The sequence below is a fragment of the Vibrio sp. 10N genome (genome assembly GCF_036245475.1).
In the GTDB taxonomy this organism is placed as follows: Bacteria; Pseudomonadota; Gammaproteobacteria; order Enterobacterales; family Vibrionaceae; genus Vibrio.
Genome location: NZ_BTPM01000001.1, coordinates 1,671,228 through 1,728,898, shown reverse-complemented (window position 1 = coordinate 1,728,898; position 57,671 = coordinate 1,671,228). Strand labels below are relative to the sequence as shown.

The following is a 57,671-nucleotide window of genomic DNA, read 5'->3' as shown; positions in this document are numbered from 1 at the left end:
ATGTGAGTTACTCCGGTACGGAAGGCGTGTTTACCGATAACGGTGACGGCACTTATACCTTCGCGCCAAATGAGAACTTCAATGGTGAAGTCGATTTGAGCTTCTCAGTAAGCGATGGAACCACCCCGACTGAAGCGAACGTCGATGTTACCGTAGAGTCTGTCAATGACATTCCAGTTGCGGGTTCAACAACGTATTCAGTTGATGAAGATGGCATAATCACAATCTCCGATGATCAACTTCTTGCGAATAGCTCAGATGTTGAAGGTGAGGTTGCAGTTGACGATGTTTCTTATTCAGGCACAGATGGTATCTTCACGGATAACGGTGACGGCACCTACAGCTTTGCGCCAAATGAAAACTTCAACGGTAATGTATCGCTAGATGTAACCGTAGTAGATGAAGATGGTGCAATGGCTGAAACAACAGCTGGCATAGAAGTCATCGCTGTTAATGATGCGCCAGTCTCTGGTGACTTGGCATACAGCATTAATGAAGACGGCTCGATTACGCTTACTCAAGAGCAGCTATTGTCTCAAGCTAGTGACGTTGAAGGTGATGACCTTACTGCTTTAGATGTCACCGCAGCAGACAATGCAACCGTTGTTGCCAATGATGATGGTTCATTCACTATCACACCAGAAGCGGATTTCTATGGTGATATCGACCTAACGTTCTCTGTCACTGATGGTACAGACTCAACGGTCGCTAATATCGACTTGACTGTTAATCCAGTTAACGATGCAGCGGCGATTGTTGAAGATGTGGCTTACACCATGGAAGAAGATGGCTCGCTCACCTTTACTGACGAGCAGTTGCTCGCCAATGCTACCGATGTAGATGGTGATGACCTCAGCGTTGAATCGGTCATATACAATGGCGCAGAAGGGGTATTTACAGATAACGGTGATGGTACTTATACCTTTGCTCCAAATGAGAACTTTAGTGGTGAAATCGACCTCTTGTTTGAAGTATCTGATGGCACGGAAATCACCCCTGCGAATATTGATATCACAGTAACTGAAGTCAATGATTTACCAGTCGCTGGTTCAACGACTTATAGTGTTGACGAAGATAACATTCTCACGTTCACTAACGAGCAGCTGCTTGCCAACAGCTCGGATGTCGAGGGCGATGTCGCGGTCTCTGATGTTTCGTACTCAGGTACAGACGGTATCTTTACCGATAATGGTGATGGTACCTATAGCTTCGCGCCAAATGAAAACTTCAATGGTGAGGTCTCGATTGATGTCACTATTGTGGATGAGCAAGGTGCGACAGCAGAGACAACTGCAGGCGTAGAAGTCATTGCAGTTAATGACGCTCCAGTCTCAGGTGACTTGGCATACAGCGTCGACGAAGATGGTTCTATTACACTGACTCAAGAACAACTGCTCTCTCAAGCTTCAGATGTAGACGGCGATGATTTGACTGCGGCTAACTTAAGCGCAGGCGATAATGCGACAGTGACTGCTAACGAAGATGGCTCATTCACCATTACTCCAGATGCTGATTTTAATGGCGACATTGATTTAAGCTTCGATATCACCGATGGTACCGACACCATTGTTGCGAACGCTGACCTCATAGTTAACCCAGTAAATGACGCAGCGGTTGTGGAAGATGTTGGCTACACCATCCAAGAAGATGGCTCACTAACGTTTACTGATGAGCAACTTCTAGCGGGTGCATCTGACATTGATGGCGACGATTTGTCTGTCGCTAATGTCAGCTACTCGGGCACAGAAGGTGTGTTCACTGACAACGGTGATGGTACCTATACCTTCGCACCAAACGAGAACTTCAATGGTGACGTGGACTTAAGCTTCTCTGTCAGTGATGGCACAGCCACCACTGAAGCGAATATTGATGTGACGGTTGAGTCGGTCAATGACATTCCTGTTGCTGGCTCTACCACTTACTCAGTTGATGAAGATGGCATTATTACCATCTCTGACGAACAGCTTCTCGCCAATAGCTCTGACATTGAGGGCGAAGTGGCCATTGATGATGTGTCGTACTCAGGCACTGACGGTATCTTCACGGACAACGGAGACGGCACTTACAGCTTTGCACCGAATGAAAACTTCAACGGCAATGTATCGCTTGATGTAACCGTTGTTGATGAAGATGGCGCAACAGCGGATACCACTGCTGGTATCGATGTCATCGCGGTTAATGATGCTCCGGTCTCAGGTGACTTAGCTTACTCTGTTGATGAAGATGGTTCGATCACGCTGACGCAAGAGCAATTGCTGTCTCAAGCAAGTGATATCGAGGGTGATGACCTTACTGCAGCGAATTTGTCAGCGGGTGACAACGCGACAGTTACAGCCAACGAAGATGGCTCATTCACTATCACACCAGATGCAGACTTCAATGGCGACATTGACCTAAACTTCGATATCTCTGACGGCACCGACACCATAGTGGCCAATGCAGACCTCACTGTGAATCCTGTGAACGACGCAGCGGTTGTGGAAGATGTTGGCTACACCATTCAAGAAGATGGTTCACTGACGTTTACTGACGAGCAACTTCTAGCAGGTGCGTCAGACATTGATGGTGATGACCTCTCTGTTGTGGATGTTTCGTACACAGGCACTGATGGCGTATTCACAGATAACGGTGACGGTACGTATACCTTTGCTCCGAACGAAAACTTCAACGGTGATGTTGATCTTAAGTTCTCTGTTAGTGATGGCACAACGACAACAGAAGCCAACATTGATGTCTCGGTAGAATCTGTCAATGACATACCAGTGGCAGGCTCTACCTCATACTCAGTGAATGAAGATGGCGTGATTACCATTTCAGATGATCAGTTGCTTGCTAATAGCTCTGATGTTGAAGGGGACGTGAGTGTCAGCGATGTGTCTTACTCTGGCACAGATGGTATCTTCACAGACAATGGTGACGGTACTTACAGCTTTGCGCCAAATGAAAACTTCAACGGCAACGTGTCGCTTGATGTCGTCGTTGTTGACGAAGATGGTGCAACCGCTGATACCACTGCAGGTATCGACGTGATTGCGGTTAATGATGCGCCAGTCTCAGGCGATCTTGCTTACAACATCAACGAAGATGGTTCGATTACGTTAACCCAAGAGCAATTGCTGTCTCAAGCTTCAGATGTGGATGGGGATGAGCTCACTGCTGCTAACCTGTCTGCTGGCGATAACGCAACCGTGGTTGATAATGGTGACGGTACCTTTACGGTAACACCAGAGGCCAACTTTAACGGCAACATCGACCTAAGCTTTGATATCTCGGATGGTACAGAAACCATTGTTGCGAATGCCGATCTGTCGGTTAATCCAGTCAACGATCTTCCAACTACGTCAGATGTTTACGCTAATGTTGATGAAGACAACACCATTACGATTACTCAAGAGCAATTGCTTGCCAATGCGGCTGATATCGAGGGGGATGTACTCACTGCAGACAGCTTGGTAGCTGACAATGCAACCATTGTTGACAATGGCGATGGTACTTTCTCCATCACGCCAGATGAGAACTTCAATGGTTACATCGATGTGGCCTATAGCATCAGTGATGGTGACACTCCAATTGCAGCTAACCTCGGCTTAACAGTAGATCCTGTTAATGATGCGCCAATTGTTTCGGCTGATGTAGCCATTACGATTGAGGAAGATGGCTCTTATACCATCACTCAAGAAGAGCTATTGCAGTTCGCAACTGATATCGAAGATGATGACATGACAGCCATCATTGGAGAGCAGGGCGATGATACAACAGTGACTGGCACCGTGCTGGATGCGGAAACCAGTAATCCAGTATCTGGCGCTGAAGTTACGCTGACGGACGGTGCAGGCAATAGCTACACCACCGTAACCGATGACTCGGGCAACTATTCAGTTAGCGGCTCGATAGTGAGTGAAGGTACAGTCACTATTGAGCAAGAGGGCTCAATTACGACAAGCTTTGTAGTTCCAGCAGGAGAAGAGACCAACAGTGGTGTAACCGCAATATCTGAAGTCCTAGATGATGCAGATATGCGTGTGGTGGTGACTTGGGGAGATGATCCTCGAGATCTTGACAACCACCTATGGTTGTACGATCAAGATTCAGGGCAAGAGCTAGACCATATCTACTATCGAGATATGAGCTACACCCAAGAGTCTGGTGACCGCGTTGCACAAGATGTCGATGATGTGAATGGCAATGGCCCAGAAACCATTACCATTCCAAACTACGAAGACATGAACATGCACTATTCAGTGCACAACTACAGTGGCCGCAGTTGGGATGTGGACGGCGTAGAAGATGTTCAAGTTCAAATCTTTGTTGGGGATACACTGATTCAATCCTTTACACCGGATCTACCTGAAAACCCGCAGGGCGATCACTGGCATGTGTTTGACATCGTTGATGGCGTGATAGTACCGAGCCAAGACGTCAGCACGGTCACTAACTTTGAGCTACCAACGTCTGAAGAAGCCGCCGCGGCCGACAATGGCATTGATATCTCAGAAGTCGTAGCCGGTGATTCCGAAGAAACAGGCACTGGTGAAGAAACTGGCGGTAATGAACCAAGCATTGGTGATATCGCTATCGAAAACGCGATCATCACGGACAACGGTGATGGTACTTATACCATTACGCCGGAAGAGAACTTTAACGGTGAATTCTCAATCAGCTATAACGTTGACGACGGCAACGGTGGTGTTACCCCAGCTGAACTTGATGTTACGGTGACAGCTGTGAATGACTTGTCTGTCATTTACGACCACGACTACACCATTAATGAAGATGGCTCGCTAACCTTTACTGACGAACAATTACTCGCTGGCGCAACCGACATCGACGGCGACGATTTAACTGTTGAGTCAGTAAACTATGAAGGAGCTGACGGTGTCTTTACTGACAATGGCGATGGTACTTACACCTTCGCGCCAAATGAAAACTTCAATGGTAATGTTGATCTCACCTACGACGTCAGTGATGGAACGGATACGGTATCTGCCAATATCGATGTCCAAGTCGTTCCAATCAACGATGTTCCAGTAGCCGGTGCGACAAGCTATAGCGTAGATGAGGATGGAAGCATCACCATCAGCGACGCACAATTGCTTGCCAACAGCTCTGATGTCGAAGGTGATGTCGCAGTCGATAGTGTCACCTATACCGGCACTGATGGTGTGTTCACCGACAATGGTGACGGCACCTATACCTTCTCTCCAAATGAGAACTTCAACGGGGATGTAAGCCTAAGCGTTACTGTTGTCGATGAAGACGGAGCGACAGCGGATACAACAGCTGGTATCGATGTCATCTCAGTGAACGACTTACCGGTTGCAGGAGCGACGACTTATAGTGTTGACGAAGACAACATCATCACCATTACTAGTGACCAGCTGCTAGCCAATAGCTCGGATATAGAGGGTGAGGTGGCTGTTGAGGACGTGTCTTACTCTGGTACAGACGGCATACTTACCGATAATGGTGACGGTACATTTAGCTTCGCACCAAATGAAAATTTCAACGGTAACGTATCTCTTGACGTGACTGTTGTAGATGAAGATGGAGCAACAGCGGATACCACGGCAAGCATTGACGTCATTGCAGTAAACGATGCGCCAGTCTCTGGTGATTTAGCTTATAGCGTCGATGAAGATGGCTCAATTACATTGTCTCAAGAGCAACTTCTAGCTCAAGCCAGCGATGTTGAAGGCGATGATCTTGAAGCAGCGAATCTAACTGCTGGAGACAACGCTACAGTAACTGCTAATGAAGATGGGTCATTCACCATCACACCAGATGCAGACTTCAATGGCGACATTGACCTAAGCTTCGATATTTCTGATGGCACCGACACCATCGTGGCGAACGCTGATCTCACTGTGAACCCAATGAATGATTCAGCGGTTTTGGAAGATGTGGGTTACACCATCCAAGAAGACGGTTCGTTGACCTTTACTGACGAACAGCTTCTTGCAGGCGCATCCGACATTGATGGCGATGACTTGTCAGTAGCAGATGTCAGCTACTCAGGCACCGAAGGTGTGTTCACCGACAACGGTGATGGTACTTATACCTTCGCGCCAAATGAAAACTTCAACGGTGAAGTCGACCTAAGTTTCTCAGTGAGCGACGGTACGACCACCACAGAAGCCAACATTGATGTGACCGTTGAGTCTGTTAATGACATTCCAGTTGCAGGCTCTACCACATACTCAGTCAATGAAGATGGCATCATCACCATCTCTGACGAACAATTACTTGCGAATTCAAGTGACGTGGAAGGTGAAGTATCTGTCTCTGATGTCTCTTACTCAGGCACTGACGGTATCTTCACAGATAACGGAGATGGTACCTACAGCTTCGCACCAAACGAGAACTTTAACGGCATTGTATCTCTAGATGTGACTGTCGCTGACGAAGATGGTGCAACAGCAGAAACCACCGCTGGTATTGATGTTATCGCGGTTAACGATGCACCAGTTTCTGGTGACTTGGCTTACTCTGTCGACGAAGATGGTTCGATTACTCTGACTCAAGAGCAGCTATTGTCACAAGCTAGTGATGTGGATGGCGATGATCTGACAGCTGCGAACTTGTCAGCAGGTGATAACGCCACTGTGACTGCCAACGAAGACGGCTCATTCACCATCACACCAGACGCGGACTTCAATGGTGACATTGACTTAAGCTTCGATATCTCAGATGGCACCGACACCATCGTGGCAAACGCTGACCTCACTGTGAATCCAGTGAATGACGCAGCGGTCGTGGAAGATGTGGGTTATACCATTCAAGAAGACGGTTTGTTGACCTTTACTGATGAGCAGCTTCTAGCGGGTGCGTCTGATATAGATGGTGACGACCTATCAGTTGCTGATGTTAGCTACTCAGGCACAGAAGGTGTATTCACTGATAACGGTGACGGTACGTATACCTTTGCGCCAAACGAGAACTTCAATGGTGAAGTAGACCTAAGCTTCTCGGTAAGCGATGGCACGACCACCACAGAAGCTAACATTGATGTGACGGTTGAGTCTGTCAACGACATTCCAGTGGCCGGCTCAACGACGTACTCAGTCGATGAAGACGGCATCATCACCATCTCTGACGACCAATTACTTGCTAACTCAAGTGATGTAGAAGGTGAGGTGAGTGTAAGCGATGTCTCTTACTCAGGCACCGACGGTATCTTTACTGACAATGGTGATGGGACTTATAGTTTTGCACCAAATGAAAACTTCAACGGCAATGTCTCTCTTGACGTGACCGTTGCTGATGAAGATGGCGCTACCGCTGAGACCACTGCCGGCATTGATGTTATCGCGGTCAATGACGCACCAGTATCAGGTGACTTGGCTTACTCCGTTGATGAAGATGGTTCTATCACACTGACTCAAGAGCAACTTCTGTCACAAGCTAGTGATGTTGATGGCGATGATCTCACAGCGGCTAATCTAAGCGCAGGTGATAATGCCACAGTGACTGCCAACGAAGACGGTTCATTCACCATTACACCGGACGCGGACTTCAATGGCGACATTGACCTAAGCTTCGATATTTCTGATGGCACTGACACCATCGTGGCGAATGCAGACCTCACTGTGAACCCAGTGAATGATTCAGCGGTTGTGGAAGATGTGGGTTACACCATCCAAGAAGATGGCTCGTTAACCTTTACTGACGAACAGCTTCTTGCAGGCGCGTCTGACATTGATGGTGATGACCTGTCAGTAGCGGATGTCAGCTACTCCGGCACAGAAGGTGTGTTCACCGATAATGGTGATGGCACCTATACCTTTGCTCCAAACGAGAACTTCAATGGTGAAGTTGACTTGAGCTTCTCAGTAAGCGATGGCACGACCACCACAGAAGCCAATATTGATGTGACGGTTGAGTCTGTCAACGACATTCCAGTGGCCGGTTCTACGACGTACTCAGTGAATGAAGATGGCATCATCACTATCTCTGATGACCAACTACTTGCCAACTCAAGTGATGTCGAAGGCGAGGTGAGTGTCAGTGATGTGTCGTACTCCGGCACGGACGGTATCTTCACCGACAACGGTAACGGTACCTATAGCTTCGCACCAAATGAAAACTTCAATGGTGATGTAGCGTTGGATGTGATTGTTGCTGATGAAGACGGAGCAAGCGTTGGTACAACGGCTGGAATTGAAGTCTTAGCGGTCAATGATGCTCCAGTTTCAGGCGACCTCGCTTACAGTGTCGATGAAGATGGTTCAATCACCTTGACTCAAGAGCAATTGCTAGCCCAAGCAGGGGACGTTGATGGTGATGCGCTAACTGCTTCGAACTTAACTGCAGGAGACAATGCAACAGTAACAGACAATGGTGATGGCAGCTTTACCATTACGCCAGATGCCAACTTCAACGGAGATATCGATCTCAATTTTGATATCTCTGATGGAACAGAAACGATCGTTGCAAATGCTGATCTCACCGTGAATCCGGTCAATGATGCAGCTACGTCGGATCCTGTTAACCTAGAAGGCATCGAAGACAACGCCATCATCATCTCACAAGAAGACTTGTTGAAACACGCGCAAGACATTGATGGCGATGATTTAACAGCCAGAGATCTGTCAATCGATGAGTCGTTCGGTTCACTGGTTGATAACACTGATGGCACGTGGACATTCACACCAACAGAAAACTTCAATGGTGACGTACCATTCAACTTTAACGTTGATGACGGTACTGAACTAACACCGGTTCAAGGTAATATCGACATCGCTGCAGTTAACGATGAACCTCAGGCACCTGCAATAGAAATGCAGGGAGAAGAAGACCAGATTATGGTCATCGACCCTGAATACATCTTGGCACAAGCAAGTGATTTAGATGGAGATGAACTCACGCTCGAAAGCATCAGTGTTAAGTCACCACAGAACGCGCAATTGCAGCAACAGCCAGACGGTATGTATCACCTCGTTACATCGCAAGACTTTAACGGCTTAGTAGAATTAGCTTACGAAATCTCAGATGGCGAAGCGACAGCAGAAGGCTCGCTCAATGTTGATGTCATTCCGGTGAATGATGCACCATTTAAAGATGGTAATGCCTTCCTAACCACAAACGAGGATGGGGCATTTACCTTCGATTCATCCGACATGCTTGACCTATTTGGGGACATAGATACCGAGAACTTAGTCATTTCTCGCATTATCATGCCAGATGGAGAAGATGCAGGTGACCTAAATGACAATGGTGATGGCACTTGGACATTTACACCAACAGGTGATTTTGCAGGAACTTCTGGGCTACAAGTCATCGCATCTGACGGTGAGTTTGAGACTGCACTCGACGTACCAGTATTTGTTCGTCCTGTCGCGGATGGCGCCGTAATCACCACGGATCACGATGGTCCACTCGTGTTCTCTGAAGATTCAACTGGTCACTTAGGACTAAACGTTGACCTAATTGATGACTCAGAGATGCTCAGTAACTTGGTCATGACTGGTTTCCCTGTTGGGTTTGAAGTCAGTGATGGTGAGAATACGGTCATTATTACTGAACCTGGACAAATGATCAGTGTCACCAACTGGAACATCGATGATCTGCAGTTAACCCCACCAGAAGATTACTCAGGAAACTTCTTCGTCACCGTTAGCGCAACTACCGTTGACTATGGTGATGAGCCGTTACCAGAACCAGAAGGTAGTGAGATTGCTGGCGACTTTGATACCACGCTTGGCGAACCAATCATTCTTACTGAGGCGGATTTGATTGGCATGGCGCAAAACATCGATGCCAATGATGACGATGCTATCCAAATGGTTCACTTGGTTGATCCTAACCAAGGCACGATGGTAGACAATGGAGATGGTACATGGACCTTTAGTCCTGCCGATGGCTTTACTGGTGAAGTGGACTTCGCTTATGTAGTAGAGCGTGATGGCATTCTTCATGATGAACAAAGCACAATTGGTGTTCATGAGAATGAAGGACAAATCACCGATGGCCCACAAATCGAGTCTATTGCTTCTGCTACCGTTGAGGAAAGTGAACCACTTAACTTCACCGATAGCGACATGTTGGGTACTTTAAGCTCTGAAACGGGTGACATGAGTATTGAATCCGTCACACTGCTTGAAGGCGAAGGTCTCATTGAATCTGACGGGCAGGGTGGTTATCAATTCACTCCAGCTGAAGGCTATACTGGCAGCGCACAGATTGGCTTCGTGGCTAGTGATGGCGAAAACTCAGTTGAAAGTCACTTCAATATCACGGTTGATGAACAAACTTCTGGAGCAGTTGAACCATTAGCTCAATCCGACGATGGCTCTATCGGCATCAGCGGCGAACAGGTTCTTCAAAACCTTGATGTTGCGGACGATGCAAGTTTGTCTGAACTCAACTACACGGGTGATGAAGGAGCACTAGTGCCGTCCGGTGATGACCAATGGACATTCTGGCCGGATCCAGAGTTTAGTGGTGACATCCCGTTAGAAGCAACCGTGCAATCAGGAGGCGAAGAGCAAACATTAGAAACAACAATGAACGTTGAAACTGCACCGGAAGCAACATCTGCATCAAGCACGGAGCCAGAAACCGCTGCAGCAGATACTGAAACGGTACAAGAAACCGTTGAAGCTACATCGGCAGATGAGACTAACGCTGAAGATGAGGGTGCAGATGTTACCGCGGCACCTGGCACAGATGTTAACTTGTCTATCCCAGATGAAGTGACATCAGCTGAAGGTGTAGAACAGGTCGAGCTTTCTGGTATTCCAGAAGGCGCATCAGTGAGCGGTGCACTTGATAATGGTGACGGCACTTACACAGTATCTGGCGACTTGTCGCAACCTGTGACAATGTCACTTGGCGATACCTTTGAGGGTGAAGCATCAATATCATTCCAAGGTGTTGATGAATTGGATACTCCAATTGAAGGAGCAACAGCAACGACAACAATTGAAGTTGATGATCAATACGCGATGCAAGCGAGTAGCCAAGCTCCAACAGACACTTCAGGTCTGCAAGATGCAGGTGGCAGCGGCGATTGGACATCTGGCGACAATACCGATACCGGTGTCGACTTTACAGATGACTCCGGAAGCTTCGGCCACGACGACCAATCATCGGGAGGAAGTCAGCACGATATCGACGACAACAACTTCTAGTCACTAACGGTTAAACTAGGATATTCAAATCCCGTGCTTAGACTTAAGCACGGGATTTTTATTTCTAATAATCACATTACTAATCTGTGATTAAGTAATGTGATTATTAGGTATTTTATGGTAAATCCACATTATCGTTAAATACGGTACATTTGATGAAGGGATAGTGGCTTTACTTAAAAGATTTCAAGCTCACGCATATCTTATTTAACATAAGATAGATAATACGCACTACGATATGGATTCTCCAGAGCCAAATCCGACCAAGCCAAAGCTTTCTAACGCCATGAAAATCCTAGAAATTCCAAGGCTCTCAAACTTTTTTGCTATGTTCGCCCAAGCCTGTTGGCCTTCGACCGTTTGTAATTTCCAGTACTTGCCGTGTTAGTTTTTATCTATACGCTCATAGACTGTCACACTTTACTCGTGGGCAACCTATGACTGACGCACGACTATGATTTAAAGCACATACGACTATCTTTTGAAAACAGAATTCAGATTAATCGTATCTCTATCCGTACAACCCTCCATAAACATCTGCTGAGCCGATCAAATTATCCTGCCAAAGATGATTGAATCAAATGTATCGCTGCACCTACAAAAACAATTTGATCAGCCATGCGTGTTACTGGAACAAATTGCTCTGTTTAAACTCCATAAAAACCAACAGGTTTGAAAACACTTGCAGAACATGCTTAAGGGCTACTCGCGATAACCTCCAAAGCTGAGCGTGTCTGGTTAAATCTATCTATAGAATTCGCAGCGCAAGCCACTATGTTCAGTTCTTCACTTAACAAGAATCAATAACAAACGATGGTCCTTCGATGAACATCAGAAAAACAGCTAAATCCAAACAAAATCATTCGTCTTTGCATTTAAACGGCAGTCAGCAAAAGACCGACATAGAACAGCGCTCAAGGTATGTATACCACCCAGAAAGTAATGCGCATACTCAGCGATGGTTTGAATGGTGTTACACCCTATCCTACTTATTTGCTTATCTGTACTCATATTGACCACTTAGATATAACTCAACGCTCCAACACATACATATAATAACCACGACTAGATTAACAGCCTTTCATAAACTAACGTTAAGCAAACAATTTGGATGGATTTGCACTATTGATTCAGAAATAACCCAGACCAATAAATGCCAAACACATCACCAAGATAAATAACGCACCACCCATTAAGCCGCGCAGTCAATGGTAATATCAATGCAGTCAAAACACCCTGGCATAAATCACCTCTATTCCTAGGTGCTTCAATATCTAGCTATGGCATAAGTAAACAGATACTTATGAATTAAAGCCTTTAGCTTTGTATTATATATATTTACCAGACGACACCTCTAACCCCCGACAATAAATCGCGATGAATATTAGAAACTAACAACACAAACCCTTTGCCTACCTAGTGTTATCAACCATAAGGCACGCACATATGACACAAAGTTATGATAGACAAAATCATTACCATAACAAATTTATAATGCCGATAATATTCACCAGAAAAACTCTAAATTAGATTTAGAAATTTTTATTAAGTTTATTTCACAACGCCCTTTACAAAACCGTTCAGATATTCAATTCTAGATTCAACGAAAAGACATACGGTCTTAAATAATAGTTAGATAATAGAAAAGGAGATTTCTATGTCACTTCCAATTGAATGGTTTAAAAATAGCTACGCTCGTATTCAGAAATGGGACGTAGAAGGCTTATCTCTTATTGAAGCTGAATCTGCTCTAGAGACTTACTTAACAGATAACAACCCTGTGTCACTAGAGATGGCAGACTACATTGCGGAGAATTGGACCTGTCGACGTATCCAGATGCTTGACTCTGAATCGCGTAGAACCCTAATGAAGATATGGGACGAACGTGAGATCGCTGCAAAAGCATAATAGAGCTGTATTAAACCAATTTAGTTATAGTGCATTAGATGGGTATCAAAAAAGGGCGTTGCTGCCCTTTTTGTTAATCTAGCGACTTTTCTTTTTGCCTTTCGACTTGAAGCTTTGATGAGGAAAAATGTTTCGTATTCTTTGTTGTATGTTCTTCGATATTGTCTTGCTAAATTTAAGTTTCATACCACTTCGAGTTTGGTATACCTTCAGCTCGCCTGTGGTTTTGTCACGCTCGACAATCTCTTTGAGATTATGTTTAAACGTTGGTGGTAAATGGCCTTTGGTCTTGGTGATTTCGCCTGCTTCCATTTTCACGACCAAAGACGGCCGGTCAATCGCGACAAGCCAGAATATCACCACCGCCCCAAGCAATATGACATACAACATAGCGACTACCTCCCTTCGTCACCTAATAACTTACTCAAGTCTTCTTTTAAGCTGCTTACCGTTTGTGTTGCTTTCTCGCTTCGAGAGGCCTCGCTCAACAGATACTCAATCGCTTCAGACAGCGTACAGCCGAGGTCGTTGGCACGGTGAGATAATTTCTCCCAAACTCGGAAATCTAAGTCAATCGACTTCTTTTTGGTGTGAACTTGCTCAGCATTGTAATGACGTTTACGTTTGGCACGGATAGCTTGCTTTAGCTTGTTATCGAGTTCCACAGACATGTGTTCGTCGATCCATTCGATAACCAGAGTAGGTTCATGCTCTAGCTGCTTCAGCTTTGAAACCGCATGTTCGATCTCACTGGTATCTACGTAGCGAGTGATATTCTCACCTTCACGCCACTTTTTTGTTAAATACTGCCACTTCCAACCACATTCTAAGTTTTCAAGTTGTTGGTATTTCATTGGTTTGCATCCCTACTCTGTTTACAGTGACAGCGTAACCCAAGTTACCAAACTTCTCAATAACAATGGTCAGTTAATGAGATTCTGCTCGCTATCTGAACGATTGAAAAGCTAACGTTGGGACGCGTTTCAATGTATACTTCGTGCAAATTAAACTTAAGTACGACGCAATGAATCAAGTCCCTTGGCAACAAGTCTGCCCCCTTTATAACGATTTCGCTGATCTTCTCGACAACGCATCCTCTTTCGCTCCAATGGGCGCCATTGAATTGCAGCCACGACTAAAAGCCGCTCTGTCCTTTTTTGTCTCTGATGCTTGTCCTTCAAAAGTGTTGATCATCAAAGATGGCGACAACTTGTTTCATCGACGCCTAGTCAGCGAGTATATCGAAACATTGGGACACAAAGCCGTTGTCAGTACGGATGTAAATCCGAGCCTCCTGTTCGATCGTTATCAGGTCGCAGACAACGAGACCCACACCGCACAGGGTTTAGCCTCAGAGGCTAACGGTGGCGTTTTGGTATCATCGACGCAAACAGCACTAGCAAGTCTTGGCGTTTGGACCAATTTAAAAGCGTTGCTGCAGGGAGCAAAACTAGACAGCGTAGCGCTCGATAGTAAGAGCTCATCACTAGCACCTCCAACTTATTCATCCGATTTCAAACTTGTCGTCCTTGGCGATCGCGAGCAATTATCGGACTTAGATTTTATCGATGGTGACTTCCGCTCTGGTTTCATGCAGTACACTGAAATCGAAAGTGACTTGAAAGTCACGCCAGCGACTGCCCAGCAATACCTATCCTTTGTTAATTTGATGGTATTAGAGCATATTTCTGGTAAACAACTCGATCGCTCTGGTTATCTAAAACTGCTTCAAGCTGGCGCAAGAGAAACTGAAGACAAACAATATTGGCCGCTTTCTGTTGATTGGCACAAAGCCCTACTATGCGAAGCATCATCTTATAGTAACAATGAGGTGATATCTTCAGAGCATATCGACGCTGCAATTGAAGCGAAGCGTAATAGAGAGTCATACCTTCCGGAGCGCGCAATTGATGACATTCTTGAAGGGCAAGTCGTCATTGAAACTCAAGGTAAGCAAGTTGGCCAAGTAAATGGCTTAACGGTCATCGATATTCCCGGTCACCCTATCAGCTATGGTGAACCGGCTCGTATTTCGTGCGTTGTACACTTTGGTGATGGCGATGTTTCTGATGTCGAGCGAAAAGTTGACCTTGGTGGCAACATTCACGCCAAAGGCATGATGATCATGCAGGCATTTGTCTCTTCAGAGCTCGACCTAGATGCCCCGCTGCCATATTCCGCTTCTATTGTGTTTGAGCAGTCTTATTGTGAAGTCGACGGAGACAGTGCTTCATTAGCAGAGTTATGTTCTTTAGTTAGTGCGTTATCTGGCTATCCAATTGATCAACAAATCGCGGTTACTGGAGCTGTCGACCAATTTGGTCGTGTTCAAGCTGTAGGTGGTTTAAATGAGAAAGTGGAAGGCTTCTATAACGTATGTAAACACCAAGGCTTAACAGGCAAGCAAGGTGTCATTTTGCCTAAAACTAATGTTCAGCACCTAGCTCTGAATAAAGAGCTCGTCGAAAGCATCAAAAATGAAGAATTTCACATTTGGTCTGTGACTCACGTAGACGAAGTGATTCCACTTTTATTGGGTCAACCATTCAAAAGTGACACCGAAGATAGCGTGATTGGCAAGATAGCAGAACGTATTGAAAACTTTGAAAAACATGAAATGCCAGAGTCATTTGTGACAAGGATTAAAAACTGGTTTGTCTAGTCGTGGTCGGACTTGTCTAGCGTACACCTGTTCACTAAGATGGCCTAACGCAAATTTGGAGTAATAAATAATGCAAAACAGACGTGAATCTTATAGCCGTGAAGACCTTCTAGCCTCTAGCCGCGGAGAACTATTTGGCGAGGGCTACCCTCAACTTCCAGCACCTAACATGCTGATGATGGACCGCGTAGCAAAAATGTCCGAAACTGAAGGTGACTTTGGCAAAGGTTTGATCGTTGCTGAACTGGATATTACTCCTGATCTATGGTTCTTCGACTGCCACTTTATTGGTGACCCAGTAATGCCAGGTTGTCTTGGCTTAGATGCAATGTGGCAGCTTGTTGGCTTCTACCTTGGCTGGATTGGTGGCGAAGGTAAAGGTCGTGCGCTGGGTGTTGGTGAGCTGAAGTTTACTGGGCAAGTACTGCCTACTGCTAAGAAAGTTACCTACGAACTGCACATGAAACGTGTTGTGAACCGCAAGCTGGTTATGGGTATCGCTGATGGCCGTGTGCTGGTTGATGGCAAAGAAATCTATGTAGCAAAAGATCTTAAAGTAGGTTTGTTTAAAGACACTTCTGCTTTCTAAATTAGTTCTAAATAAGCGACTCTCTAGAGTCGTTTATTTTTGCCAAGAACATTTAGTTATAGTGCACTAGATGCCTATTATAAAGGCCTCATTTGAGGCCTTTTGTTACTTCAATTTCGCTCCCGACTACTTGAAGAGTCCTGATTGTTTATCATCTCTCGCGTCACGCCAACCGCCAAGCCAATACGACTTTGCATCCATTTGTTGATAGGGACAGGCTTCCATCGATCGCCCATTCAATCCAGCTTTGTAACCCTGTGATTGAGCTCGCTCTAGACGATCACGCTTTTGTCTCTTCATAGTACGGTCCTCGCTATACAAAATCGGTTTCCCGACTTTCTATCATTAAAGATTTATGGAGCTTTTGTGACTCCTCTTTAATAATTGCTCATTTTTGGCTCGATCTCAAGACACAAAAAATCCCAGTTCCACTATTGTGAAGCTGGGATTTTTGTCACTTGTGACTACTTGTTACGGCGTAACCCGAAGAATCCAAGAATAATCAACGCCATCCAACCAAGGCTACCACCACTACGCTTAACAGGTGGCGCTTCAATGCCACGTGTTTGAATTGAACGATCTGCTTCGTTTGCGATCGGGATCAACTTAACTGCAACGACCTTCTCTTTCTTTTGGCCATTACCACAGTACGAGTTGTGACCTGTCGTGTCATAACCGCCGTCACATTTGAGCGCAGTTGCTGCAATCACACCATCGTCGTTAATGTCAGCAGCATCAACAATACGGTATTGGTTGTTTTGCGAGTTATAAGTACCGCCGTTGGTTAAATCATCCAGTAACCAAGGTTTTCCTTGGAAAATAGCCAAACGCTCGGCATCAGTGCCTGTTGTATCGTAAGGATAAATAAAGCCGCGCTGGCGACGTTTTTTACCAAAATACTCTGTAGATTGCTCAGCATCAACGGCACCAACAATTTCGTTGAAGTTGTTGATTGCGCCAGGCTCACCACCCACACCACGGAAGAAGATGCCGCTGTTACCATTTAGCTCGTCAAAGTAGCGCGCAGTAGGTGTCGAATAGCTACCATTCGCATCATTATTTAGCGTCACTTGACCCAAGAACATACGGTTTGCTGCCGCGCCGTTTTCACGCTTATCACCACGTCGCTTTGACGCCCCTAAGAATACAAGGTTTTTGTTGATGTCAGTAGCGTATGTATTGCTGTAAATAAAGTCATCACCAGACTTAATTCGCGCGTTTTCTACTGTTACTGGTGACCATTGACGGGCAGTGTCAATTGAGTTTGGATCAAATGTAGTAGATGGAACGAATACTGTTGCTTGTAGGAAACTGTTTGAACCATCACCCTGTGTATTTAGACCAACAAGAAAAGGTTTACCGTTACGTGGGTTATCCGAAGCGTTAGTTTGAGCAGCAATCACGGCTCCGCGAGCACTACCTTGTGATGCTTTTCTATCGTTGTTAGTTGGTACACCATTTTGCCAATCAGACACAATTGAAGCGCCCGCTGCAAAATTGGTTGAATCCCAGACCGCTGTTTTAGTAGCAAAAGCAAAGTTCTGGCAATCAGCACGAGATGCAGGATCTTCAATCAAGCAGTTGTTCAGGTCACCATTCCAGTTCTTATTGTCGTCGTTGTAGTCAAAAGGAGCCACAGCAGCACTGCCTACGATGTACTCTTTGCCACCATACTTGAAACTGCTCCAACCCATAGTACGACCCATTTGGTTGGTAATTCGTTGATCGCTGTTTGGTGACTCGACTAAGAATGGCAGCAACATTTCCGTAGTGTCGCCATTTTGTACAAAACCACGATGACGATATGCCGTCGCCAAGTTTCCTTTCGCACCATCACCAGACGCATTAATGCGATAGTAGCCAGAACTAGTATTACCAATAGCCATACCTTGATCAGAGGTTAGGCTATTGATCACGACGTTTTCTGAATTGGTATCTGGTGTCGCCACACCACCCGGTTTATAGTCCGAAGATGGCGTTACGCCCATTCGTGTTGCAGCGGATGCTTGGTCCGGGTTAGACGCTGGCGTAGTTTCACTAAAGCCATGAGCATTGGAGAAGTAATTGTCTTCACCCGCAATGTTGTTCCAGCCTCTTTGCGAGGAATTGTAAAACGCATCACGCTCACGTAGCAAACCACCAACATCGCTAAAGCTGTACCACATTTTATCAGTCCAGCCTGGATCGCAAGTCTGATAACCTAACTCAGATCGGCAATAATCGCGGTTACGATTCCAATCGGTATAGAAAAATGAGGAATCGTAGTTAAATGGGATCTCTTGACGATACGAATGCCCTTCTGAGCCATTTCGTGAATCACCAAACAAACGGTATTCGCTACATGTTGCCCCTTCGGCAAAACAGCCTAGCGGGTTCGTGGCATCCGCCTTTTCAATCGCGCTGCCATAGAACTCGGTGATCACACCACTACTATTTTCTACAAAAACACCTGTTGATTTAATGCTACCCGTAGGGTCCACCTCGACCACTTTATACAAAGCAGCGTGGCTCGATGTTGCAGCAAGTACACTTGCTGCAATCAATGAAAACTTAAAATTTTTACGACTCATCAAAACTAACTTTCCTGTTGCATTGCTTCGAGCTCTTCCCATCGCTCAAAAGCAACGTCTAGCTCCTGCTCTTTTGCAGATAGACTATCTAAAATAGGTTGTGTTTCTTCCACAGGCTTGGCGAAAAACGCTGGGTCATTCACCGTTTCCTGTAGCTGTTCAATCTCTTGCTCCAGTTGTTCTAACAGACCTGGTAGCGCTTCTAATTCCCTTTGTAGCTTATAGGACAGCTTCTTAGGTTTAGAGTTCACTGCCTTGGTCTTATTATCTTGTTCAACTGGCTGTTTTTTATTCTCTTTTGCCGGTTCGTAGGCTTTTCGTGCATCCAGCACTTGCTGTCTCTGCTGTTGAGCATCATGATAACCACCAACGAACTCTTCGATAACCCCATTTCCTTCAAAAATCCAGCTAGCGGTCACAGTATTATCAACAAACTGACGGTCGTGACTCACTAATAGAAGAGTCCCTTGATAATTCGCCAGTAGTTCTTCCAACAGTTCTAGTGTTTCAATGTCTAGATCGTTGGTTGGCTCATCGAGTACCAGTAAATTGTTAGCCTTAAGGAAGATACGAGCCAACAGCAAGCGGTTCTTTTCACCACCCGATAGTGCTTTTACCGGCGTTCGTGCGCGCTTAGGTGCAAACAAGAAGTCTTGTAAGTAGCTTAGTGCATGGCGTTCACGACCGCCTACCATCACTTCTTGCTTACCGTCGGCAAGGTTATCGATAACACTCTTTTCAGGATCCAACGCCTCACGGTATTGATCGAAATACGCCACTTCAAGTTTAGTACCGCATTTGAGCTTTCCTGATGTTGGGGTCAATTGATCGAGCAAAAGTTTAATCAGCGTACTCTTGCCACAACCATTGGGTCCGATAAGCGCAATGCGATCACCACGTTGAATGTTGAACGAAAAGTTGTTGATAATAGTTTTGCCTTCAATCTGATAATTCAGATCGTTTGCTTCAAACACAATCTTGCCTGAGCGGGCGGTGTCGTCGAGCTTAAGGTTAACCTTGCCCTGCACATCTCGGCGACCTTTGCGTTCTTCTCGCAACTTTTTCAGCGCTCGAACACGTCCTTCATTACGCGTTCTACGAGCTTTGATGCCTTGTCTAATCCAAACTTCTTCTTGCGCGAGCTTTTTATCAAACTCAGCGTTTTGCATTTCCTCAACACGAAGCGCTTCTTCTTTTTCAACGAGATACTTTTCGTAATCTCCCGGGAAAGAAACAAGCTGGCCACGGTCAAGATCAACAATGCGTGTTGCCATCGAACGAATAAAGGCACGGTCGTGGGAAATAAAGATGATTGAACCACGGAAATCTTTTAAGAACGTCTCGAGCCACTCAATCGTTGTAACATCTAGGTGGTTGGTTGGCTCGTCAAGCAGTAGCACATCAGGATCACAAACCAAAGCTCGTGCCAATGCTGCTTTCCTTTGCCAGCCGCCAGACAAGTCACTCAATAGCGTCGCGCCATCTAACTTCAACGCGCCAAGTATGTTCTTAATACGGTCCTCAAAACGCCACGCACCAGACACCTCAAGGTTTTCTTGGATCTTTGCTAGACGGTTGATGTTTGATTCACTCGGATCTTGCGCCACCAGCTCTAATAAAGCATGGTATTGCTTTAACTGCTCACCAGTTTCCGCTAAACCTTCTGCAACATAATCCGCCACGGTACCGGCTTGGTCTCTCGGTGGATCTTGCTCTAAGCGTGATACAACTACATCTTGAGTAATTTGCAGCTTGCCATCATCCATAATGATGTCGCCTGCTAATACTTTCATTAACGTCGACTTACCGGCACCATTTCGGCCAACCAAACACACACGCTCGTTCTCTTGTAGCGCAAAGTCAGTTTTATCTAGAAGCGGATGATCACCAAATGCAAGTTGTCCATTATGGATGGTAAGTAATGCCATTGACTGTTAACCATTGTTGAAGTTGTAAGATATCGAAGGGCCAATTGATCTCAGATTCATTCACTTTGACCACTGGAATAGTGACGCCGTAACGAGAGAAGAGTCCGTCATCGAACGCTATGTCGACAATCTCTACCTGCTCTCCAAGCCCTACTTGTTTGATTAGCTCAAGGGCCATCTCACAGAGATGGCAACCTTCAGTGCTGTATAATGTCAGTTCCTTTGTCATGATCCGTTTTAATTTTTGTGAGAGATAACCCAGCAGTTATGAATATGCTTGTTACGAGCAAAGTCGAGCGGCAAGGTCTTGTCAGAAATGTTTTTCGCGGTTAAGCCAATCTCTTCCAACGCATCCAAATCCATCTTGAAATGACGTTTATTGTTCGAGAATACGATGGTGCCTTCTGCACTTAGGAGACGCTTCAAATCACGCATTAATGTGACGTGGTCACGTTGAACGTCAAATGACTGCTCCATTCTCTTTGAGTTTGAGAACGTAGGTGGATCAATAAAGATAAGATCGTAGCTGCCATTTGCTTTCGCAAGCCATTGTAGACAATCCGCTTGAATGTATTGATGCTGACGGCCCACTTGACCATTCAGTTTCATGTTCTCTTTTGCCCACTCTAAGTAGGTATTAGACATATCAACCGTGGTCGTGGACTTGGCTCCACCAAGCGCAGCATGCACCGTTGCAGAACCTGTGTAGGCGAATAGGTTCAAGAAATCTTTACCCTGCGCCATTTCGCCCAGTTTACGACGAGTGATTTTATGGTCTAAGAACAAACCGGTGTCTAGATAATCGTGCAAGTTTACGATCAACTGAGCGCCGTACTCATGAACCTGCATTGTTGCCGACTTTTGAGCAAGTTTGTTGTACTGAGAGCTACCTTTCTTCTTCTCGCGTACTTTCAAGACAACGTTATTGGTATCAACACCGGTCACTTTAATCGAAGCGCGGATAATATCGGTTAGGCGACGCTTTGCCGTTTCTTCAGGAATACTTTTAGGCGCTGCATATTCTTGAATAACCAATGAGTCTTGATAGACATCAACGGCAACGTTGTATTCTGGCAAATCAGCGTCGTAAATACGGTAGCAGTCCAAACCTTCTTTCTTGGCCCACTTGCCAATTTTTGCCATGTTCTTCTTCAAACGGTTTGAGAAGTCTGGTGCAATCACCTGAAGATCATTGTTCCCAGCAATTTGTTCCGCACTACGTGCTGAAATCGAATAATTTTTCTGGTGACACTGTAACGCACCATTATTCAACTTAAATTGCTTGTCAGCACGCATACGTAAGCAACTTAGCAAATCATCTGAACTTGAGAAAATCGAAGCCTGACATCCTCCAAACTCAGTTTTAAGTTGATTACCAAACTCAGTATACAGAGCAATCAAGCCAGGCTCAGTACCTAAACGCTCACCATATGGCGGGTTACAAACAATCACTCCTTCACCAAACTCAGCTGGCTTAGTGACTTTGCTGGCATCACCAAGTTCAAACGTAATCAAATCATCAACGCCAGCACGCTTAGCATTTTCTTTTGCTGTACGAAGAACCTTAGGGTCGTTATCAAAGCCCCAAAATCTGCTGTCAGTCTTTTTGACACCGCGACGAGCTTGTACATTCGCCTCAGATTTCACTTCGGCCCACACTTCAGGCTCAAAGTCTTCGAGCGCTTCAAAACACCAAGTCTTTCGTTTCACACCTGGTGCCATGTTTGCTGCAAGCATCGCAGTTTCAATCAGTAACGTACCCGAGCCACACATAGGATCGAGCATGTTCTTTCCTTGCTCCCACCCACTTCTAGCAACAATAGCGGCGGCCAATGTTTCACGAAGTGGCGCACGACCAGACTCTGTACGATAGCCACGCTGATGTAGGCCTGAACCGACCATATCAAGACCAATCAATGCTTTATCGCGATGCAAACGTACGTGCACACGTACATCAGCGCGGTCTTTACTGATATTAGGTCTTGGTAAGTTCTTCTTATTAAAGCAGTCGACCACCGCATCCTTCACCTTCATAGCGCCGTATTGGCTATTACGGATCTCGCGGTTAGTACCATTGAAGTCAACAATAAACTTCTTCGAGCTGTGGAAATGATTTACCCAGTTAATGGACGATGCAGCCAGATAAAGGTCCATATCATCTTGGCAAGTAAATTCCGACAGTACTTTAACAAAGCGCGAAGCGTAACGACTCCACAAACAAGCGCGATAAATCTGCTCATTCGTCGCTTTAAATTTCACCCCTGCTTGAACAGGCTTTACAGAAGTTAAGCCCATTTGCTCAAGCTCTTGAGCGAGAAGGTTTTCAAGTCCGTTAGAAGTGACGGCAAGATATTGGTTCATAGTGTTCATCTGGCTGTGAAAAATGGTGTTGATTATACCTGACATTCCCGTCTGTCACTAAATAAACCTTCACTAACGGAGTCTCAATCCGTTTGTTCGCACAAGCTTTAACCGCTGAAAGCACCTAACACTATTCCAACACTAAAATTAGCAATGACTAATTAAAACAACGCTAGATCAAGCCTTTGAACGATAGTGAATACTTATTCTCTGTAATTTTGGTATAGACCAAGGTGCGCATTGAGCTGTAATTTAGTTACAAAACTCACTTAAACGGGGAATTCATGGCGCAAAAGCACCCTATTTAGGGAAATAAAAACGTCACTTCTGGGATGTAAAAAATGCAATTATTTGCGCTGCAACAAAGTTGGAACGGCAAAAAGTCGCCGCTTAGCCTGGTAAAAACGAGAAGGTTTGGAGTTTGTAGAGGGAGTTTTAGCGAACGAAGGACAAAAAAAATCGGCCAATAAGGCCGATAAATTCTACGAGAAATGAAGGAAACACATATTGTTATTGTTTAAGCTGCCACTGCTTTTTCTTATAAGGCGCGTTAACGCGCTCTAAATGCCCCGCTCTAACCAACAAGAGCGATGGGCTGATTTAATGCTATAAATTGCTGTGCACAGGCCATACGGTCGTGCATTACTTTAATGCTTTGACCAAATTCAACCTGTTTGTTTGCTGTCAAACTGAATGACTCTAGGTCAACCAATGCACACAAACTTGCGCTCTCTCCTACTTCCAGAACGATAAAGAAACCTTCTGAATAGGAGTTAACCAATCTCACCAATTCTCCTTCCTGAGGCTGATAAGAGCCGTCTTGGTGGTCGAAGAACCAGCTTTTAGGTTGAACGGGTTTATGAAAGCGTTTGGCCGCCACACAATACAGCGTGAGTTCGGCTTGTCTGGGCTCAGATAGCCCTAACACACTAATTTGGTCTTTAAAGGTTTGAAACGCGGATGCGTCATCGACAGTGAAGTTGTTCTGACCCATCGCGCAGTCGACAAGGAGTTTACGGGAAAGATTGGTTTGAAAAACCATATCGTCTCCCAAGTCCAGCATAAGAGAGCTCTCACTCTCATCCATATACCAGATCCATGTATCGCTGGGTTTAAGCATCGTTCCGTCTCTATATTTGAAGAATAATCAGACTGTTAGGTAAAACGCTTAATTACCTGTTGGTCAGTTACCACTAATTCTACAAACGAATAAACAAAAAAAAAGGGGAAAACTATTTCCCCCTTTCTTGAATGAAACCTAGTCACTTTAGTCAATAAAAGTGCTTATAGATTGTTAACGATGTCTTTAACAAGTTTTGGACCATGGTAAATAAAGCCAGAGTACACTTGAACCAGAGACGCACCCGCCATCAGCTTTTCTTTCGCTGATACGAACGAATCAATACCACCTACACCAATGATTGGCAGCTTACCATCAAGGTTTTCCGCTAAAAGGCGCACCACTTCGGTACTACGAGACTGAACGGGACGACCACTAAGGCCACCAGCCTCGTTCGCGTGCTTCATTCCTTCAACAATCGAGCGATCCAACGTTGTGTTGGTAGCGATCACACCGTCGATCTGGTTTTTGATCAATGAATCACAAATCTGACCAATCTCATCATCACTTAGATCCGGCGCGATCTTTAATGCAAGCGGTACATATTTACCATGTTTTTCAGCCAGTTCTGCTTGTTTTGCTTTAAGTTCTGCAAGCAGCTCATCCAGCGCTTCGCCGTATTGCAGGCTGCGCAAACCTGGAGTGTTTGGAGATGAGATATTCACCGCGATGTAGCCCGCGTGCTCGTACACTTTCTCCATACAGATAATGTAGTCTTCAGCACCCTTCTCGATTGGCGTATCTTTATTTTTGCCAATGTTAATGCCGATGATGCCGTCGTACTTTGCTTTCTTCACGTTCTCAACTAGGTTATCTACACCTAGGTTGTTGAAGCCCATACGATTAATGATACCTTCAGCTTCAACTAGGCGGAATAAACGTGGCTTGTCGTTACCAGGTTGTGGACGTGGAGTGACCGTTCCAACCTCAACAAAACCAAAGCCCATAGCACCAAATGCTTCAATACACTCCCCGTTCTTATCTAAGCCTGCTGCCAAACCTACAGGGTTTTTAAAGGTTAAACCCATACATTCTACTGGTCGGTTTGGTAATTGTTGGCGATATGCAAGATCAAGTGGTGTGCCGGTGAAGCGCTTGAAGTTTTGAATAGCGAGATCGTGAGCCTTTTCGGCATCAAGTTGGAAAAAGCCAGTTCTGGCAAGACGGTAAAGCATTGTGCCTCCGATAGAAAACCCGTGTAAACGGGGTGGTATTATTTACTGATTCGCTTAAACATGCAATCAAGATTTGTGTTTATCGAAAAAAAGCAAACGTTTCGCATAATATTCCATCAAAATCACGTTACAGCGTCACCCATTTTGACAGCGCATATAAAAAAGCGCCCCGAAGAGCGCTTATTTTTATGATATCAGGGACTTAACCTATAGATTATTTGCACAATTTAGATTGAGTAGACTCAGTTCACGTAGAGCAACCGAGAACTTAGCAAACTCATGTACGTTACCTACCTTGAATTCATTAAGAATATTTTCCCAACGTTGTAGGCTATGTGTATTGGTTTCCATCCAATTATCAAGTGACAGGATCACGTCCTCACCCTCTCCACCGCAGCCACATCGCAATACTTGTGATGTAAGCAAACGCTGTTGCCAATCAAGATCTTCTCGGAATGCCGCCCTTGCTAATGCTTGCCAGTTATTGTCCACTGCCTGACCATTGATTTGATTCAGGAACCAGTGCAAAGACAAGCGATCGCCTAAGTGGAAATAGAGTTTCGACGCACGTTCAACATCAAAGCTTGCTTCGGCAGCAATTTCTGCGATGTCGACGGCTGAGAGCAGACTTGATAAGCGTGCAACGTAGTTAGCTAGCTCACCACCAACACCTTGCTCAATCCAAATCTCAGCTTGTTCTCTATGCTCCGCAACCTCTTCGGCCACCAAGCAGTTTTCCAAAGTCTGTTCAACTTTGATGACATCTTCGCGATAGCGAGCCACCAGCTGTTCTACAGATTGCTTACCAGGACGGTTACGCAAGATCCAGCGAGCTAAACGACGAAGTGTGCGACGAACAATGAACAACAACTCATACTGCGCCTCAGAGCTTGCTACGTTATCCAGTTTTCGAATTTGCTCGAACGTATACGCAAAACCATAGATTTCTCTCGACGCAGCATACGCATTAGCAATATCCACCACCGTTGCGCCTGTTTCCTCTTGGAGTTTGGTCACAAAATTGCAGCCCATCTCGTTAACCATCTGATTTGCCAGCATAGTTGAGATGATTTCCGCTCGTAGCGGATGATTAGGCATGCTTTCCAAATAGTTACGGCGTAACTCAGATGGGAAGTATTGGGTCAGTTGCTGCTCATGGTAAGGGTCATTAGCAATGTCATCAGTGACAAGTTCCTCTTTAAGCACCATTTTCCCGTAGGCAACTAATACCGACAGTTCAGGGCGAGTCATACCAATGCCCTGCTTTTCACGCTCGAGTAGATCCTCATCTGAAGGGATATACTCTAATGCACGATCAAGATGGCCGGCTTTCTCTAGCGTATGAATAAAGCGGATCTGCTCTTTAACCAATGACACGCCTTGGAATTCCGTAACCGAAATTGACTCTGATTGGCAATAAGCGTCATCAAGTACAATCTCACCCACTTCATCTTCCATAGACTCAAGGATTTGGTTACGCTGTTTCACCGTTAAATCGCCATTCGAGACGAGACCATTTAAGAAGATCTTAATGTTAACTTCGTTATCCGAGCAATCCACGCCACCGACATTATCCACGAAGTCTGTGTTGACTCGGCCGCCAGTGAGCGCATATTCAATACGACCTAGTTGGGTCATACCTAGGTTACCGCCTTCACCAACGACTTTCGCTTTAAGGTCACAACCATTGATACGCAGTACATCATTCGCGCGGTCGCCAACATCAGCATGTGTCTCAGTACTGGACTTAACGTAAGTACCGATACCGCCATTCCATAAAAGATCCACTTCCATGCTCAAAAGCATCTTAATAAGATCATTCGGTGCAACGGACGCTTTCTTAGTACCCAGCATCTTTTGGATTTCTGGCGTTAAAGTGATCGATTTTGCTCGGCGAGCAAAGATACCACCGCCCTTAGAGATCAACTTAGGATCATAATCTTCCCAACTAGAGCGAGGAAGATCGAACAGACGTTTGCGCTCTTCCCAACTCTTCGCTGATGACGCTGGATTTGGATCAATAAAGATGTGCATGTGGTTAAACGCGGCTTGCAATTTAATGTGCTTAGAAAGCAGCATACCATTACCAAATACATCCCCAGCCATATCACCAACACCAATCGCCGTGAAGTCCTGGTTCTGACAATCAATGCCCATTTCTCGGAAGTGACGTTTGACCGACTCCCAGCCACCCTTCGCGGTAATACCCATCGCTTTATGGTCATAGCCATTTGAGCCACCCGAAGCAAAGGCATCTCCTAACCAGAAATCGTATTCTTCAGAAACCGAGTTCGCTAAATCAGAGAACGTTGCCGTCCCTTTATCAGCGGCAACGACTAGGTACGGGTCATCTTCATCATGTCTTACCACACTCTTAGGCGCGACAACCTCACCTTCGATGATGTTGTCCGACACATCTAATAGTGCTCGAATGAACTGTTTGTAACAGCGCTGGCCTTCCGCAAATATTTCATCTCGGCTCGACAGTTGCGGTTGACGCTTACAGACAAATCCACCTTTCGCGCCCACAGGTACAATCACTGTGTTCTTAACTTGTTGTGCTTTAACTAGACCTAGAATTTCAGTTCGGAAGTCTTCCTGTCTATCTGACCAGCGAAGACCACCACGAGCGACCTTGCCTCCACGTAAATGCACACCTTCAATGTCTGGAGCATAGACAAAGATCTCAAAAGCAGGCACCGGAGCTGGAATTTCTGGAATGTTCTTTGGCTCAAGCTTGAGCGATAGCCACGGCTTATGTTCACCAACTTTGTCTTTCTGATAGTAGTTGGTACGTAGCGTCGCAGAAATCATTTCGACGTAACGGCGAATGATACGATCGTCATCTAAGCTATCTACTTTATCTAGTTGTTTGTTAATCTTCTCAATGACGCGCTGTTGTCCCTTTTTACTTCCTTTCAGCGATGGCATGAAACGCTGGGTAAAGAGTTCAACGAGATCTTTCGCCAAATCTGGATAATGATTGAGTGTGTCTTCAATGTAGTGTTGGCTAAATGGGAAACCGACTTGACGCATATAACGCGCATAGGCACGAAGAATAGAGACTTCACGGCCAGTTAAGCCAGAGCCAAGAACCAAGCGGTTGAAACCATCACTCTCGAGATCGCCAGACCAAATTGCGGCAAAGGCTTGTTGGAAACGGTCTCTTGCTTCACGAAGATCCACTTCTGCATCGCTCTTATGTAGCATCGAGAAATCAAGGATCCAATAAGTGCCGCCGTCTGTTTTAACGATCTCATATGGCGATTCACCGATCACTCGTAATCCCAAGTTTTCCAACATCGGCATGACGTCCGATAGATGAATGGGCTCATCACGATGATAAAGCTTAAGACGTACAGCCTTAGAATTCGCTGCTTCTTCTTGTGGACGATAGAACAACATACCCAGTTTGTTGTCTTCATCAAGCGCTTCTAATCGCTCAATGTCTGCCACTGCCGAGGTCGGCATCATGTCTTCTTTGTATGAACGTGGGAAGGCTTTCGAATATACCTTTGATAGTGGCAACCCTTTACTTTCACCAAAGTTAGCAACGATCGCGTCAGACAAACGGTCATCCCAAGACGCGGATACCTCCATCAGGTTTCTTTCTATCGCCTTTACGTCTACGTCCATATTGTTGTTATCTACCCTAACGATATAGTGAGTTCTTGCCAGTGGGCTTTCTGAGAAATAGGTCGTGAATTCGACCTCTTGATTAATACCAAAGTAATTTTTAAGGATCCGTTGTGTGTCTTTTCTAAGTTCAGTGTTGTAACGATCTTTACTTACATACACCATGCAACTGAAAAAGCGCCCAAACGGATCTTTACGCACAAACAGTCGGATCAAATCACGATCCTGCATTTGTACGACACCCATACCTATCTCTAGAAGTTCATCTTCTCTAGCTTGAAGTAGCTCATCGCGAGGATAGTTTTCAAGGATGTTTCTCAGCGCTTTATAAGAATAAGAGCCATCACGGTAACCACTTGCTGCCAAGATACGCTCAACTTTTTCGCGAATAAGCGGGATAGTCGAAACGCTTTGGTTATACACAGCCGAAGTATAAAGGCCGGTGAATCGATGCTCACCAATCACCTTTCCGTTAGCATCGAATTTCTTGATACCAACATAGTCTGTATAAGCAGGTCTATGAATACGACTCGCTTTGTTGCCTTTGGTTAGAATAAGCAGGAATGGTTTTTTGGCTTCGAGGCGCGCAGAGTCTGAAAATTCAGAGATCTTCACCGAGCGAACACGCTCAGACTTTGAGAATAAACCCAGACCGGCTTCTTCGGTTGGTTTTAATACCGAATCACCCTCTTCATTCACTAGGTCAAATTCTTTGTACCCCATAAATGTGAAGTTGTGATCACCAAGCCATTCTAGATAGGCAATGGTTTCATCAAAGCGATCAGCTTCCAGTGGTAGCTTGCTTTTGTTCTTCACCAAATCTTTTGTAATTTGTTGCAGCTTATCTGACATTGATTCCCATTCGTTAACCACTAGGCTGGTATCTTCGAAAATCGAAATCAACTCATTCTTAAGTGCTGTCATCTCTTCTTTTTCACTCAGTCTGTCCACCTCAATATGGAACACTGACTGAAGATGCCCTTTCCCTTCATTCACTGAAGTAATTTGCCCTTGGTCATCTCGTTCAAACTGAGTTGGACCATGCAGCATGATGTGACAAGTAAGATCGACACGGTTAAGTGCCATTTTTACTGAGTCAACAAGGAAAGGTGAATCTGGGACTGCGATTTCAACAATAGTGTGCGTCGATTGCCAACCATGACGACTGACCGTCGGGTTGAAGACTCTAACCGAAATTTCGTCATACTTTTTCTCATTGAGATGATGCCAAAGGCTAACTGCCGCACCATATAAGTCTGACTCGTTTCTCTGTAGCAAATCGTCAGGGGAAACGTTGCTAAAAATGTGTTGGGCAAGTTTAGTCACTAATGGCTGATTGATGCCTTCTACCTTAGACTCAATCAGCTGATAAACTTTCTCCAGTAGAACCGGAACAACGGGTTCGCGCGTGGTCATAATAACGCTCCACTTTTTTGTTTTTATGAGGGATGTAGGCTTGCCTTTATTGTAAAAGTTTTATTGAGAAAGGGTTAATAAAAATTTCGGTATGTGACAGGGAAATGTTTGATTGTGTGACTAATGCACTTATTCATATCACTATGAATGACGGGGGTTACAGTGATTCTAACCGTAAAAACTTGTTGTTTTGGTCAGTTGTTAACCTATACCTCCCTTTAAGACCTAATTGTGTTAAAAATGGTCGAAATCGTGTCGCAGGGAGCTGCAGTTTTAGGCCTTGATCGGTATGGACTAAAACACTGGATGCATGTCCAGTATAGTGAGTTAAATAGTGGTTGTAGCTGATATTCAGGCTGAAATAATAGTGTTTCATAGTGAAAGATTCAGTTTATGACTAAAAATCAAACGATATGGCAATACAGTAAAAAAAGCACGCACCTGTATAAATATACAGGTGCGTGCTAAATTCTAGGATTCTAGCGCTTTGGTGACTTTTTCAAACAAGTCTTTCGCTAGGTTATCTAGGCCTTGTAGTTTCTCAAGCTCCTGCTTGATCAAAGCTTGGCGTTCACTGTCATACTTCTTCAATTTTAGAAGTGGATCAATCAAACGTGAGGCCACTTGCGGGTTAGACTCATTAAGTTGAGTCAAGATTTCACCAGCAAACTGATACCCTTTACCCGATTTGTCATGGAATCGGCGTGGGTTCATATTCAAGAATGAACCAATCAAGCTGCGGGTTCGGTTAGGGTTGCTCAAGCTAAATGCAGTGTGTGACATACACGCTTTCACATTATCCAGTGCATCTTTAGAAGGATTCGCCCCTTGAAGCGCAAACCACTTATCCATAACCAAACCATCGTGACTCCATTTTTCACTATAGTCAGCCATGATTTCTTCACGGAATGCCAATGAAGCGCTATTTGCTGCACTCATTGCTGCAATCGTATCCGTCATGTTGATCGCCGATTGGTATTGCTCTTTGGCAAGATGTGCATACTCCGCAACATTGACCAAATATTGGAGACACAAATTACGCAGCGAACGCTTACCGATAGCCGCATGTTCGATAGTGTAATCAGCTTGCGCCAATGTGTGGTAAAGCGCGGACATTTCGTCTTGAAGTTCCGATGCTAAACCAAGCTTGATCCCTTTCAGTACATCACAAACTGCATCAACATCAATAGTCTCATACCAACCCGCCACTTCATTAAAGCTTGGCAGTGATAATGCTTCTGCAATAAAGGCCGGTTCGAGTTCACTATTAAGTAGTACACCTCTAAAGGCATCGACTACCAACTCAGGCAATTCAACGTTAGCGCCCTTTTGCACCGCTTCTACATTTGACTTAATGTATTTCGCTAGCAACATTTGACCCGCATCCCACTTAGCAAAGTCATTGCGAGCGTGAACCATCAAGAATGCCAATTGCTCATCGCTATATTCAAAGTTCAAACGAACTGGAGCAGAGAATTCTCTTAGCATCGAAGGGACTGGCTTGCTAGTTACCTTCTCAAATACAAAGTTCTGCTCAGATTCTGTGATATTAAGCACATTCCCGCACGGCTTGTCGTTACGCTGTAACTCTAAAACTTTTCCTTGTTCGTCATACAGTTCCACATCAAACGGAATGTGTAGCGCCTGCTTTTCCGCTTGATCTTGTGTTGATGGCGTATGCTGTTTCACATTAAGCGTATAAGTCTGCGCCGACTCATCATACTGGTCGGTCACAGATAAAGTTGGCGTACCTGATTGGCTATACCACAAACGGAACTGAGTCAGATCAACACCCGACGCATCTTCCATCGCAGCAACAAAGTCTTCACAAGTTGCGGCCGTACCATCATGACGTTCAAAGTAAAGCTTCATACCAGCTTGGAACTTATCTTCACCCAGTAAGGTGTGCATCATTCGAATAACTTCACTGCCCTTTTCGTATACCGTCAAAGTGTAGAAGTTATTCATTTCAATCACTTTTTCCGGACGAATTGGGTGTGACATTGGACTTGCATCTTCAGCAAACTGAGGGCCGCGAATAATACGTACGTTGTTGATACGGTTAACAGAACGCGAACCTAAGTCCGATGAGAATTCTTGATCGCGGAATACAGTCAAACCTTCTTTCAGGCTTAGTTGGAACCAATCGCGACAAGTGACTCGGTTACCGGTCCAGTTGTGGAAGTATTCATGACCAATTACCGCTTCGATACCAAGGTAGTCGGTATCCGTCGCTGTTTGGTCATTGGCAAGAACAAACTTAGAGTTGAAAACGTTTAGTCCTTTGTTTTCCATTGCGCCCATGTTGAAGAAATCAACGGCTACGATCATGTAAATATCCAGATCGTATTCCAGGCCAAAACGCTCTTCATCCCACTTCATAGAATTGATAAGCGAAACCATGGCATGATTGGCGCGATCTAAATTGCCTTTGTCGACAAAAATCTCTAGTGCAACATCGCGACCAGAGCATGTAGTGTATTTGTCACGCAATACATCAAAGTCACCCGCGACCAATGCAAACAGGTAAGATGGCTTCGGATGCGGATCTTCCCAAGTAACAAAATGCTTACCGTCTTCCAGGTTACCTTCGGCAACTTTGTTACCGTTGCTTAGCAGATATGGAAAGCTCGCTTTGTCTGCGATCACTTTAGTCGTGTATTTCGCTAAAACGTCTGGTCGGTCTAGGAAATACGTAATGCGGCGGAAGCCCTCTGCTTCACATTGCGTACAGTAAGCGCCGTCTGAAATATACAAACCTTCTAGCGCGGTATTCGTTGAAGGCGAAATGATATTTTCAATCGCAAGTTCAAACTCTGGAGGTAGGTTGTGAATCGCTAAGCCGGTATCGTTTTGTGCATAATCTTGCCAAACTTGTCCGTTAATACGGATTTGTACCAACTCAATTCCTTCACCTTCTAGCGTTAGCGTCGTGTCGTTTGCCATCTGTTTCACTGTAGAGATAGCGGTCACGCGCGTCTGAGTTTCGTGAAGAACGAATGTGAGGTTTACATCTGTAATAGTGTGGGAAGGTGATTGATAATCACTTCGGTATTTGGCTTTAGGTGCTGACTCCGTCATCCTTTAGTCCTTGTCTTTATTATTTGTTAGCAGAATATTGAAATATTGCTGAATCGCGTCGATTATACCGCTAGAGACAAAGGTTTGCAGACAATGTTTACAAACCAAGACACAAAAAAAGCGCCAACGTGAGTTGACGCTCAAATACTTTATAAAAGATTGTTAACGAATACGGTTTAACACCGCAAACATGTCGCCATCTTCTACCTCTAGAGTGAGTTCATCTTGGTTGAGCGTATATGTTGCATCATGCTCACCGTCTTGATAGAGAAGGACAATATGATCGTCTTCAGTGTAGTACACACCACTGTGGATCGCTTCAGTACCTTCGCTAGAGCTCACGCGAAATGTAAACACAAAATCTGGCTGCAATATTAAGTCCATTCGGGCGATGTCTTGGGCATGTTTGTCATCCCCCGACACACTAACCGAAGACCAAATACCAGCAAGAGAATTCGATAACGCTTTAGTAAACACCACACCGTTTAAGTTAAGCATATTATGATTGCCGCTATAACTATAAACCTGTGGCTCATCTGAATTCAGTCCAAGAATAATGGTATCGTCATTGGCAGTGAACAAGCCTTCCCAATGTTCAATACTGTAATCTTGCTTTTGAATATCAATGCTAAATGAATAGTTTGATTGCAGCGTCAACTTGATAGCGAGGAACGCATCGGGCGCTTCGCCTGGGCTTGGGTTAACTAAGTACCAATCACCTAGCAGGAACGGCTGATCAAACTGAGTTAAGTCATTGTTGTCTTTGCGCGATTCCGACATTACCCCAAACGAAAAAACACATAGAATTAGCGTAATCCATCTCATATGTATCCCCCTCACAGTTACTTAAAGCTTAGGAGGCTTAATACGAGATTGCTAAGTTTTTTGATCTAAATCACGCTTTTTGATTTCAAGTATCAGAATTGAAGCAGATTTCATACAGGTGAAAAAAAACGAGCGTTGCCGCTCGTTTCTATTAGTAACAATGCTAAAACTTACGCTTTGCTGTTAACAAGGTCGACAGTAATTGCAACTGCCTCATCCAAGTAAGCGTCTGGCACTTCGTAATCTTTTGGAATGTCATCCAACGTCGCATACGGTTTTTCACCCGCCGCTTTCTGGCGTTGATTAACTCGTTCCAAACGACGAACGTCTGCTTCATCACTTTCTTGTTTGCGTGCTGCTTCACTTAAAGACAAAGTTTTGTCGTCTTTTTCCGCTTTGTATTTGGCAATGTCCTCGGCAATAAAGCCAAATTCCATGTCAGTTGCAATGCGTTTTTCATGAGCTGCAGTCAGTGTCGCGATCACTTCATCGTTACGTTGTAACGGTGAATATTTCGCTCTATCAATGCTATCCCAAGGCAGAGCATTGTCTTCAACACTCTCACCCGTTTCAGCAGGATCCACAGCGGTTGGGAATGCAACATCTGGCACTACACCACGATTCTGCGTACTACCACCATCGATACGATAGAACTTCTGGATAGTGTACTGTACATAACCAAGCTCTTTATCGAACAAATCATAAATATGATTTAGTGAACGGTGCTGCTGAACGGTACCTTTACCAAATGAGTTTTCACCCAATACGATAGCACGTCCATAATCTTGCATCGCTGCTGCAAAAATTTCTGAAGCCGAAGCACTGTAGCGGTTAACCAGTACAGTCAATGGACCTTGATAACTGATTTTTCCATCGGTATCACTGTTCACATTCACACGACCATAGCTGTCACGAACTTGAACCACTGGGCCACTTTCAATAAACAAACCGGACATTGCGGTCGCTTCGGTTAACGCACCACCGCCATTGTTTCGAAGATCGACGATGATACCATCAACACCCTTCTCTTTAAGCTCAGTAATCAGTTTGTCGGTATCTTTTGAAAGACCCACATAGAAGCTAGGTACTTCAAGTACACCAATCTTCTTGCCATCTTTCTCAATGACTTCCGACTTCACTGCACGGTCTTCTAGACGGATTTTGTCTCGAACAATCTCAACAACAGAGGCTTTCGCATCTTTACCTTCAGGGAGAATTTGCAGCTTAACCTTCGTCCCTTTCGGGCCTTTGATTAATTGTACGACATCATCTAGTCGCCAACCTATAACATCAACAATGTCTTCGCCATCTTGGCCAACACCGATGATGCGGTCACCTTCACCGAGTTGTTTACTTTTCGAAGCAGGGCCACCAGCAACAAGAGAACGTATTACCGTGTAATCATCAGTCAGCTGAAGCACAGCACCAATGCCTTCGAGAGAGAGATTCATCTCTGATTGGAATTGCTCTGCTGAACGTGGTGATAGATAGCTAGTATGGGGATCCACTTCACGCGCGAAGGCGTTCATATAAATCTGAAACGCATCTTCGTTGTGTGATTGGGTAAGACGCTTAATCGCATTGTTATAGCGCTTGCCCAGTGTCTCTTTGATTTCGTCCCAATTTTTGCCCGCAAGTTTGAGGTTCAATGCGTCATATTTCACACGCTTGCGCCATAACTCATCAAGCTCAGCTTCATCTTTTGCCCAAGCCGCTTCAGAACGATCCAACGTGATCGCCTCATCAACATCGAATTTCATCTCTTTGTCTAGCAATGACAAAGCGTAAACAAAGCGATCGTAGCGCTTTTGCATCGAGAGATTGTAAACATCAAACGCAATTTGGTTATTACCCGCTTTTAATTGATCATCGAGTTGGCTTGACCAAGTATCGAACTTATCGATGTCAGATTGGGTAAAAATGTTGCGATTATAGTCGAGCATTTCCAAGTAACGCGAAAAAATCGCCTTTGAAAAGTCATCGTCTAGGGTGAAATGTTTGTAGTGAGAACGAGTGAATCGAGAGGTCACACGTTTGCTGGCGGTCTCATGCTGAACTTCTGGGGCTAGAGTAGGAATTTGTGACTTTTCATACTTAGCTTCAAGCGCTTGAGCCGAAGAAGCTGCTAGCCAGAGGCTAGCAGCGATTAAAGATACTTTTGAACGGCACTTCATGCGTAGGAATTTCTCCTTTATGCGCGCAGGTGCTCCGCTTTAACAACCATTTGTAGGCCATTTACTAGCTGAACGCGCACATCTTCCTTATTGATTTCAACAATGGTCGCAGCCATGTTCCCTTTGCCCATGTTTACGTTTACTTGCTTACCGATGATCATCTCATCTGCATTCAAAGCGCGCGTTTCAACTGGCTTACTTACTTTCGCTGTTTTCTTTGTAGTCTGTGGCTTACGTGCACCTTGTGGCTTTTTAGCTTTAGGCTTCGCTTTACCTTCGTCGCGAGCTTTTTGAGCTTGCTCTTTACGACGCGCAGCTACTTTTGCTTTGCTCTCTGCTAGCGTCGCTTTCGCGTGCTCTACATGTTCTTCTTCTAGTACACCACAGTCATTGCCGTCAAGGTCAACACGTACTGCACCAGGCTTAACACCGTGTAGATAACGCCAAGAAGAAGTGTATTGTCTTAACGCTGCACGTAGCTGAGTCTTGCTTACTTTCTCGTCATCTTTTAGACGCTCAGCAAGATCTTGAAAGATACCAATTTTAAGTGGTTTCGCTTCACCTTCTACAGTAAAGCATTTAGGGAAACATTCAGCAATATACGCGATAATTTCTTTGCTGTTCTTCAACTTCTCAGTGTTTTCCATGTGGGTTCCTGGTTAATGCGGTTATCCGCGAAGCATTAAGAAAAATATTCTTGGTATTATAGTGACCTGCAATAGAAAAACCACAGGCAAATGTGATTTTAGCCCACGTTTGTATGGGAATTGAGCAGCTTTTCTATTGAATCCATGAACTTTGTTAGTCCAGTTTCATCAATTTCGCTGAATCGGCCAATACTTGGGCTATCAATGTCCAACACCCCGGCAATCTCGCCATTTATAGAAAACGGAATTACGATCTCAGAATTGCTTGCCGCATCGCAGGCAATATGACCTTCGAAAGCATGAACATCGTATACACGTTGTACAGTATTCGTTGCTGCGGCGGTGCCACATACACCACGCCCTAGCGGGATACGAACACAGGCCGGTTTACCTTGAAATGGACCAAGAACCAATTCACCCTGTTTCATCAAATAAAAGCCTGCCCAGTTAAGGTCTTCTAACTCCATGAATAGAAGTGCACTAATATTAGAAAGGTTAGCGATGAGATCGGTTTCCGACTCGATGAGTGCAACAGCTTGTTTTGTCAGGCGCTCGTAATTGTCTAAATTCATGATATGTCCATTAATAGCTTTTAAATTCCAGCGATAAACGTACAATGCCAGCCAATAGAAATAGGAATTATTCTCACAAGCATGACGTATAGCAAAGACACTATTAGCCGTTCCTGGTTGATAACTCAAGTAAAAAATCACAAACCGCGTTTGATTGTTGCCAATATCATCGCGATCATCGCTACGCTAATTAGCGTACCTATCCCACTATTGATGCCGCTGATGGTTGATGAGGTCCTCTTGGATCAACCAGGAAGTGGACTTGCTGCGATGAACCTCTTTATGCTCGACAACTGGCAAACACCAATAGGATACATCGCGATGACCTTGCTGCTGGTGGTCCTCATGCGTACGGTCAGTCAGGGGCTCAATATTCTACAAGGTCGCCAGTTTACTCTGGTGTCAAAAACCATTACTTATCAGATCCGCTGTAAAATGATCGACAAGCTTGGACGTATTAGCATTGCACAATACGAAACGCGCGGTAGCGGTGGCATCAACGCTCACCTGATCACTGACATCGAAACCATCGACCAATTCATTGGCTCTACCCTGAGCAAATTCATTATTAGCTTCCTCACCGTTATCGGCACTGCAGTTGTGTTGCTGTGGCTGGACTGGCGTCTTGGGCTGTTTATCTTGTTAGTTAACCCTGTCGTGGTCTACTTCTCTAAAAAGCTAGGCGGCATGGTCAAACATCTTAAAAAACGTGAGAACCAAGCTTTTGAGAAATTTCAAAACCGCTTGGTCGAGACCTTGGATGGCATTTATCAGCTTCGCGCAGCAAATCGTGAACGTGACTTCTTAAATCAATTGAAAGAGCAAGCCGACGAAGTAAGAACCAACGCTGACAAGTACGCTTGGCAATCTGAAGCTGCCGGACGCCTCTCTTTCCTGCTTTTCTTAATCGGCTTTGAACTATTTAGAGCCGTTGCTATGGTGATGGTGCTATTTAGTGATTTAACCATAGGCCAGATTTTCGCCGTTTTCGGCTACTTGTGGTTTATGCTCGGCCCAGTTCAAGAGCTTCTTAGTATCCAGTTCTCATGGTACAGCGCAAAGGCCGCTCTCTACCGTATCAATACCCTGCTCGATTTAGATGAAGAACCGCAAGTTGTCAGTAAGATCAACCCATTTGACGGGCACACGCAAGTAGACGTCTCGATTGAGAATGTGGTGTTTTCTTATAATTCAGACAAAGATGTCCTTAACCAACTGAGTCTGCACATACCTGCAGGTAAGAAAGTCGCACTGGTTGGTGCCAGTGGTGGCGGTAAGTCAACCCTCATCCAGTTACTTATCGGCGTCTATAAACAACGCGAAGGCATTATTAGGTTCAATGGTGCTGACACAAATGACATAGGTTTTGACATTATTCGAGATAAAATTGCTGTTGTTTTACAGCAACCTATACTCTTTAATGACAGCTTGAGGCATAATTTGACTCTTGGAAAAGAGTACGATGACTTCTCTATTTGGAATGCACTCAAAGTCGCCCAGCTTCAAGATGTCACGGACCAGTTGGTCGATGGACTAGAAACGCAGATCGGCAAAAACGGCATTCGATTGTCAGGTGGTCAAAGACAACGCCTCGCGATTGCGCGCATGATTCTAAGTGATCCGCAGTTCGTCATTTTAGACGAAGCCACATCGGCTCTGGATACAGCAACAGAAGCAGCATTACACACTGCACTCGGAGAGTTTTTAAAAGATCGCACCACACTCATTGTGGCTCATCGACTCTCGGCAGTTAAACAGGCCGACCTTATTTACGTACTCGAAGATGGTCAGGTAACACAATCAGGAACCCATATTGAATTGGTCGAAAAAGAAGGACTGTACCAAACCTTGTACGGCACGGTGCAATCTGCAAGCTAGCGTTACCACCGCATCATTAGGGCAAAAGGGCCTTGGGTGATGAGAACCTGTGCCCACTCATCACCCGCTTCGCAAGTTCGTTTGTGTGAAAACTGCGAGCTGCCCATTGACACGATTCCCTTAAAACCAGGGCAACATGCGAACTGTCCTCGTTGTGGTACCACCGTATACCGCAGCGAGCATGCATCACTCAATGGGAATCTCGCGCTCGCTTTTACCTGTTTACTGCTGTTTATTCCCTCTTATTACTTCGACTTCATTACGATTCGTTTAGTGGGTGTCATGATTGAAGGCACTTTAATGGAAGGCTTTCACGCCCTCGTTAAAGAAGGCTATCTAGGTCTCGCTCTACTCACTTTGTTCTGCCACACCATAGCCCCCCTCGCTATGTGTTTTTCGATCCTCACTGCACACCTTTCACTTAAACAACGTTGGTTCAAACCTTTTAAATGGTCGCTGTATGTTCTTGACCATAGTCGACATTGGGTGATGCTGGATGTGTTCTTAATCAGTGTGGCTATCTCCTGCTTTAAGCTTCAGGACTACTCCGATATCTTTGTCGGTAATGCGTTGTACAGTTTGGTCATTTTACAGGTGATCACTATTCTCATTATCAGCCGAGTAAGCACCCGTCGATACTGGGAATTGTGGCACCCCGAAAGCCAGCTCGCGATCAGCGACAAACATATTCATTGCCCTAGCTGTCACCTATCGCAACAGGAAGCATCAAACTGCATTCGCTGTGGTAGTGCGCTGCACCACCGTAAGCCCAACTCAATGCAGAAAACATGGGCATTGTTAATTGCGGCGACCATAGCAATATTTCCTGCAAACCTGATCCCAATCTCGATTCTGATCACCAATGGCCAGTTATTGGAAGATACCATCTTCTCTGGTGTGGCATCATTGATAAACAACGACATGCTCGGTATTGCCATCATCATATTTGTGGCCAGTATCGTGGTGCCAGTCGCAAAAATTATTGGGCTGGCATACCTTCTGATTTGCATTCAATTCAACATGGTGAATGACCATCGGCAGGCGTTGAGGATATATCGCGCCATTAAATGGATTGGTAAATGGTCGATGACAGATTTGTTTGTCATCGCCATCATGTTGACACTGGTCGATCGCGGACAAATCCTGAACTTCACTCCAGGGTTTGGCGCGGTTGCATTCGGAATTGTGGTGGTCTTAACTATGTTAGCCGCCGAATCTATCGACCCGAGATTGTTATGGGATAGGCACGCTTCCCAATTTCAATCCGAGCCGAATAACACTGTTGAGTAGTAGCATTAATGAGTAATGATAATCAGCCACAGCCCTCTTTTGAGCCTGAGATAAAGAAAACGCGTCGGATATCACCGCTTTGGATCTTGCCTATTTTAACCATCGCCCTCGCTGGGTGGTTGTTGGCAAAAGCCGTGCACGATGCCGGGCAACGCGTTCAAATTTACTTCTCCGATGCACAAGGCTTGATAGCAGGACGAACCACAATTCGCTACCAGGGCCTTGAAGTCGGCATGATTCGTGATATCAACCTCTCTAAAGACTTATCGAACATCTATGTCGATGCCGACATCTACCCAGAAGCGGCAAAGCTACTTGGTGAAGACACTAAGTTTTGGTTGGTCAAACCTTCTGCCTCTTTGTCTGGGATCTCGGGTCTGGATGCCTTAGTGTCTGGTAACTACATCGCTATCCACCCAGCAACAGAGTCAAGCAGCTCGAAATCTAAGTTCACCGCACTGGAATCCGTTCCGACAGAGCTAGCTATTAACGATGGGCTTACTGTTACATTACGAGCCAAAGATCTTGGTGGCATCTCTGTTGGCTCTAAGATTGTCTACAAAAAAATACCCATTGGCGAAGTTTACAACTTCAAGCTGGATGACGATGCAGAAACCGTCGTAATCAAAGCATCGATCCAAGAAGAATTTCGTCACATCATCACCAACAAAAGTCGCTTCTGGAACGTGAGTGGCATTGGCGCCAGTGTTGGTTTTCAGGGCGTCGATATTCGCTTAGAGAGCCTAGGTGCGATACTAGCAGGGGCGATTGCGGTTGACTCTCCCGATGGAGGTGAGCCAGTAAAAGATGGTTCCGATTTTAGACTTTACAAAAACCTAAAAACCGCAGGACGAGGCATACCAGTCAAAATCACGCTACCAGACAACAGTAACCTCAAAGCAAACGGCTCACCGATCATGTATCGTGGACTGGAGATTGGTCGAATCAATAACCTAGCCCTCAATGATGGCCGCGACTCAATTGTCGCCTCTGCCTCAATTGAGCCAGCATTTAGTGATATGCTCAACCAAGGTACTCTATTCTTACTGGAAGAAGCAAAAGTCTCCCTCACTGGTGTCGAGAACTTGTCGAACTTACTCACAGGCAACTATCTCACTTTAGTACCGGGCAAAGGGCCACAAACTCGCGATTTTGTGGCGATTCAACAAGAAGAACTCGATCGAGTCCAAGCAAAATCCGTTTCACTTCGCCTGCTGGCTGACAACTCTTTTGGTTTAGAACCTGGGGTGAATGTCCTTTATCGCGGCATCCCGGTTGGTAGCCTCTCCAGCGTCGAACTGGTGAACGACCAAGTGGCAATGGATATCGCAATTGATGTCGAATACAAACACCTTATTCGTTCAAAGAATCGTTTCTTCGTTACAGGTAGTGCATCAGCAGAACTTACCGAGGCGGGCTTGAATGTTACCGTCCCACCTGCAAAACAACTGCTGACTGGCTCCATCAGTTTTGTGAGTGAGGGAAAGGAAACCAAGAGAGCAGAATTCACTCTGTTTCAAACTAAAGCACTGGCTGAGCTTGCAAAACACAATCAGTCTGGTGCGAAGACAATAAAGCTGTTCGCATCTGAGCTACCACCAATTAAACAAGGCAGTCCTCTTCTTTACCGAAACATGCAGGTGGGCAGCATCTCTGGTTACGATCTTACCGATGGCGGTGTCTATATCAATGTGACCATTGATAACAAGTACAAGCACCTAATGACCAAACAGACTGTATTTTGGAATCGCTCTGGTGTTGAGGTAGAAGCGTCACTATCGGGTATTAACGTGAAAGCTGCGCCATTGAGAACACTTATTGACGGTGGTATTGCGTTTGACAACCTCCCAGGTATTGAAAATAAAACCGGTAAACATTGGAAATTGTACTCTGACTTCAACTCGGCACGAAAGTTTGGCCAATCTATCACTCTGTTTACGACGACCAACGAGCAAGCCATCAGTAAAGGCATGGCCATCAAATACCAAGGCGTAAAAGTGGGCGAAGTGATGCTCACCCTGCCCGACTTCGAGAAAGATCGCGTCGAGGTTGTCGCACGCATCCTTCCTGAGTACGTAAAACAGTTAACCAACTCTGGTGCCTACTACTGGATGGTGAAGCCAGAGATTGGCTTAAATGGCGTGAAAAACCTAGGGGCAATCGTCTCTCAGTTTATTGCTGTAGAGCCTGGTAATGGTCAGCCAAGCAAAACATTTGCCCTGCATGATTTTCCGAAAGTCGACAATGGCGTGCAATTCATTTTACAAAGTGAGAATCGAGGCTCGATTAAACCAGGGACCCCAATCCTTTACCGCGACATCGAAGTCGGTCGAGTGACGATGGTTGAGTTAGGCCCATTTGCGGACCGTGTCGTCTCTACTATCGAGATCGACCCCGATTATGCCTACTTAGTGAGAGCTAATAGTGTGTTTTGGAATGCCTCTGGGCTCAACGTCCAATTTGGCTTATCCGGAGCGAACGTGAAAGCGGGCACGATCGACAGCTTATTGCGTGGTGGTATCACTTTCTCAACACCAGAAAGCACTCAGTTACAACCTAAGGCAGAAGCGGGCCAGACGTTCTACCTCAATAAAGAAGGCGATTCGAGCTGGAAAGAGTGGCGTACCGCCATCCCTGCCCCTTAATTTAACGTATCAACGCTCATTCCAATCTAAGCCCGCATCTAGCGGGCTTTTTTTCGGCTGCTTACGAGCATTGTTTGCGAGTAAAAGTCATCGCTTATTTCATTCAACCCGCGCTATGGTTATAATCCGGCGCAACTACATCTCGTATCAAAAGGCTTCATTTTGCATTCTAACGTCTATCTCCCAGAAGATTTTCTCAGCCATATCGACAGCTTCCTCCCAGAGCACTTATCAATGAGTGATTTCATTGACGCTTGTCGTAAGCCGTTAAGAAAAAGTATTCGCGTCAACACGCTTAAGACGACGATAGAAGCCTTCAAAGAAAAAGCTCAGCAAAAAGGCTGGAACTTGCAGCCTATCCCTTGGTGTCAACAAGGCTTTTGGATCGAAGCCGATGAGTCCGTTGTACCACTTGGCAATACCGCAGAACATATGGCCGGACTGTTTTATATTCAAGAAGCCAGTTCAATGTTGCCGCCAAGTGCGCTTTACTCTGAGTCAACAGACCGTTTTGAATCAGTATTAGATATGGCTGCAGCACCGGGTTCAAAGACCACGCAGCTGGCCGCACTAATGAACAATAAAGGCGTTCTTGTTGCCAATGAGTTTGCAGCGAGCCGAGTTAAGGTTTTGCACGCTAACATTGAGCGTTGTGGTGTACGCAATGCAGCGCTCAGTAACTATGATGCGCGTGTATTCGGTGGCTGGTTACCCGAGCAATTTGACGCCATTTTGCTTGATGCGCCCTGCTCAGGCGAAGGTACGGTGCGCAAAGACCCTGATGCGATGAAAAACTGGAGTTTGGATTCCACCGCAGAGATCGCAGACACGCAAAAAGATCTGATTGAGAGCGCTTTCCACGCCTTAAAAGTAGGCGGTACCCTCGTCTATTCAACGTGTGCATTAAGCCCTGAAGAAAACCAACACGTGGCCGCACACCTCCTGGAGACGTTCGGCGATGCGGTTCGCACCGAAAGCTTAGTGACTTTATTTGACGGTGCAGACAAGGCGACAACGCCAGAAGGTTACTTACACGTCTTCCCGCAAACGTATGACAGCGAAGGATTCTTTATTGCCAAATTTACCAAGCACGCTTCAGTTACGCCGCCCAACGTCAAAAAGAAGCTTGGCAAGTTCCCATTTAGTCCGCTCAGCAAAAAAGATGCCGGTGACGTTGTCACTCACTTGGAGCAGGCATTTTCTCTCTCATTGCCAGAAGACGGCGTCCTTTGGAAACGCGACAACGACATTTGGCTATTTCCAAGTGCGCTTGAGCCAATGTTGGGTGAGTTCCGTTTTTCTCGCATGGGCATAAAAATCGCGGAGCAACACAAGAAAGGCTACAAATGGCAACATCAAGTAGCCACTGCGTTAACCAGCGCTGATGCAGATTCAGTCGCACTAAGCGTTGAAGACGCTAGAGAGTGGTTTATGGGTCGAGATGTACGACCAGAAGGCTTGAGTGGTAAAGGGGAAGTACTGGTTAGTTACAACGGCTTTATTATTGGGCTTGGAAAATGGGTGGGGAACCGCGTTAAAAATGGCCTGCCTAGAGAACTAGTACGCGACAAAAATCTGTTTTAACCCAAATGGATAGCGGTTTTTGCTGGTAAAAACCGCTGTCAGCATCGCTTTTTTACTGTTGTGTACTACACTTTAAAGGTTATCGAGACACAGGCAGAAAACATTTGGCGTTTGACGCACATTCCACAAGCTAAGTTAGTAAAAGGCCTGTGGGCGCATAGTCACCACAGAGTCCGTTTAAAACAGTTAGCGTAGGCTCTCCATGAGCCATTCCCCTAGGCCCAAATCAGGATCAGTTTTGGGCCTCTTTTTGGTTGGCGCTTTTTGAACGCTCGCCTTTTCGCACAATCGCGTTTTTAAACGCTACTACGACAGTGCCTCTATTCTGATTTTAGATAAATGCCGTCTTTTTCAATACGAATTTTGCCTTGCTTATAAAGGCCACCAATACTCTTCTTAAATGTGCCTTTACTGGTTTTAAATGCAGCAAAAATCGCTTCAGGCGTCGACTTATCACTCAAAGGTAGGAAGCCACCTTTCTTTTCTAGAAGACTCAGAATTTTCTCGCTTAAATCATCCATCTTTGCCACGCCAATTTTCTGCAGTGATAGATCAATTTTGCCATCTTCACGAATTTGTTTAATGAAACCTTTAAGCTTTTTACCCACAAACAGTTTACCAATCACATCAGATGGAAAAATCATTCCCCAATGTTGACCGTTAACGATGGCTTTATAGCCAAGATCGCTGCGTTCAGCGATCAGTAAGTCCACTTGTTCGTTTCGTTGGTATCGAGCCGGAGTTTTGTCCAACAGTTTGTTGAACTTTGTTGTACCTACAATACGACCTGACGCCTTGTCCGTGTATACATAAACCAAGATCGTTTGACCTTCTGACAAGCGGCCACGCTGCTCACTGAATGGGATAAGCAGATCTTTCTCTTTAATACCCCAGCTAGCGAAAGCCCCGACACTGTTAATGCCTTCAACTTTCATCAGTCCCCACTCGCCCACTTGCGCGATTGGCGTGTCGGTCGTTGCCGCCACTTGGTTGTCTGCATCTAAATAGATAAAAACATCGACCGTGTCACCGATAGCGATGTCCTCTGGAGCATGCTTTTTAGAAAGTAGAATAGAGCCATAGTCCTCTCCATCCAAGAACCAGCCAAAGTCTGCTTCTTTCATTACTTCCAGTTGGTTAATACGACCTATGTTAATCATGTTTTTTTATCTCTCATGGGATTGTTGGCGCGATTATACCTAACTCCCTTTAAGATGCTAGTTTACCTTGGTTCTGATATGCTTACCTCAATCTCAGCACTTGGAGAGAGTTGGTTGATCACCGTAGATAAGCAAGACGCCATTACCCTTAAGATTGCCCATGTAATGGCCAACACAAAAAAACTAGACTTAGATGTATTCTTATTCATTCCCAATGAGTTAGGAATGAAGTCTCATCTCATTTCTGAGTCTGACTTTTATCATGAATCTATTTCGCAGAAACGTGCCTATTACAGTAACGAAACCCTACTACCGTTAGTTCACTCCAGGCTCGCCAAACGCGGCCGCTTAGCAAACACGCAATATCGAGTCAGCTTGAGTCTATTTGCCTATCAGTATGTGATTGCTTTAGACAAAGCCGTGTCAACATTAAAAGAAACAGCACAAGACGAAGTCACGGCAGATGAAGTCGATGAGGTCATTGAGCTAGCGCTCGATATTCTTCGAAAGATGCGCCGCTCCGTACCCTACGAGGAAAACCTCAAGCGGCACTATGCCAACATCGATAACTATCTGTCATGGTATACCGGTCAGAAACTGCTTGAGCTGGTGGTCTATATTCCTAATAGCAAAGCATATACACCCTTGAAAGATCGCTTGATTACTATCGTCGAGAAAGAGCAAGCACACCGCAACCTCAACAAATACAACTCTGACAAAGTTAAAAGCGACCCAACTCGGCTTGCCAACAAAATGCGTTTATTGCGTCGCCTTATTGAGCACCCCATCGTGCTGCAATCCAAGTCGACCAATATGGGGAACAATACCAAGCGCGTGATCAAGGGGTCTGCAACAGGTCTTGTTATGTTGTTTGTTACCTCTGCTGTCATTCTCGCCCGAGACTATCTAGGCGAAATCACCGCGTCGTTTATCTTAGTTTTATCCGTTATCTATGCATTAAGAGAAGTATTTAAAGATGATTTACGCGACATAATGTGGCGTTGGATACAACGTGGTAAACCGAAGTGGCGACGCCGCTTTATTGACGCAACGACAAAAAAAGAAGTGGGTAAAAAGATAGAGTGGCTCGACTACAGCACCTTTGATTTGCTGCCAGACAAAATAAAGAGTATTCGCAAAAAACGCTCCGTACAAAGAGAAGAAGAAGTGTTGCACTATCGATCTCATACTGAGATGGCGACATCACGTTTTACCAGCGGCTACGAACAAACTCGTGAGATTTTAAACATTAACTTTCGTGCGTTGACGCGACTAATGGATAAATCCAATAATCGCATCTACAAACTTCAAGAGGGTCAGGTGGTAAAGGAATCTTTGGAGAAACGTCACCTTCTCAACCTGATCATCAGAGAAAACAACCAAGGCGAAGACCCTGTTTACTATCGCTGGAAAATTGTTCTCAATCGTTCAAAAATCGTCGATATAGAGCAGATCCGTATCTAGATTTATTTTGCTTTCAGAGAAAGTACCAATGAAAATTCGGCCATAGGTTCATCACCATGCAAGGTTGGACATGTGGCCACAATTTTTACCGGTTGATTGATTCGCTCACCTGAGCGAATCGTTTCATCTAACATGTCATCAATCAACTTCCCGTCTTTACATGTAAAGTGAACGTCGCCTTCCGGTCGTTTGAGAAACTTACCCTCAACCTCCTTAAACGCCAATGACACTCGCTTACCGCGCTGTTGAGCTTTACTCATTGCCATAAAACCACCAGCCACATCAGCGCCTACCGCTAGCACACCAAAATACATGCTATTTAGATGGTTCTTTGTTCGACGTTTAAGAGGGATCAATAGCTCCACTTCACCCTCATCTAATTTCAATAATTTAGGTCGACAGAGCCAAATAAAAGGAACTTTAAAGAACCCAAAAGTCTTTAGATAAAAATTGGCTTTTTGCAATGGGGTAAACATGTAGAGGTCCTTCTAAATAACTAGTCAGACCAGTAAGCCAAAATAACAAGCAGTTGTCAAAAAAATGTTAACAAAACAAAGGATGGACACTAACAACCAAGCACAAAAAACGGCTGACTTCTATACCAAGAAGTCAGCCGTCTATTCGAATGCTCGTTTGGAACGAAACTGAAAACGTGTCTATTCACTCACTGGAAAGACAGTTACCTTGTTTTCATCTTGAAGCAGTTCCACCAACTGAGGCAAGTCAGACAGGTTGTCGACAACAATACTCGCTGGTTTGTTCACTTGATGGCAGGCTGCTAACGCTTGTTTCACAAGAGCTAATACCGCCTCATTTTGTGGATCGTACAAATGTGCTAACTCTTCATGCATCAAGTCAACACCAAGCGTCAACTGCGTTAAGCTTTCTAGCTTGAGGACGAGTCCATCAAAGTAATGCAGTAATCGTTCTGACAGCAATACCGCCGATGGTGTATCGCAAGCATACAAAACTTTAAGTCCATTAAGACCTCGTGGCAGTCCACGCTCCGCTAACCTGTCAATAATCTTTGCAGCATCGCTCAACGCACGCACACAAGGCACCACAATCTCAATGTTATGCCCTTCAGCACGCAGTGCTTTAATCACTTCACACTCGAGCGCAAAACAAGCTTGATACGATTCTGATGAAAAGCGAGACACACCACGCAAGCCAAGTTGTGGGTTGACCTCATCAACTTCAACTTTACCACCGAGTAACGCGCTCATTTCATAGCTAGTGGCATCGTTGAGCTCAACACAAATGGTGGTATGTTCTGGCGTAATCGATGAGGTAATCGCGTCAACCAGCGTCGTCACGAAAAACTGCTCAACATTTTGCTCGCCAAGTAGCGCTTGGATTGCCTCTTTTTCTACTTGGTCAAGCTCCGACTCTGCAGCGGCGAAACCAGGGTGGAAAAACACCTTTTCCATAATCAATTCGGAGATTGATACATACAAAGAAGAGGCAGGGACTTGCTCTACAAAACTGGGCAACACGTTGCCGACTTTGAGTCCCGACTGTGTACTGGTTTGAGGCTGTTCTGATTGGTAACTCATTGTTGCTCCATGCTCTATTTATTGCTTCTTTTGGCAAAATACCGACTCACCACATAGAATACAAGGGAATCAGGCAATTTAATGGCTAACCGACTTCTGTTCAGTAACTTAACAGGCAAATTGCTGTGTTTTTAGGCAAACATAGCGCCAAAATTTAAGTGATCATGGAAATGATTGAGCAATAGCTATATTAGTGGTTTATTCTACTGGCCAATTCCGTTATCTTAACCGCTTCATAATAATTTGCAGGCTGAACCATCATGCCATTAAAGACCGATGAACTAAGAACACAGGCATTAGGTCCAATGCCAACTCCATCAGAATTGAGCGCTAACCACCCAATTACTGATGACGTAGCAGAGCGCATTGCGCATTCTCGCCGCCAAATTGAAAATATTCTAACGGGAGACGATGACCGTCTGCTGTGCATCGTAGGCCCTTGTTCGGTACATGATACCGATGCGGCTTTAGACTATGCAAAACGCCTCAGCGCTATCCAAGATCAGTACAAAGATGAATTGTTTATCGTGATGCGTACCTACTTTGAGAAGCCGCGTACCGTAGTCGGTTGGAAAGGTTTGATTACTGACCCTAACCTAGATGGATCTTACGCACTTGAAGCGGGTCTTAACAAAGCACGTGGTTTGCTGCTTGATATCAACAAACTTGGTCTAGCGACAGCCACTGAGTTTCTCGATATGATTACTGGTCAATACATTGCTGACCTTATCACGTGGGGCGCGATTGGTGCTCGTACTACAGAGTCACAAATCCACCGCGAAATGGCTTCTGCGCTATCTTGCCCAGTTGGCTTTAAAAACGGTACTAACGGCAGCGTTAAAATTGCTATCGATGCGATTCGTGCATCGCATGCTTCTCATTACTTCTACTCGCCAGATAAGCATGGTCGCATGACTGTGTATCGCACCAGTGGTAACCCATTCGGTCACGTGATTCTGCGTGGTGGTGATACAGGCCCGAACTTTGACGAAGCGTCTATCGATGCAGCATGCGAGCAACTGGCATCGTTTGATTTACCAGCACGACTGGTTGTCGACTTTAGCCACGCTAACTGTCAAAAGCAACACCGCAAGCAAATCGACGTCGCTAAAGAAGTCGCGCGCCAAATTATTGCAGGTTCTCACAAAGTATCAGGCATTATGGCTGAGAGCTTTATTGAGGAAGGTAATCAGGGTATGGAAGATATCCATAACCTCACTTACGGCAAGTCAATCACCGATCCGTGCTTGAGCTGGAACGACACCGTTCATATGCTCGATATTCTTGCTGACGCCGTTAAACAACGCAACGAAAAGGAAAGTTAACATGCCATCTTTTGATATCGTTTCTGAAATCGATACCGTAGAGCTGCGCAACGCCGTAGACAATGCGAACCGTGAGATCTCTACTCGATTTGATTTTCGCAATGTTGAAGCAACATTCACTTTAAATGATGAAACCGTCAAACTCTCTTGTGAGGGTGACTTTCAGCTTAAGCAAATGCGTGACATTTTGCGTGGCAATCTAACCAAACGTGGTGTTGATGTAAACGCAATGGAATCTCAAACTGCGGAACAATCTGGCAAGCTATGGAACCAGACGGTGTTGTTCAAACAAGGCATCGAGACTCCTATCGCGAAGAAAATCGTCAAGCTTGTTAAAGATTCAAAAATCAAAGTTCAAGTGTCGATTCAAGGTGACAAGGTTCGCGTAACTGGTAAGAAGCGCGATGACCTTCAAGCGACCATGCAACTGGTTAAAAATGGCGAGCTTGGCCAGCCATTCCAGTTCAATAACTTTAGAGACTAAGCGTTTTCACGAACACTGTCTTCATACAATAAAAGGGCGTTTCGCCCTTTTATTTTACCTTCGCTAACTCAATCACTTCATCACCTTCCTTTAGCAGCTTATAAGATGACGAATTTGGTTCAACAAACACTACAATGCGTTGTTTGTCCGCTTTTCTTTTCATAATGTCAGAAGATACCTGAGTAACATCATCGAACGCAATTCGCTCTGCATCTCGCCTTACTAGGTCGACAAAACCAAACGGACACTGATTGTCATGAAATACGATTTCCGCTTCCTGCATAATTCGCATCGCTTTGATCGGTAGCAGTTCAGGATCGTCACCAAATTCAATCCAAGTACACGAATCGGTAAATTCGGCATCAGCGTGAATCAGCGCTTGATAGGCTTTTTCAAGCTCCTGGTTATCTTTACAGTTAATAACAAGCGGCTGCTTGAAAAAAAGCTCCCAAAACTTTCTTCTCTCATCTACAGTCGCAAAGTGGCGCTTAATGTCTCCGCGTTTACTGGCGGCAAAATCGGCCAGTTGAGCCGTGTTCATCGGTAACACCGCTTCAAGCTTTTCACGAATACCACGAATCAGAACTGGCGATGAGCCACCACTTGAGATGGCAATTTGCACTCTTCCTCGGTTAATAATCGAAGGAGTAATGAAGTCACAATAGGGAGTATCGTCGACCACGTTGACTAAAATACCAGCCTTCTTTGCATCTTTATGCACTCTATGGTTAAGCTCTGGGTTGTCGGTTGTCGCCCAAACCTGAACGAATTCCTTGCGCATCAACTCTTGCTCATAAAAACGCGGAACCCAAACACATTTGCCACTCTCACTTAACTCTTGAAGATAGGGCTCTACTTTAGGTGAGACCACTGTAACACTGGCTCCAGCTCGAACAAGTGTTTCTACTTTACGGCAGGCGACTTCACCGCCACCAACAACTAAGACCGGCCTTTCAAGTAAGTCCATAAACAGTGGAAAGTAACGCATAATTTTCCTTTTCTAAACGATATAACTATTCATTCATAGTCACCAAAACAGTGCAAAATTGTCACCGAGACATTGATCACAAAACTATTTACAACCAAATTTCAGATATTTTGTAGATGAAAATACAACCATTTTGTAAATTCACATCAACTTTGTTTCGATTTAACGAAACTTTAACACACCACTCTCTAATTCACTTTTTTAGTGCTTGGTTGCACTATTTACAAAGTCATCACACTTAGCCATTCTAACAATTGTTTGGCGTTGAGTGACTACTCAAAAAACCATTTAAATTAATAATTTGAGTATTCACAGTTCATTATCTACGCTTTAAACGGCTGTGACAACTTGCACCAATTCGGTTCAAAAACAACAGCCTCTACCGAAACACAACAATAATTAGCACATGGTATTCAGGCTGGACCTGACTTACACGGAAATAACAGGAAGGATACACAATGGCAAAGAAACTCACTCTTATTGCTTCTTTAGTGGCGGCTTCTGCTGCGATGATGAGTACTTCAGCAATGGCTGCAGACTCCACTCTGGACAAAGTCACTAAAGCTGGCGTTTTAACTTGTGGCGTTAGTACTGGTCTTCCAGGTTTCTCTAACCCTAACTCAAAAGGTGAGTGGGAAGGTATTGACGTAGAATACTGCCAAGCTTTAGCTGCTGCAGTACTGGGCGACAAATCCAAAGTTAAATACGTTCCATTAACAGCAAAAGAACGCTTTACCGCTCTCCAATCAGGTGAAATCGACGTTCTTTCCCGTAACACAACTTGGACTCTACACCGTGATACGGCTCTAGGTCTGAACTTCGTTGGTGTTAACTACTACGATGGTCAGGGCTTCATGGTCAAAAAAGAACTTGGCCTAACAAGCGCTAAAGAGCTGGATGGCGCATCTGTATGTGTTCAATCTGGTACAACAACCGAGCTTAACCTAGCCGATTACTTCCGTAACAACGGTATGGAGTATAAGCCAGTTGTATTCGATACGGCAGCACAAACTTCAAAAGGTTTCGACTCTGGCCGTTGTGACGTGCTTACTACTGACCAATCTGGTCTTTATGCGCTTCGTCTAAACCTTGCGGATCCTAGCTCTGCGGAAGTACTACCAGAAATCATCTCTAAAGAGCCTCTTGGCCCTGTAGTACGTCAAGGTGATGACCAGTGGTTCAACATCGCTAAGTGGACACTATCCGCTATGGTGAACGCAGAAGAATACGGCATTACTTCTAAAAATGCTGATGAAATGCTGAAATCTACTGATCCAAACATCAAGCGTATCCTTGGTGTTGACGGTCCTAAAGGTAAAGGTCTTGGCATTGCTGACGACTGGGGTTACCAAGTTATCAAACAAGTAGGTAACTACGGTGAAAGCTTCGAGCGTACAGTAGGTGAAGGCTCTCCTCTGCAAATCTCTCGTGGCGTAAACGCACTATGGAATGCTGGCGGCTTCATGTACGCGCCACCAATTCGCTAATCGCGTTTTCATGCTCCAATAAGGGCGGTTTTACCGCCCTTTTTCAAAGGATTTGAGGTTATAGCTGTATGAAACCTACTACGACTCAAGTCGCAGCGCAGGATAAACCTGCGAAAAGCGCAAATCTACTATACAACCCCACCTTTCGCTCCGTTGTATTCCAGGTCTTAGCCCTACTCGCTCTCGGACTTTTCTTTTATACCATCGTTAACAACGCTCTTGATAACCTTGCTGCGCGTGGTATTGCCACTGGTTTTGACTTCTTAAGTCAAGAGGCCGGATTTGGTATTGGTCTGACACTCATTGAGTACGACGAAACCTTCTCTTACGGACGCACCTTCTACGTGGGACTTTTAAACACGGCTCTGGTTTCTGTACTGGGCATTGTGTTTGCAACCATTCTCGGATTTGTCATGGGTATCGCGAGATTGTCATCAAACTGGCTGGTTAGCCGTTTTGCTGCTGTCTATATCGAGATTTTCCGTAACATTCCTCTTTTGCTGCAAATTTTCTTTTGGTATTTCGCGGTACTTCAAGCGCTGCCTTCTGCTCGTCAGAGTATGAGTTTGGGCGAAGCGATCTTCTTGAACGTTCGCGGTCTTTACTTCCCTGCCCCAGTATTTGGCGAAGGCAGTAGCGTTGTAATCGCAGCGTTTGTTGTCGGTGTTGTTGCGACAATCATTATCAATATTTGGGCTAACAACCGCCAAAAACTGACAGGTCAACAAACACCGATGGGCCGAATTGCCCTTGGTCTTATTTTTGGTGTGCCAACGGTTGTGTTCTTTATCATGGGTATGCCTATCACGGCTGAATACCCAGTATTGAAAGGCTTCAACTTCCGCGGTGGTATTAGCATCATCCCTGAGCTTGCGGCATTAACGTTGGCGCTAAGTATCTACACCGCCTCGTTTATCGCTGAAATTGTACGTTCCGGTATCAACGCCGTTAACCACGGTCAAACTGAAGCTGCGATGTCTCTTGGGCTGCCACGTTCAAGAACGCTTAAGCTTGTCGTTATTCCTCAGGCGATGCGTATCATCATTCCACCACTCACCAGCCAATACTTGAACCTGACGAAAAACTCGTCACTTGCGATGGCAATCGGCTATCCCGATTTGGTTTCGGTATTCGCAGGTACCACACTTAACCAGGTAGGTCAGGCGATCGAAGTTATTGCAATGACAATGGGCGTCTACCTCACTCTGAGCTTGCTTACGTCTGCACTGATGAACGTGTACAACAAGAAAGTTGCTTTGGTGGAGAGATAATATGAATCAGCATCAATTTCAACCCGATCTCCCGCCACCAGCCAACACCGTAGGTGTTGTAGGTTGGCTACGTAAAAACTTATTTAATGGTCCAGCTAACTCAGTATTGACGATTGTTTTAGGATACTTTGCTCTATCACTACTTTGGTATGTGTTCGACTGGGCAATTCTTAAAGCTGACTGGGTAGGTACAACGCGTGATGCTTGTTCTCGTGAAGGGGCATGTTGGGTATTTATCAGCGTACGCTGGGAACAGTTCATGTATGGTTTCTATCCACAAGCCGAGCTGTGGCGACCACGCTTGTTTTACGCAACATTAGCGCTGTTCGTTGCCCTACTCGCCTACGAGCGCACACCGAAGCGAGTTTGGATTTGGCTATTCTTTGTCAATATCTACCCATTCATTGCAGCAGCACTGCTTTACGGTGGCGTGTTTGGACTAGAAGTCGTAGAAACGCACCGCTGGGGTGGCCTACTCGTTACGCTCATTATCGCATTAGTGGGTATTATCGTATCGCTACCGATTGGTGTCGCGCTGGCCTTGGGTCGCCGCTCGGAGATGCCAATCATCCGCAGTATTTGTACGGTATATATCGAAGTTTGGCGTGGTGTACCTCTGATTACGGTGCTATTCATGGCATCGGTTATGCTACCGCTATTCTTCTCAGAAGGTGTAGAAACTGACAAACTAATCCGCGCACTTATTGGTGTGGTCATGTTTAGTGCTGCTTATATGGCCGAGGTTATTCGTGGTGGTCTACAAGCGATTCCAAAAGGTCAATACGAAGCCGCGGATGCGCTTGGGTTAAGTTACTGGAAAAAGATGGGATTGATTGTGCTACCCCAAGCACTAAAAATCACTATCCCATCGATCGTAAACACCTTTATTGGTCTCTTTAAAGATACCAGTCTGGTACTCATCATCGGTATGTTCGATGTACTCGGTATTGGACAAGCTGCGAACACCGACCCTGAGTGGTTAGGTTTTGCTACGGAAAGTTATGTATTTGTCGCGTTAGTGTTCTGGGTGTTCTGTTTTGGCATGTCGAGATACTCGATATGGCTTGAGAACAAACTGCATACCGGTCACAAACGATAAACGGAAATTCGAGGACGTATTATGACGCAACAAGAAGATTACATGATCCAACTAAAGGACATGAATAAGTGGTACGGCGAGTTTCACGTACTGAAAAACATCAATCTAGACGTTAAAAAAGGCGAGAAAATCGTTATCTGTGGCCCGTCTGGCTCAGGTAAGTCAACGATGATTCGCTGTATTAACCGTCTAGAGGAGCACCAAGCTGGGCACATTTACGTTTCTGGCACTGAGCTAACCGAAGATCTGAAAAACATCGAAGCGGTGCGTCGCGAAGTCGGCATGTGTTTCCAGCACTTCAACCTCTTCCCTCACCTAACGGTACTAGAGAACTGTACTCTTGCCCCAATTTGGGTGAAAAAGATGCCTAAAGAAGAAGCTGAAGCGATTGCAATGAAGTATCTTGAACGCGTTAAGATCCCAGATCAGGCGGACAAGTACCCAGGTCAGCTTTCGGGTGGTCAGCAACAGCGTGTTGCTATCGCACGTTCACTGTGTATGAATCCACAAGTCATGCTTTTTGATGAACCAACCTCAGCACTCGACCCAGAAATGGTTCGCGAAGTACTGGATGTAATGGTGGAACTGGCAGAAGAAGGCATGACAATGTTATGTGTGACGCATGAGATGGGGTTTGCAAAGGAAGTCGCGGATCGCGTTATCTTTATGGATGCAGGGGAAATTATTGAAGAAAACAACCCAGTTGATTTCTTCGAAAACCCTCAATCTGACCGGACGCAAAACTTCCTCAGTCAAATATTGCATCATTAATAACAATATATGTAACAAAGGCGACCCCTGGGTCGCCTTTTTCTTTGTAGGTTACTGATGTACACTGGAAATATTGTGTTACATCTTGTTATATCCTTAACCAATTATTTTTATTATGATTTTGTTCAACGACTTTTGCTGCGGGACTTGATCTTTTGAACAATCAACCCCATAAATAGTCATATAAACATAAGTCAATCATCTATGAGGAAGATTATGAACGATCCTATGGTATCTCGCAGTTCTGCTCAGGCGAGTGTACTGCAAACAAACAAAGTATTGCGAAATACTTACGCGCTGCTCTCTATGACGCTACTTTGGTCTGCGGTCGTTGCGGCATTTTCTATGGCAATGAACCTACCTCGTCCAGGTCTAATCCTAATGTTGGTTGGTTTCTACGGCCTATTATTCCTAACTGAAAAGAACCGTAACAACAGCATGGGTCTAGTATTCACGTTCTTGTTCACGGGTTTCCTTGGTTACACAACAGGCCCTATCCTAAACGCTTACGTTGGCGCAGGAATGGGTGATGTCATCGTGACAGCTCTGGGCGGTACTGCTCTGGCGTTCTTAGGCGCTTCTGCTTACGCACTGACAACTAAGCGTGATTTGTCATTCCTAGGCGGCGTGCTAATGGCAGGCTTTGTTGTTCTGCTTATCGGTATGGTCGCGAACATCTTCCTACAAATGCCAATGATTCACCTAGCAATGAGTGGCATGTTTGTTCTGTTCTCTACTGGCGTAATCTTGCTAACAACTCAGCAAATTGTACGTGGCGGTGAAACGAACTACATCTCTGCAACGGTTAGCTTGTACGTATCTATCTACAACCTATTTATCAGCCTATTGTCTATCCTAGGCATTATGAACAACGA

At 45.1% G+C, this 57,671-nt stretch carries 36 protein-coding genes and 1 pseudogene (2 of these 37 cut by a window edge); 16 read left to right on the top strand and 21 right to left on the bottom strand.

Features of this window, described 5'->3' with window-relative positions:
* Window positions 1-11,129 carry the end of a tandem-95 repeat protein gene (locus tag AAA946_RS08010; protein WP_445206099.1) on the top strand. It extends 13,204 nt beyond the left edge of the window, so the window shows 11,129 of its 24,333 coding nt (coding positions 13,205-24,333); its start codon lies beyond the left edge, outside the window; it ends in the stop codon at window positions 11,127-11,129.
* Between the two features lie 231 nt (window positions 11,130-11,360).
* Here the strand turns inward: AAA946_RS08010 and AAA946_RS24135 are convergent.
* Window positions 11,361-11,477, bottom strand: a pseudogene (locus tag AAA946_RS24135) (DUF3693 domain-containing protein); the annotation flags it as partial.
* Window positions 11,478-12,786: 1,309 nt separating this feature from the next.
* Between AAA946_RS24135 and AAA946_RS08005 the strand changes: the two are divergent.
* On the top strand, window positions 12,787-13,038 hold the full coding sequence (locus AAA946_RS08005) for a hypothetical protein (protein ID WP_338164381.1): 252 nt from the start codon (window positions 12,787-12,789) through the stop codon (window positions 13,036-13,038).
* Window positions 13,039-13,116: 78 nt separating this feature from the next.
* On the opposite strand, the gene AAA946_RS08000 is transcribed toward AAA946_RS08005, so the two are convergent.
* Complete coding sequence (locus AAA946_RS08000) at window positions 13,117-13,428, bottom strand: DUF3634 family protein (protein ID WP_338164380.1); 312 nt, start codon at window positions 13,426-13,428, stop codon at window positions 13,117-13,119.
* Between the two features lie 5 nt (window positions 13,429-13,433).
* Window positions 13,434-13,892 (bottom strand): macrodomain Ter protein MatP, encoded by a 459-nt coding sequence (gene matP / locus AAA946_RS07995; protein WP_338164379.1) that lies wholly within the window; start codon window positions 13,890-13,892, stop codon window positions 13,434-13,436.
* A 170-nt stretch (window positions 13,893-14,062) separates the two neighbouring features.
* Here matP and AAA946_RS07990 point away from each other — a divergent pair, with 170 nt between their 5' ends.
* The gene (locus tag AAA946_RS07990) at window positions 14,063-15,700 is read left to right on the top strand and encodes a Lon protease family protein (protein WP_338165802.1); all 1,638 of its coding nucleotides are present in this window, start codon (window positions 14,063-14,065) and stop codon (window positions 15,698-15,700) included.
* A 70-nt stretch (window positions 15,701-15,770) separates the two neighbouring features.
* Window positions 15,771-16,289: a bifunctional 3-hydroxydecanoyl-ACP dehydratase/trans-2-decenoyl-ACP isomerase gene (gene fabA / locus AAA946_RS07985; RefSeq protein ID WP_338164378.1), complete on the top strand. Its 519-nt coding sequence runs from the start codon at window positions 15,771-15,773 to the stop codon at window positions 16,287-16,289.
* Window positions 16,290-16,415: 126 nt separating this feature from the next.
* On the opposite strand, the gene rmf is transcribed toward fabA, so the two are convergent.
* The 14 genes from rmf to AAA946_RS07915 all read right to left on the bottom strand — a co-directional run bounded on the left by rmf (window position 16,416) and on the right by AAA946_RS07915 (window position 37,794).
* Complete coding sequence (gene rmf, locus AAA946_RS07980; RefSeq protein WP_042475718.1) at window positions 16,416-16,589, bottom strand: ribosome modulation factor; 174 nt, start codon at window positions 16,587-16,589, stop codon at window positions 16,416-16,418.
* Between the two features lie 164 nt (window positions 16,590-16,753).
* Window positions 16,754-18,859, bottom strand: coding sequence for a DUF3466 family protein (locus tag AAA946_RS07975; RefSeq protein WP_338164377.1), 2,106 nt, complete (start codon window positions 18,857-18,859; stop codon window positions 16,754-16,756).
* Window positions 18,860-18,864: 5 nt separating this feature from the next.
* Window positions 18,865-20,787 carry an ABC transporter ATP-binding protein gene (locus AAA946_RS07970; protein ID WP_338164376.1) on the bottom strand — a complete coding sequence of 641 codons (1,923 nt, stop codon included), beginning with the start codon at window positions 20,785-20,787 and terminating at the stop codon, window positions 18,865-18,867.
* A complete protein-coding gene (locus AAA946_RS07965) occupies window positions 20,765-21,016 on the bottom strand; it encodes a glutaredoxin family protein (protein WP_338164375.1) in 252 nt (83 codons plus the stop codon). Before AAA946_RS07965 ends, AAA946_RS07970 begins: the two co-directional genes overlap by 23 nt.
* A gap of 8 nt (window positions 21,017-21,024) precedes the next feature.
* Complete coding sequence (gene rlmKL / locus AAA946_RS07960) at window positions 21,025-23,148, bottom strand: bifunctional 23S rRNA (guanine(2069)-N(7))-methyltransferase RlmK/23S rRNA (guanine(2445)-N(2))-methyltransferase RlmL (protein WP_338165801.1); 2,124 nt, start codon at window positions 23,146-23,148, stop codon at window positions 21,025-21,027.
* 574 nt (window positions 23,149-23,722) lie between these two features.
* Window positions 23,723-24,268, bottom strand: a complete 546-nt coding sequence (locus AAA946_RS07955) for a cell division protein ZapC (protein ID WP_338164374.1) — start codon at window positions 24,266-24,268, stop codon at window positions 23,723-23,725.
* Window positions 24,269-24,432: 164 nt separating this feature from the next.
* Window positions 24,433-25,443: a quinone-dependent dihydroorotate dehydrogenase gene (gene pyrD / locus AAA946_RS07950; protein WP_338164373.1), complete on the bottom strand. Its 1,011-nt coding sequence runs from the start codon at window positions 25,441-25,443 to the stop codon at window positions 24,433-24,435.
* Window positions 25,444-25,650: 207 nt separating this feature from the next.
* Complete coding sequence (locus AAA946_RS07945) at window positions 25,651-30,495, bottom strand: NAD-glutamate dehydrogenase (protein WP_338164372.1); 4,845 nt, start codon at window positions 30,493-30,495, stop codon at window positions 25,651-25,653.
* A 157-nt stretch (window positions 30,496-30,652) separates the two neighbouring features.
* On the bottom strand, window positions 30,653-30,871 hold the full coding sequence (locus tag AAA946_RS07940; RefSeq protein WP_338164371.1) for a DUF2835 domain-containing protein: 219 nt from the start codon (window positions 30,869-30,871) through the stop codon (window positions 30,653-30,655).
* Between the two features lie 95 nt (window positions 30,872-30,966).
* Window positions 30,967-33,576, bottom strand: a complete 2,610-nt coding sequence (gene pepN, locus AAA946_RS07935; protein ID WP_338164370.1) for an aminopeptidase N — start codon at window positions 33,574-33,576, stop codon at window positions 30,967-30,969.
* 162 nt (window positions 33,577-33,738) lie between these two features.
* A complete protein-coding gene (locus tag AAA946_RS07930) occupies window positions 33,739-34,356 on the bottom strand; it encodes a hypothetical protein (RefSeq protein ID WP_445206098.1) in 618 nt (205 codons plus the stop codon).
* Window positions 34,357-34,571: 215 nt separating this feature from the next.
* A complete protein-coding gene (prc, locus tag AAA946_RS07925) occupies window positions 34,572-36,575 on the bottom strand; it encodes a carboxy terminal-processing peptidase (protein WP_338164368.1) in 2,004 nt (667 codons plus the stop codon).
* A gap of 17 nt (window positions 36,576-36,592) precedes the next feature.
* Window positions 36,593-37,222 (bottom strand): RNA chaperone ProQ, encoded by a 630-nt coding sequence (proQ, locus tag AAA946_RS07920; protein WP_338164367.1) that lies wholly within the window; start codon window positions 37,220-37,222, stop codon window positions 36,593-36,595.
* 98 nt (window positions 37,223-37,320) lie between these two features.
* Window positions 37,321-37,794 carry a GAF domain-containing protein gene (locus AAA946_RS07915; RefSeq protein ID WP_338164366.1) on the bottom strand — a complete coding sequence of 158 codons (474 nt, stop codon included), beginning with the start codon at window positions 37,792-37,794 and terminating at the stop codon, window positions 37,321-37,323.
* Between the two features lie 81 nt (window positions 37,795-37,875).
* On the opposite strand from AAA946_RS07915, the gene AAA946_RS07910 reads away from it, so the two are divergent.
* From AAA946_RS07910 to rsmF, 4 genes are all read left to right on the top strand, one after another.
* Window positions 37,876-39,672, top strand: a complete 1,797-nt coding sequence (locus AAA946_RS07910) for an ABC transporter ATP-binding protein (RefSeq protein ID WP_338164365.1) — start codon at window positions 37,876-37,878, stop codon at window positions 39,670-39,672.
* A gap of 39 nt (window positions 39,673-39,711) precedes the next feature.
* The gene (locus AAA946_RS07905; protein WP_338164364.1) at window positions 39,712-40,962 is read left to right on the top strand and encodes a paraquat-inducible protein A; all 1,251 of its coding nucleotides are present in this window, start codon (window positions 39,712-39,714) and stop codon (window positions 40,960-40,962) included.
* An 8-nt stretch (window positions 40,963-40,970) separates the two neighbouring features.
* Window positions 40,971-43,607 carry a PqiB family protein gene (locus tag AAA946_RS07900; RefSeq protein ID WP_338164363.1) on the top strand — a complete coding sequence of 879 codons (2,637 nt, stop codon included), beginning with the start codon at window positions 40,971-40,973 and terminating at the stop codon, window positions 43,605-43,607.
* A gap of 162 nt (window positions 43,608-43,769) precedes the next feature.
* Window positions 43,770-45,191 (top strand): 16S rRNA (cytosine(1407)-C(5))-methyltransferase RsmF, encoded by a 1,422-nt coding sequence (rsmF, locus tag AAA946_RS07895; RefSeq protein ID WP_338164362.1) that lies wholly within the window; start codon window positions 43,770-43,772, stop codon window positions 45,189-45,191.
* A 320-nt stretch (window positions 45,192-45,511) separates the two neighbouring features.
* On the opposite strand, the gene AAA946_RS07890 is transcribed toward rsmF, so the two are convergent.
* On the bottom strand, window positions 45,512-46,351 hold the full coding sequence (locus AAA946_RS07890) for a CvfB family protein (RefSeq protein ID WP_338164361.1): 840 nt from the start codon (window positions 46,349-46,351) through the stop codon (window positions 45,512-45,514).
* Between the two features lie 114 nt (window positions 46,352-46,465).
* On the opposite strand from AAA946_RS07890, the gene AAA946_RS07885 reads away from it, so the two are divergent.
* Window positions 46,466-47,815 (top strand): hypothetical protein, encoded by a 1,350-nt coding sequence (locus tag AAA946_RS07885; RefSeq protein ID WP_338165800.1) that lies wholly within the window; start codon window positions 46,466-46,468, stop codon window positions 47,813-47,815.
* Window positions 47,816-47,817: 2 nt separating this feature from the next.
* Here AAA946_RS07885 and AAA946_RS07880 read toward each other — a convergent pair whose 3' ends face one another.
* Together AAA946_RS07880 and AAA946_RS07875 are read right to left on the bottom strand one after the other, a co-directional pair.
* Window positions 47,818-48,291, bottom strand: a complete 474-nt coding sequence (locus AAA946_RS07880) for a PaaI family thioesterase (RefSeq protein ID WP_338164360.1) — start codon at window positions 48,289-48,291, stop codon at window positions 47,818-47,820.
* Window positions 48,292-48,471: 180 nt separating this feature from the next.
* Window positions 48,472-49,371, bottom strand: a complete 900-nt coding sequence (locus AAA946_RS07875) for a putative PEP-binding protein (protein WP_338164359.1) — start codon at window positions 49,369-49,371, stop codon at window positions 48,472-48,474.
* Between the two features lie 260 nt (window positions 49,372-49,631).
* Between AAA946_RS07875 and AAA946_RS07870 the strand changes: the two genes are divergently transcribed.
* The gene (locus AAA946_RS07870; RefSeq protein ID WP_338164358.1) at window positions 49,632-50,696 is read left to right on the top strand and encodes a 3-deoxy-7-phosphoheptulonate synthase; all 1,065 of its coding nucleotides are present in this window, start codon (window positions 49,632-49,634) and stop codon (window positions 50,694-50,696) included.
* 1 nt (window position 50,697) lies between these two features.
* Window positions 50,698-51,180: a YajQ family cyclic di-GMP-binding protein gene (locus AAA946_RS07865; RefSeq protein ID WP_042498747.1), complete on the top strand. Its 483-nt coding sequence runs from the start codon at window positions 50,698-50,700 to the stop codon at window positions 51,178-51,180.
* Window positions 51,181-51,229: 49 nt separating this feature from the next.
* Here AAA946_RS07865 and AAA946_RS07860 read toward each other — a convergent pair whose 3' ends face one another.
* The gene (locus AAA946_RS07860; RefSeq protein ID WP_338164357.1) at window positions 51,230-52,168 is read right to left on the bottom strand and encodes a siroheme synthase; all 939 of its coding nucleotides are present in this window, start codon (window positions 52,166-52,168) and stop codon (window positions 51,230-51,232) included.
* Window positions 52,169-52,626: 458 nt separating this feature from the next.
* Here AAA946_RS07860 and AAA946_RS07855 point away from each other — a divergent pair, with 458 nt between their 5' ends.
* The 5 genes from AAA946_RS07855 to AAA946_RS07835 form a co-directional block, all read left to right on the top strand.
* Complete coding sequence (locus AAA946_RS07855; RefSeq protein ID WP_338164356.1) at window positions 52,627-53,655, top strand: amino acid ABC transporter substrate-binding protein; 1,029 nt, start codon at window positions 52,627-52,629, stop codon at window positions 53,653-53,655.
* A 68-nt stretch (window positions 53,656-53,723) separates the two neighbouring features.
* Window positions 53,724-54,926, top strand: a complete 1,203-nt coding sequence (locus AAA946_RS07850) for an amino acid ABC transporter permease (protein ID WP_338164355.1) — start codon at window positions 53,724-53,726, stop codon at window positions 54,924-54,926.
* 1 nt (window position 54,927) lies between these two features.
* Window positions 54,928-56,025: an amino acid ABC transporter permease gene (locus AAA946_RS07845; RefSeq protein WP_338164354.1), complete on the top strand. Its 1,098-nt coding sequence runs from the start codon at window positions 54,928-54,930 to the stop codon at window positions 56,023-56,025.
* A 21-nt stretch (window positions 56,026-56,046) separates the two neighbouring features.
* Window positions 56,047-56,796, top strand: coding sequence for an amino acid ABC transporter ATP-binding protein (locus tag AAA946_RS07840; protein ID WP_042498733.1), 750 nt, complete (start codon window positions 56,047-56,049; stop codon window positions 56,794-56,796).
* Between the two features lie 216 nt (window positions 56,797-57,012).
* Window positions 57,013-57,671, top strand: the 5' portion of a protein-coding gene (locus tag AAA946_RS07835; RefSeq protein ID WP_112461762.1) for a Bax inhibitor-1/YccA family protein. It continues 4 nt past the right edge of the window; 659 of the gene's 663 nt are visible here — the first part of the coding sequence; it begins with the start codon at window positions 57,013-57,015; the stop codon falls past the right edge of the window.

Bases quoted from the DNA above. Each gene is read 5' to 3' on its own strand.
- AAA946_RS08005 (WP_338164381.1), top strand. From the start codon at position 12,787: ATGTCACTTCCAATTGAATGGTTTAAAAATAGCTACGCTCGTATTCAG.
- AAA946_RS08000 (WP_338164380.1), bottom strand. From the start codon at position 13,428: ATGTTGTATGTCATATTGCTTGGGGCGGTGGTGATATTCTGGCTTGTC.
- matP (WP_338164379.1), bottom strand. From the start codon at position 13,892: ATGAAATACCAACAACTTGAAAACTTAGAATGTGGTTGGAAGTGGCAG.
- AAA946_RS07990 (WP_338165802.1), top strand. From the start codon at position 14,063: ATGAATCAAGTCCCTTGGCAACAAGTCTGCCCCCTTTATAACGATTTC.
- fabA (WP_338164378.1), top strand. From the start codon at position 15,771: ATGCAAAACAGACGTGAATCTTATAGCCGTGAAGACCTTCTAGCCTCT.
- rmf (WP_042475718.1), bottom strand. From the start codon at position 16,589: ATGAAGAGACAAAAGCGTGATCGTCTAGAGCGAGCTCAATCACAGGGT.
- AAA946_RS07975 (WP_338164377.1), bottom strand. From the start codon at position 18,859: ATGAGTCGTAAAAATTTTAAGTTTTCATTGATTGCAGCAAGTGTACTT.
- AAA946_RS07970 (WP_338164376.1), bottom strand. From the start codon at position 20,787: ATGGCATTACTTACCATCCATAATGGACAACTTGCATTTGGTGATCAT.
- AAA946_RS07965 (WP_338164375.1), bottom strand. From the start codon at position 21,016: ATGACAAAGGAACTGACATTATACAGCACTGAAGGTTGCCATCTCTGT.
- rlmKL (WP_338165801.1), bottom strand. From the start codon at position 23,148: ATGAACCAATATCTTGCCGTCACTTCTAACGGACTTGAAAACCTTCTC.
- AAA946_RS07955 (WP_338164374.1), bottom strand. From the start codon at position 24,268: ATGCTTAAACCCAGCGATACATGGATCTGGTATATGGATGAGAGTGAG.
- pyrD (WP_338164373.1), bottom strand. From the start codon at position 25,443: ATGCTTTACCGTCTTGCCAGAACTGGCTTTTTCCAACTTGATGCCGAA.
- AAA946_RS07945 (WP_338164372.1), bottom strand. From the start codon at position 30,495: ATGACCACGCGCGAACCCGTTGTTCCGGTTCTACTGGAGAAAGTTTAT.
- AAA946_RS07940 (WP_338164371.1), bottom strand. From the start codon at position 30,871: ATGAAACACTATTATTTCAGCCTGAATATCAGCTACAACCACTATTTA.
- pepN (WP_338164370.1), bottom strand. From the start codon at position 33,576: ATGACGGAGTCAGCACCTAAAGCCAAATACCGAAGTGATTATCAATCA.
- AAA946_RS07930 (WP_445206098.1), bottom strand. From the start codon at position 34,356: ATGTCGGAATCGCGCAAAGACAACAATGACTTAACTCAGTTTGATCAG.
- prc (WP_338164368.1), bottom strand. From the start codon at position 36,575: ATGAAGTGCCGTTCAAAAGTATCTTTAATCGCTGCTAGCCTCTGGCTA.
- proQ (WP_338164367.1), bottom strand. From the start codon at position 37,222: ATGGAAAACACTGAGAAGTTGAAGAACAGCAAAGAAATTATCGCGTAT.
- AAA946_RS07915 (WP_338164366.1), bottom strand. From the start codon at position 37,794: ATGAATTTAGACAATTACGAGCGCCTGACAAAACAAGCTGTTGCACTC.
- AAA946_RS07910 (WP_338164365.1), top strand. From the start codon at position 37,876: ATGACGTATAGCAAAGACACTATTAGCCGTTCCTGGTTGATAACTCAA.
- AAA946_RS07905 (WP_338164364.1), top strand. From the start codon at position 39,712: ATGAGAACCTGTGCCCACTCATCACCCGCTTCGCAAGTTCGTTTGTGT.
- AAA946_RS07900 (WP_338164363.1), top strand. From the start codon at position 40,971: ATGAGTAATGATAATCAGCCACAGCCCTCTTTTGAGCCTGAGATAAAG.
- AAA946_RS07890 (WP_338164361.1), bottom strand. From the start codon at position 46,351: ATGATTAACATAGGTCGTATTAACCAACTGGAAGTAATGAAAGAAGCA.
- AAA946_RS07880 (WP_338164360.1), bottom strand. From the start codon at position 48,291: ATGTTTACCCCATTGCAAAAAGCCAATTTTTATCTAAAGACTTTTGGG.
- AAA946_RS07875 (WP_338164359.1), bottom strand. From the start codon at position 49,371: ATGAGTTACCAATCAGAACAGCCTCAAACCAGTACACAGTCGGGACTC.
- AAA946_RS07870 (WP_338164358.1), top strand. From the start codon at position 49,632: ATGCCATTAAAGACCGATGAACTAAGAACACAGGCATTAGGTCCAATG.
- AAA946_RS07865 (WP_042498747.1), top strand. From the start codon at position 50,698: ATGCCATCTTTTGATATCGTTTCTGAAATCGATACCGTAGAGCTGCGC.
- AAA946_RS07860 (WP_338164357.1), bottom strand. From the start codon at position 52,168: ATGCGTTACTTTCCACTGTTTATGGACTTACTTGAAAGGCCGGTCTTA.
- AAA946_RS07855 (WP_338164356.1), top strand. From the start codon at position 52,627: ATGGCAAAGAAACTCACTCTTATTGCTTCTTTAGTGGCGGCTTCTGCT.
- AAA946_RS07850 (WP_338164355.1), top strand. From the start codon at position 53,724: ATGAAACCTACTACGACTCAAGTCGCAGCGCAGGATAAACCTGCGAAA.
- AAA946_RS07845 (WP_338164354.1), top strand. From the start codon at position 54,928: ATGAATCAGCATCAATTTCAACCCGATCTCCCGCCACCAGCCAACACC.
- AAA946_RS07840 (WP_042498733.1), top strand. From the start codon at position 56,047: ATGACGCAACAAGAAGATTACATGATCCAACTAAAGGACATGAATAAG.